This window comes from Halomicronema sp. CCY15110, assembly GCF_016888165.1.
Lineage (GTDB): Bacteria > Cyanobacteriota > Cyanobacteriia > Phormidesmidales > Phormidesmidaceae > Halomicronema.
Genome location: NZ_JACSWC010000252.1, coordinates 1 through 53,158, shown reverse-complemented (window position 1 = coordinate 53,158; position 53,158 = coordinate 1). Strand labels below are relative to the sequence as shown.

Below are 53,158 nucleotides of genomic sequence, written 5' to 3'. Positions count from 1 at the left end.
GTTGTCTGCCTTTGAGGCGATTTCCCGCGTCCTTACCTCACAACAAGCTGATTGGCTACTGGGTTGAGCAATTACAAAGTTTGTTTCATCTGCAATCAGCGATAGATAGAGCACATCTCGATGTTAAATATGGCAATATTTGGAAATATGCAAAAACAAGTGCATTTGATCGAGAAGAAGCTCTTTTTGTAACAAGGGTTCCCGAAGAGGGTGGATATATCCTAGATTTTCTGGGTGAAACCCCGGCAGGTAAATTCATTGTCAACCGCATCTCAGCAGCTTTAAGACCCGCTATTGAAAAGGCCATGCAAGGGGGCGAAAGGCACATTGAAAACTTTCCCGATCAAATTGAAACAAGAAAAAGACAGCTTGCTTCTTCCGTCTTTAATCTTCCAACTTGCCAAGAAATTATTGATAATCCGCCAGAGCAAATTAGTCGAAGGTATGGAGATAGATCAATAGTTAAAGAGTTTGACCAAATTGCTTCAATTATTAGGTCATCAAACACCAGTGATGACAGTGCAATCGAACTTCAAATGACTGGTGATAACACGAATAATTTTATATTTAACAAACCTATTAGTGAAAACTTTCATGCAGTTGTAGCAGAAAAATTAATTGGTGAACCTGTAATCTATTTAGCAAAGATCACATCACTCGATCACAAAAATATGAAAGGCAAGGTATATAATGTTTTCTCCAAAAAAGAAGCCAATATACATTTCGTCAAAACTGAGGATTTTTTTAAGGTGAAGCCTCATCTGGGAGATGAGAATCCTGCTAAAATTATTGCCTGTCCATTAATCGAATATGGGGCATTTGATCCGAGGGCGGGCGATATATACTTTGTAGACTTAATTCAGGAAGATGGATGAATTAATTAAGTTCCTGAAAGATAAATACATTGAAGATATAGTAGCTCCGCTGGATCTACACAAGCTTATTATTTTTTGTGTTTTTATTGGAACTTTAAGCTTGCCTTCAAAAGATGGTTATTTGGGAAGTATTTGGCTAAACATAGGCTCTATTAACATAAAAACTGTCTTTGATCCTGACAGCAATATCTGGAGTGAAATAACAGTTTTTCAAATACTGTTGTCTATACTCTTGACACTTTTCATATCTCCTATATATTTGAGATTTAAAAGTGACTTCTTTCAGGCGTTTTCAAAGATTCAGAATATAGATGTATATTTAGATAGGCTTGTTAGAAGAATTCATGGTAGCTTGACAGGCAATAAGGCACTTGACCTTATTTTAGTTAAGGATCTATCTAGGGATCTGAATACGAGAAAGAAGAAATTGATAAGATTCCATGTTTGGGGAGAGATTTGTATAGCTTGTATAGTGATATCAGTCATAGGCTTAGCTCAAAGGATTAATGCCATTGACTTCATGATAGCTATTATCTTTTTGTGCGCTGTTATCTTTATACAGTGGCGAGCTTATCTTTATTACCTTGAGAAAGTTGTTCCTGTTGCTTTACCTGAAAAAATCCTAAGAGACGGAGGGTTTGAAGCTGAAAGCGAGTATTAGGTAAAACATTTGAGTTGATTGAACAGAGTGGTTGTGGCTACCGCAGGCTAACACTGCTTGGCAGCAGACGGTCGAAAGCTTTTGGTTCTATTTCGAGGCTACTTGCCACCGCTAACCGGCAACGTTAGCCTGCTTTGCCTCTTGGCTAGGGCAGTACAGCCAGGTGATCTGTTGGCTTTCAATTTCCTATGGTTTTTTGATGTGACTAATAAATGAATTTCATTCAACGCAGCAGCTTGCTAAAAGCTTTAATAAGCTCAAAAAAATTACACCAGTCTCTCGATTTTTTCAAACAGAAGAAGTAGATCCTGATAGCAAATCAAAGCCATCGATTTTTTGTCACCTGTATCATCCTCAAAAGCCTGTTTCATCTGCTTGAACTTTAAAGTGAAATCTTCAAAAAGCTGATAAACAGTAGCAAACAAAGAAAATTCTTTGACAGATAGGACTAAGATAATATCTGTATATTTCTCATTCCAAAATCTGAAATTCAATTCAAAATCCTCTTTTTCTCCGAGATATAGTTTCTTTCCATTTGTTTCAATGACTCTATCTTGCTCTATGTTTAAGACATGAGGCGATACATCTCTATTCAGCCAATTAAGTTTAGATTCAGTATGTTGTTTTGCTCTTTCAATTTCCTTTTTAATTGCTGCTTTGTATCTACGTTGTCTAGTCAATTTATCCCAGACGTTAGCCCCAAAAGGCAGAGCAAAACCAAAAAGAGCACCCAAAAAGGCAATAACAACTTGATCCATCTTAGTTTTGTGCTAATCTATCGATTAAATTTTATGGGTATTAGAATCTCCTATTCAAGGAACTGTTGTACTTTTTCACCTGACCAATTGTTCCCTCTACTCATTGCCGCAGGCTAACACGTCACGGCAGCGGACGGACGGAAGCCACTGATGCTTAGTTCAAGGTTATCTGCCGCCGCTGCGTTTTGCCGTTAGGTACCAAGAGCGCTCGCAGCACGGTTAAGCATCTTCTTAACTTCTTCGTTTGCATTCAAGTCAATAATTTTGATTTCCGGGTGTTGCTTCTTGAAAACCCGAAATACTTCATCCGCGAAAGCTTGACCTATCGCCTCCACTTCAGAAAAATCAAAGATTACTATCTTGAACTTGTCGACATTAGCTAATAGCCTTTTAGCTTGAGAACGCGATACTAGCCTTTTATCTCCATACTGTGCCAAACGAACAGGGACGACTGTTTTATTGAAGGCATAATCATCTCCAGATGAGAAACTGTCAAATACTTGCTTAGAGGTTCTAGAAGTATTATTGTCAAGCTCCATGAAAACGGTTGTACCATCTTGAGAACTATCATTCTCGAAAATCCAATCTTCGGGCTTGTTGAATTGGTGGGAAAAGTATACATTTCCAGAAGTTATTGCAAATCGATCAAACATTCGGGATGTAAAGAAAATACCTTCGCCGCTATGACGATCTGGATCAGTTGTGAGCTTGCCTTTAGCTAGCTCAAGAACTGCGTGGCGTTCGTCATGTAGTTCCAATGATCGCTGAATCTTTCTGAAGATTCCTTCGCCGTCGTCATCAATCATGATCTCAGTGAATAAAGAAGTTCTTTTGACTTGAAGAAAAACTTCTGTTCCAGATGAGTGATCTATGGCATTGTTTAACATTTCAGTAAAGCCATAAATCCAAATATCTTTAACGTTATCCGGCAAATCAGACAACAAAGGCTTTATATCAGAATCCCATACAATATCTTCCTCAAGAGAAGCATCCAAAGAGTATCTTTTTCTCCACTCAATCAGGGGATGAAGGTAGTAACTTCTGCTATTGGTTGAGCCTTTAAACGAAAGAGCCTTTTGCTCCACTAAGCGCTTGATATGTTTGTTGACAGCTTGTCTAGTAATATCAAACTCTTGTGCTGCCAGAGCAGCTATATCCCTTGGATGCTTCTCAACATTTGTCAGGATAAATTGGCGGATTTGTTCACCACGCTTTCGCACTTTTGACACTCACATCTCTCCCTTTTGCCAAGCTTGTCCCTTTCAATTGTCAACCAAAGCGACTCCTGTTGTCAACCTTAAGAGCTTATTCATTCAGCACCTAACAACCCCAATGTACCCGACCGTCAGAACATTGCTTCGCTTGCATTCAAACATTGCTTCGCTTGCATTCAAAAGCTTCTGCGGCGGGTGATTGGAAACGTTAGGCAGTTTGACTCAAATTTGTAAGGCGGAACTTCAATAATTCTTCTGGTGTTAAATGCGATCGCATTCTCGCTTACCGTTCATGTCCCCAGCTTCACTAATCACCAGTTAACAACCAGGCCAAACATTGGGCGATCGCTTCGCTGCAATGCGGGGAGCGTTTTGGATGGGTCGAGTTATGTTGGGCCAAGGGCGATCGCCGGGGGGCAACGGTCAACGCAGAGGCGATGACTGCTGTTCCCTTTATCAATCCAGCGTTTGGTCTCATCGCTGATCACTTGGTTTGACGGATCTTGAACAAACTGGCGACCCCAGACTCCGCACTTGTGATTCTGCTTGTCGTTATGGATTTTGCCGTTTTTGACCACATCTTGAGAGTTCCAAGCTGGACAGGTGGGTGAGGAAGCAGACACTTAGATGTGGGGGAATCATCACTGCTCTATGATTACCAGTTTGAAGATGGCAATCACTTTTCCTAGTTGCTGGATATCCTTAATCTCTTAAGGACTACCGAAGTTTTGCCTATGCTCCTAGTGCAGCGTCAAGACTAAGATTTAGGGCTTGCTCCTAGAGGGAGCCACTGCGTGACTGAAACTGCATCAGCAGTTCTTGCGAATAATACTCTATGCCAAGACTGAGGCTCGCAAAATTCACGCTCTTTCTTGCATGGTGCTGACTACAGCGGGTGAGGGACAGCCTGACAAGTCCGCGCGGCATTAATACAGTCCGCGATCGCGGCATCCGTTTTAATGGCTTGGGCTTCGAAGTGAGTCTGACTGACGTGGAAACCGCGATCGCGTAACTCCGTCATCAGCTTGTCCCGCTTGGGAATATCCATCCGCCCTCGACGGCCAATTTCTGGCAGGGTGAAATAGTATGGCGGCAAGGCTGACTCATTTATCATCATCCCGAGCAGATCGGTCGCTTCTCGCCAGTCCCGTTGCAGTGCCAATCCCTGCATCTGGGCTAAAAACGCCTCGTCATGCAACGGGCCTAACCACATTGGCCCGCTGATCGTGAGGGGCTGAGGCGCGATCGCCCTTGAGATCGCGCCATGGTCACAAATGGCCCGTCCCAACTGCCGCCAAGATAAAGTTTGGTAGTGCCCACAATGATGGCAATAGCCCAAAAACCCATACTGTTTGGCTGGCCAAGACTGGGCTGCTGTCAAGCGCAGCATCACCCGATGTACGTGGCCATTGTAATAAGCGAATACCGGCTGAACGGCTAAACCCCTTGCTGCGGCTTGTTGCATGGCACTGCCAATGAGTAGTCTGGCCCCTTGCTCATGACTAGCCGGATGCGGACGGGCGTAGGCTCCGTAAAGCTGTACGCTGTGCTCAGGATTGTGCCCCCCAGTCGTGCGGGTATCCGTGCTGGTGAGATACAGCAGGCCGCCGAGTTTGGTCGCCCAGAGCCCAGTGGAAAGATACGGCGCACCGCCCCCAAAGCTATCAATATCCACCAGGTCATAAAAGTCACGTCGCTGGTAGCACTCGAAAAAAACTTCGTTGGCATCACGGTGGGTGACACGAAAGCTCTCGTTTGTCAGACTTTGTGCCAGGTTGTGATGCAGCAGATCCCCTAACTCGGGATTCCCTTCATTCGCCCAGACCAAGTCCGCCGCCGCTTCGAGGGCATAACGTAGCGATCGCACGCCACAGCCCGACATGGCATCCAGTACTCGCAGTGTTCCCCGTGTTTGCTGATCCACCGCAGCGGCCAAAATCGCTAAATCGCGACCAAGTCGGCTTTGCTCCCGGTAAAAGGCTGAGCCAACGTGAAATCGAGCCTGACCTTCGGTGATGAGCGAGGGCGACTGCGGCGGCGTCATGAGCGGGCGGCAATGGCCTGAGCGATCGCCTCATTCAGAGACTGTGGCGCTAGTTCAGTAATGACAAAAACCTCTTGCGCCGATCGGCCCTTACGTGCAATCAGCTTATAACCACCACGAATGGGGACCGAAATTTTAAGTCGGAGCTTGGGCGCATTACTCCGTGCCGTCGATAATCGGGCAGGGGTAATAGTCTGAATTTCATCGGCCAGCTCCAAGAGCTTTTCTAACACCGGAATCAAGCCAGGCAAATGGGTTGAGTGGTTCCAGACAAGTCGTCCCGGCGTTGGCTTTCCCACAATCTCCCCCACGTCGCAATTAATGAAGTCGGCAATATCGGTTAAGGCAGCGGCGACTTAGGCTTGCTCTAATGGGGCCATCGTCAGTCCCGCTCGACTCAACTGACTGTGATATAGCTCAGCCTGTTCTAGCGGCCCAACCCAGACAATAGCCTGACCTTCATGATGAATTTTGTTCGCCAAGTCCCAAGCCTGATCGCTATTCATGCCTGGAATGTATTTGGTCAAGCATTCGACAACATGCTGAAAGGTATTGAAGTCGTCATTCAGCACAATGATTTTGTAATTGGGGTACGGCTGGCGCACGACCTGACGAGTCTTTGCAGGGGCTACCGCCGGAGATGATGCCGCGCCGATAATCACTGAAGAGGAGACTGTCATTGTGAATCTGTTATAAGAGAAAATAATTGGATATTTAGCCATAGTGTATCGGATTCTTTCGGAAGCATTAAATGGTCCATACACAATTGTGTGGCGAAGGCTGTAGCCGATCTTATGGAGCAACGCCTTAGGCAGATTTCAACGACACGACGTTGCTGGCCCAATCCGATGACACAGCCCCATGCATTTCAGCGATGCATGGGACGACCCATGGGGGTAGTCAACCCAACGCTTGGGGTTGGAGCGATCGCCCCAACCCATGCCCCAAAATTATGCATCCCCGGTTACCGTGCCGTACTCGTACTAAACAGCGGCAGCAGCGATCGCTTCCTGCGTTCGTTCTTCAATCACGCGGTCAATCAAGCCATATTCCATAGCGGCCTGCGCCGACATAAAGTTGTCGCGGTCAGTATCCCGCTCAATTTCTTCCAAAGTCCTGCCAGTATGCTTGGCAAGCATTTCATTCAGCGTGTGCTTAATCCGCACCACTTCCTTCGCTTCAATTTCGATATCAGTAGCCTGACCGCGCGCGCCGCCCAACGGCTGGTGAATCATGATCCGAGCGTGAGGTAGGGCCAGCCGCTTGCCGGGGGCTCCTGCCGCCAGCAAGAAAGCCCCCATCGAAGCCGCGAGGCCAACACAAATGGTAATGACTTCTGATTTGATGTGCTGCATGGTGTCATAGATCGCCATGCCCGCCGTCACTGAGCCACCAGGGGAGTTGATATAAAGGTAAATCGGCTTGCTGTTGTCGTCAGAGTCGAGATAGAGCAAATAGGCAACGATCGCATTCGCGATGTTGTCGTTCACCTCTTCCGACAAAAAGATAATGCGCTCCCGAAACAGTCGCTCGTAAATGTTAATCCATTGCTCATAGGGACTTCCGGGCATACGGTAAGCCACGCTGGGGACACCAATGGGCATAATCAAATTCTCCTAAAACAGTTGACGTGAATGAACAAAAATAGTCGTTAGGGCAGGCTGCGACCGAGTCTAGGCATCGCCCAATACCCGGTCAATAATGCCGTACTCCACCGCTTCCTGAGGGGTGAGGTAAAACGTCCGATCCATATCTTGGGTCAGCTTTTCTAATGATTGCCCGGTGTTGCGAGACAACACCTCCATCATGAGTTGACGCTTGGCAATCACCTCGCCCGCATTGATTTGAATATCGGTCGCCTGGCCTTGGGTCGCCACCTTGGGCTGCGCCAGGGTAATCATGGAGTGAGGCAAACTCACGCGCTTACCGGGCGTACCCGCTGACAACAAGACCGTAGCAACCCCAAAACATTGGCCCATGCAAATCGTCGTAATTTCCGACTTAATGTGTTGCATGGTGTCCAAAATGGCGAGCGTTGCCGTCACTCCGGCCATGCCTGAAAACGCATCAGCCATGCCAGCCGTGACCGGATCCCCCATGGAATTGATATACAGATTAATCGGCTTACCTTGATCCTCAGAGTCGAGGTACAGCAGGGCCGAAATTACTGAATTTGCCAACCCCATCGAGACCGGCTGATTGAGAAAAATAATGCGCTCTTGACTCAGGCGGGTGTAGATATTGATCCATTGCCAATTTTGGCTTCCCGGCACCTGATAGGGAACGCGTAAAATTCCATCAACAGACATAGCGCATCCTAAGCCATTGCCGGCATTTGTTTGGGCAGGTCTTTGGTACTCTCCAAGACGCGATCGATCAAACCGTACTCCTTAGCTTGCTCGGGAGTGAGGTAGAAGGTGCGATCGGTGTCACTCGCAATCTTTTCGGCTGCTTGCCCCGTATTGCGAGACAGAATATCCAGCATTGCAGCTTTGTTATCTAACACTTCCTTAGCGCGAATCTGGATGTCAGTGGCTTGTCCGCGCCCCATCCCAATGCGCGGTTGGTTCAGCACAATGGTGGCGTTGGGCAGACTGGCTCGGTAGCCTTTGGTTCCGGCGGAAAGAATCATGGCCGCAGTGCCCATGGCTTGACCAATGCAAATCGTGTGAACGGGCGGCTTGATGTAGCCAATCGTGTCACAAATCGCGAAAGCCTCGGTGTCTTGCCCGATCGCGTCACCGGTGTACCAAGAGGTGCCGGTGGAATTAATGTAGAAGTAAATTGGCTTATCGGGATCGTCGAACTGCAAAAACAAAAGCTGCGCAATAATTAATTTGGTGACGTCAACGCCCAATTGCCGCTTGTATTCGTCCGCCGAAACCAAGGGTAGCCCCAAGTAAATAATGCGCTCTTTGAGGAGCAAAGAGGGTAAGTCGGGTGGGGGGGTCCGATAGTAGGCACCACCGCCGCCGCCATAGGGGGCTTGTACTGCACGAATTGTTGAGCTCATAAACGGAATGTAATAACTTAGGCTTCCCAGTTCTTAACATAGTAACGTGTGTGAGGAAGCTGTCAGCGGGCGAGATATCCCTACTTCATTCTGCGATTAGTTGTTTTGGAGAACTACTGTATGAGCGTCGCTCTGCACTGTGCCCTGAGTGATCCATTTTTGGATAGTCAACAAACGGCGAGCCAGCGTCAGTTAGCGATTTCGGTGCAAGTTACTGAAGGAGCGGGGGCTGGGCACGCTCCGCTGAACTTGGGACTCGTACTTGACCATAGCGGCTCAATGAATGGCCCGCCGCTGACCACGGTCAAAGAAGCGGCGGGCCGCTTGGTAGATCAGCTCTCGGAGCAAGATTCTCTTTCGATTGTGGTGTTTGATCACCGGGCCAAAGTATTGTTGCCGCTGCAATCGGTCAGCGATCGCGACACCATCAAGCGTAAAATCAATGCTCTGAAACCGAGTGGTGGCACCGCGATCGATGAAGGGATGAAGCTCGGTATTGAAACAGCGGCCCCTGGCCGGGACGGAAAAGTCTCGCAGATGTTGCTGCTCACCGATGGCGAAAATGAACATGGCTCCAACGAGCGCTGTCTCAAGTTAGCGCAAGTCGCGGCAGACTATACCCTCACGATGAATGCCCTAGGATTTGGCGATCACTGGAACCAGGACGTGCTGGAACAAATTGCGGATGCGGGGGGCGGGACGCTGTCGTACATCGAAGCGCCGGATAAAGCGGTCGATGAATTTAGTCGGCTTCTGACTCGGGCGCAATCGGTGTTTTTCACCAATGCCTTTCTGCATTTAGAACTGTTGCCAGGTGTGCGTCTTGCAGAACTCAAGCCCATTGCTCAAGTCGCCCCCGAGACAGTTGAGCTGCCGTTTGAACAGTCTGGCAACGAAGTGGTGATGCGGCTGGGGGATTTGCTATCGGACACGCCCCGGGTGGTGCTAACGAATCTCTACATTGGGGCGCAGGGCGAAGGGACTTGTCCCATTGCTAAGGCATATCTGCGCTACGATGCCCCAGCGGTCAACCAAACGGGCTTGCAGTCAGACTCAGTCACTGTCAGTGCGACGGTACAGAGTGCTTATCAAGCCACTCCCGATCCTCAGGTGCAAAAGCATGTGCTGACCTTAGCGAAGTATCGCCAAACCCAAATCGCAGAGCAAAAGTTGGCCCAGGGCGATCGCCAGGGCGCGGCTACCCTCTTACAATCGGCGGCCAAAACGGCGCTGCAAATGGGTGATCAGGGGGCCGCTACTGTGCTGCAACAAAATGCAACTCAGCTGCAATCGGGCAAAGACTTGTCGGAGCGCGATCGCAAACGCACCCGCATTGTGTCCAAAACTCGCTTACAGTAGGCGCTCATGCAGATTTCGGTCACCCCCTTCACTGTGCATAAGCGCGTTGCCCTCACCATTAGTCGGGGCACCGCTGCCCAGTCAACCAATCTATGGGTTCGGGTACAGGCAGAGGGCATTGAAGGCTGGGGCGAAGCGACGGCTTTTTCCCTCGGCACCCCAACGCAAACCACCGAGCAATTAACGACAGAACTCACGGTTCTAGCCAGTGAAGTCGCCGACTTTCATCCGCTGGAACGGCAACGTCTAGCACCTCGATTGGCACAACTCAGCTCAGCAGCCAGGGCCGCGATCGATGTCGCCTTACACGATTGGTTGGGCCAGTATGCCAAGCTCCCGCTGTGGCAACTTTGGGGCTTAGACAAGAGCCGCATTGGCCCAACTGCCGTCACAGTGGGTATTAATGCGCCAGAAAAAGCTGTCCACCGACTAGAGCTATGGCAAACTCAGGTGCCGGATTTGCGATCCGTCAAAATCAAGCTGGGCAGTCCTGCTGGCATGCAGGCTGATCAAGCGATGATGACCGCTCTGTTGGGAGAAATTTCCCCCGGCACAAAAATCAGCATTGACGCCAACGGCGGGTGGGATTTAGAGACGGCGATCGCGATGGCCGATTGGCTCGCTGAAAGGGGCGTCACCTATTTGGAACAACCGCTCCCCGTGACGCTGGATCGTCAGCTACAGACATTGTCGGAGCGATCGCCCCTGCCCATTTTCGTTGATGAAAGCTGCTTCAATGCCCAAGATGTGGCGCGTTTAGCAGGCCAGGTTCACGGCATCAATATCAAGCTAATGAAAGCTGGGGGGCTGACCGAAGCCCGCCGGATGATTCACACAGCTCGCGCCTGTGGTTTAGACGTCATGTTTGGCTGCTACTCGGATAGCGCAATTTCGAACACCGCCTTAGCCCACCTCGCGCCATTGGCCGACCATCTAGATTTGGATAGTCATCTGAACCTGACCGACGATCCATTTCAGGGCGCTACAATGCAGGCCGGTCGTTTACTGCCCAATGATTCTCCCGGTTTAGGATTGACCCACCATGAACTACCTGACCGCTGACCAGCGCATCGCCTTGCTCATGCATGAGGGGACGGATAATCCCGGTGGCAAAACGGGCTTATCCATTCTGCGCTATAGCCCGCTGAACATTGTCGCTGTGGTGGATGAACAGCAAGCTGGCAAAGATCTGAAAGCGGTGACGGGCATTGATCGCGATGTCCCGATTGTCGAGTCTGTTCAAGCTGCATTGGCCTTGCAGCCCTCAGTGCTGATGATCGGTATCGCTCCTTCCGGGGGAGCCTTACCGGAACCATGGTACGAGGAAGTTAAAGCCGCAGTCAAAGCGGGCCTCAATGTAGTCAACGGGCTGCACACACCGATGGCGACTGATCCTCAACTCACTCCTCATGTTCAGTCATCTCAGTGGATTTGGGATGTCCGACAGGAACCTCAAGGCCTTGGCATTGCCAGCGCTGCAGCCAAATCGTTGAGTTGCCGTCGGGTCTTGCCAGTGGGCACAGATATGGCGATTGGCAAAATGTCGACTAATCTTGAATTGCACAAATTAGCCCAGCAACGTGGGATCCGTTCTAAAGTGATTGCCACTGGGCAAACCAACATGATGCTGGGCGATGATGGCATCCCGCTAGATACCATTCGTGTGGACTTTGCTGCTGGTGCCGTGGAGCAGCAAGTCATGAAGTATGGCCCTGACCACGACATCCTGTTCATCGAAGGACAAGGCTCGATCTTTCATCCCGGCTCGACCGCCACCCTGCCGCTAATGCGCGGGAGCCAGCCGACTCACCTGATTTTGGTTCATCGCTTGGGGCAGACCCATATTCGCAACCATCCAACAATTCCCACGCCGTCGCTGTCAGAGGCGATTCGTATTTATGAAGTGATCGCTGCTGCTGGCAACTGTTTCACGCCAGCAAAAACCGTAGGCATTGCACTGAACACCTACGGTTTTGACGAGACTTTAGCCAAGGACGCGATCGCTGCAGCCACCCAAGAAACTGGATTACTAGCGACTGATGTCATCCGTTTTGGGGCTGAGCCGCTGCTAGACGCGATCCTCAACAATTAGAATCCTGCGTAAAAGTAAAATCTATTTCTTGCGTAGGCGATAAGTGATTCGTCCCTTACTCAAATCATAGGGAGTCAGTTCTACCTTCACGCGATCGCCTGGCAAGATCTTGATGTAGTTACGGCGAATTTTTCCGGAAATATGTGCCAGCACATTGAATCCGTTGTCTAAATCAACACGAAACATTGCATTGGGCAAAGACTCCGTAACGGTGCCTTCCATTTCGATCAAATCTTGCTTAGACAAACGCTTACCTCCTAAAAAATAAAATTGCCTCAACGCCTGAATCAGGCCACGGGCAAAAGAGCATAACTAGATTAACAAACTCAGCCTCAGGCTTAATGATCAAGGTCTTAAACCTGGACAACTTTGGCTAAGTCCTCATTGACATCTTCAATCGGCTGGTTCCCATCTATCGATACTAACTGTTGCCGGCTGCGATAAAAATCAATCAAAGGTTCTGTTCTTTCGCGATAGACCTCTAATCGATGACGAATCGTAGATTCAGTATCGTCAGAACGGCCCTCTTCTTTACCTCGATTCACCAACCGAGAAATAATGACTTCGTCAGGTACCTCTAGATTAACCACACACTCAAAGGGCTGGTTAATTTCTTTTAAGAGCTCATCTAGAAAAGTCGCCTGCTCAACGTTGCGAGGAAAGCCATCCAAAATCCAGCCGGCCAGAGCATCCTCTTCAGCTAGACGCTCTCGAATGAGATTGAGAATGAGCTCATCCGGTACTAATTCGCCTGCATCCATATAGAACTGAGCCTTCTTTCCCAACTCAGTCGCATTCGCCACAGCAGCGCGCAGAATATCTCCAGTAGAAATATGGGGCACATCGCAGTTGCGAGATAAATTATCAGCCTGAGTGCCCTTACCTGCTCCTGGAGGGCCGAGAAAAATTAGTCGAGTCACTATTGCTTCACCATTCCTTCATAGCGCTGAGAGATGACATAGGTCTGTATCTGCTTCGCAGTATCGATCGCAACACCTACCAAAATCAGCAAAGATGTTGCCCCTAAGCCCCGAAAAGTTTGCACTCGGGTAGCACTCTCAACCGCACTCGGAATCACTGCGACTAACCCTAGAAAGATGGCTCCCAAAAAAGTCAGCCGATTCAGGACACGCCCCAGGTAATCAGTTGTCGCCTTACCGGGACGAATTCCGGGAATGCTGGCTCCCATCTTCTTCAGATTGCGTGACATGTCCTCAGGATTCACAACCAAAGAAGCGTAGAAATAGCTGAAAAACAAAATCAGCATTAGATAGAGTCCGACGTAGAGTAGCGAAGTCGGATTCAAGTAATTGCCAACAAAATTCACAAACGTCGGATTGCTAACGTACTGAGTCAAAGACAACGGTAGCACCAAGACCGCCGACGCAAAAATAATGGGCATCACCCCACCCTGATTCAAGCGCAGGGGTAAGTAATTGCTTTGCTCCAGATACAGCTTACGCCCCACTTGCCGACGAGCAGAAATGATTGGAATGCGCCGCGTGCCTTCCTGCACAAAAACAATTCCTACAATCATGGCCAGAAATACCAGCAGCAGGATGATGACTCCGCCCACCAAATTGCGATCGCCACTTTGAGCAAGCTCAACAGTTTGATTGAGGGAGCGCGGAAGAGTCGAAACAATGTTCAAAAAGATGAGCAGTGATGCACCGTTGCCTAGCCCCCGTTCAGTAATGAGCTCTCCTACCCACATCACAAACATGGAGCCAGTAGTGAGGGCAACAACAGTTTGAAATATGAAGAGGAAACCAGGCTGCTCGGCAAACGGAGCCAACAAAAACATCGATAGCAGCGTGCTCTGTAAAACTGCCCAGCCCGCAGCTACGTAGCGCGTGATTTGAGAAATACGACGTCGTCCAGCCTCGCCCTCATTCTTCTGCAAATCCTCTAATTGTGGAATTGCCGCCGTGAGTAGCTGCATGATGATAGAGGCATTGATAAAAGGCAGGATGCCTAAAGCAAAAATGCCCAGAGCTGACAAACCGCCCCCGACAAAGATGTCGATGAAGCCAACAAAGCCTCCCAAGCTGCCGCTCTGAATCGCGTCTCCAAACGCCACTCTGTCAATTCCCGGAACCGGGATGAAAATGCCTAAACGCACTAGGACTAGCAGTCCTAACGTTAGCAAGAGACGACTCCTCAAGCCGGCAGCTTGAGCCATCTGCATAAAGGTTTCTTGGGCACTAGGCGTTTTGCCGCGGCTAACAACCATATTTCAAACTACCTCTCCGGCGTCAGCAAATCTGTAAAAAAGGAGATCGCACTATCGCACTCAAGCTTTAGTAGCGATCATAGCGACTCAAGGAAGTCCTAGGAAAGCAATTCACAAGTTCCACCAGCAGCTTCGATTTTCTGACGCGCTGATTTTGTGAAAGCTACTGCCTTAACAGTAAGCGCCTTATCCAGGTCTCCATCTCCCAAAACTTTGAGTGGCCCTTCAGCGGTGGTCAAAATCCCGGTTTCGAGCAGCGACTCTAACGTCACTTCTGACTTAGCTTCCAAGGAGGCTAAGTCCTCAACATTCACAATGGTGAAAACCTTGCGGTTAACGACAGGAAAATGCTTTAGCTTAGGCACACGTCGATAGAGAGGTAGTTGACCGCCTTCAAAGCCGGGACGAGTGCCGCGACCAGAACGAGACTTTTGGCCTCTCATCCCAAATCCACAACTCGCGCCCTGGCCAGCAGAAATTCCTCGCCCAACGCGCCGCTTTCGCTTTTTTGAGCCCGCTTGGGGCTGAGCGTCATTAATTCGCATGATTGGCTCCTGACAATAGCATTTCAATAAGGTGACTTAGCCTAGGCATAGAGCTTCTCAACGGGGATGCCGCGTTCTTCGGCGACTTCCGACAACGTTCTTAAAGAAGCTAGCGCATCGGCGGCAGCCCGAGCGTTATTCAGAGGATTGTTGGAACCCAACTGTTTTGCCAAAACGTTGCGCACGCCAGCGAGCTCTAGAACTGTCCGCACAGCACCACCGGCAATTACCCCTGTACCAGGCGCAGCAGGACGCATAAAGACCTTAGCACCGCCCCCGTAGCCAGTCGCTTGTTGGGGTAAGGAGTAAGAACGAGTCAAAGGAACGTCAACGAGGTGCTTTTTACCATCTGCTACCCCTTTCTTGACGGCTCCAATCACATCTCCCGCCTTGCCAACGCCAACGCCGACTTGGCCACGCTCATTACCAACGACGACAATCGCCCGGAAGCTCAGCTTTTTACCGCCCTTCACAACTTTGGTAACACGACGAATCTGAACGACTCGCTCCTGCCATTCAGACTCTTTCTCTTTGCTGCGCGTATTTTTGCGGCGATTCCCTGCCATAATTCTCTCCCTATTGCATCAACTCAATGGTTAAAAGCCTGTACCTAAAACGACAACCCACCTTCACGAGCCGCCTCCGCTAAAGCCGCTACTCGGCCGTGATACAGATTGCCGCCCCGGTCAAACACCACTTGGCTGATGCCTTGGGCAGCAGCGCGTTCAGCGATCAACTGCCCGACCACTTGGGCTCCGGCTTGATTCGCGGTCGCGCCCTTAGACTTAACTTCCGGCTCTACAGTTGACGCGGCCACCAAAGTGTGATGAGTCGTATCGTCAATAATTTGTGCATAAATGTGATGGTTTGACCGAAACACCGATAGCCGTGGTTTTTCGGTAGTACCCGATAAGCGTCGCCGAATGCGAGCATGACGGCGACGGGTAAGTTCTTTCCGACTTGCCTTCATAATTACTTCTTCCCTGCTTTACCAGCCTTACGCCGAACATGCTCGCCTGCATAACGCACACCTTTACCTTTGTAGGGCTCGGGTGGACGAGCATCTCTAATCTTAGCCGCGATGTTGCCAACGACTTCTTTATCAATGCCGCTAACAATCACATTGGTGTTGCTTTCAACAGCGAACTGGATGCCTTCAGGCGGATCAAAAATGACCGGGTGGCTATATCCCAGGCTCATATTCAACTTACTGCCTTGCACCTGAGCCCGATAGCCAACGCCTTGAATTTCTAAACGCTTTTGATAACCGTTGGTCACCCCTTCGATCATATTTGCAATCAAGGTACGGCAAAGACCGTGACGCTCTCGAGAGCGGCGTGACTCACTTTCAGGCGTTACCGTAATGGCCGACTCTTCTTGTGAGATGACGATACCTTCCGGCAACACACGAGATAGTTCTCCTTTTGGCCCTTTGACGGTGACTGCTTGACCATCAATAGTGACAGTCACTTTAGCAGGCACTGGCACTGGCCTTTTCCCAATTCGGGACATGACTAAGCTTCCTCCCTAAGAACCGCTGTATTAGCAAAATCGCTGATCAATGATGCACTACCAGACATAGCAGAGAACCTCGCCGCCGATGCCCTGCTGCCGAGCGTCACGATCAGTCATAATGCCACTGGATGTGGAAACAATGGCAATGCCGATGCCTCCCAGTACCCGAGGTAACTCCTTACGGTTAGAGTACACTCGCAACCCGGGACGACTGACGCGCTTCAAGTTTTTGATGATGGGGTCCCTTGTCTTGCCGCGATACTTTAGCTTAATCACCAGATTTTGTCGCACGCCCTCGTCAACGAGTTCAAAGCTGTCAATGAACCCCTCTTCCTGCAATACCTGAGCGATGCTGCGGGTCATCCGTGTAGAGGGGATATCCACAGTTTGATGACGCGCCAGATTCGCATTTCGAATCCGCGTCAGCATATCTGCGATTGTGTCGTTAGCCGCCATAGTCCTCTCCAGTGATTAAACCTAATTCTCGCGGAAGGGCATGCCCAACTCCTTCAGGAGTGCGCGTCCTTCTTCGTCTGTATCCGCCGTTGTCACGATGGTGACGTCCATGCCTCGTATCTGATCGATGCTGTCATACTCAATCTCCGGAAAGATGAGTTGTTCTCGCAAGCCCAAGGTGTAATTGCCACGACCGTCAAAACTTTTGCTGCTCACGCCTCGAAAGTCGCGAATCCGGGGCAAAGTCAGGTTGATTAGACGGTTGAGAAATGCATACATGCGATCTGAACGCAATGTCACCATCGTGCCCACAGGCATGCCTTGACGAATCTTAAATCCGGCGATCGCTTTTTTGGCACGGGTCACAACCGGACGTTGTCCAGTGATGATGGCCAGCTCAGCGACCGAAGCTTCCAAGGCTTTTGCATTCTGGGATGCTTCACCGAGTCCCCGATTGACCGTGACTTTGACCAATTTGGGAACTTGGTGAATATTGCCGTACTCAAACTGGTCCATCAGCTTGGGGACGACTTTATCGATATAAAACGTTTTTAGCTGTTCCGCCATTTTGGATGTCCTCTCATGCTCTCTGGGCTTAGTCAGAAAGCGCTTTGAAACAATAAGGAGTTAAGTTCAGCTCGCATAGCTATCGAGCGAGAACTAATCAACAATCTCGCCAGTTTTCTTGAGAACGCGAACTTTTCTGCCATCTTCAGTGAAGGTGTAACCGACTCGGCTAGCCACCTTTTCCTTTTCGGAATAAAGCATGACATTGGAGCTATGAATGGGAGCCTCTTCAGTGATGATTTGCCCCGACTCGCCATCTTGCCTTGGCTTCATGTGGCGAGTCCGAAAGTTAGCGCCCTTAACGATCACTTGGCTCGCCTTCGGGATCACCTTCACAACTTCGCCGACCTTGCCTTTGTCCCGGCCAGCGATCACTTGGACGGTATCACCTGACTTCACATGCATTTTGTTTTTTTGCTTGACGCTGGCTTGAGGCATTACAGGACCTCCGGTGCTAATGAAACAATTTTAGTGAAACTCTTATCGCGCAGTTCGCGAGCAACTGGGCCAAACACGCGAGTCCCCCGCGGGTTGCCGTCTTGATTGATAATCACCGCAGCATTATCGTCAAACCGAATGCTCATGCCGCTACTACGTCGCAAAGATTTCTTAGTGCGAACAATGACCGCCCTAACAACGTCCGACTTCTTGACGGCCATATTAGGGATAGCATCTTTGACCACCGCGATGACCACATCACCCACGCCAGCGTAAGTTCTGTTGCCGCCGAGCACCCGAATGCACATTAATTTTCGAGCACCGCTGTTATCAGCTACGTTCAGATAAGTTTCTTGCTGAATCACCTTACGCCTCCTTAGACCTCAACGGTGCGATTAAGAATATCGGCCACAGTCCACCGCTTAGTCTTGCTGAGAGGACGTGTCTCGCGAATCCGAACGCGATCGCCAACTTGGCAAGCATTCTCTTCATCGTGAACTTTGTAGCGCTTAGTACGAACCATGATTTTGCCGTACTTAGGATGAGGGACACGGTTTTCAACCGCCACCACAATGGTTTTCTGCATCTTGTCACTGACGACAAGGCCCACTCGCTCTTTAACTGCCATTTACCTTTTCTCCCTACTCTTCCTCTTTTGCAATGTCTGTGGCGCTAGCCGTCACCGTTGGAGGAGCTTCAGAGTCAGTAGTCAATGACGCCTCACCAGCTAGCTGCCGCTCTCTTAAAACGGTCATTAATTGTGCCAGTCGATGCCGCTCATGTTTGAACTGATGGAGCCCAGTCTGCAATTGACGAGTCGCTTGCTGAAAACGGAGATCAAACATTTTTCTGCGCGTGTCAGCGATCGCTTGCTCCAGAGCCTGATCATCCAAATCTCGCACGTCCTGTACTTTGGGCAATGCCATGGTTAAGACTCCTCCTGTCGAGCGATAAACTTGGTCTTAAAGGGAAGTTTGAAGGAAGCCAGGCGCATCGCCTCGCGAGCAACTTCTTCGGGCACACCCGCAATTTCAAACACGACTCGCCCTGGTTTTACCACTGCCACCCAGAATTCAGGGTTACCCTTACCGGATCCCATGCGGGTTTCCGCTGGACGCATCGTAACTGGCTTATCTGGAAACACTCGAATCCAGATTTTGCCCCCCCGGCGCACATAACGAGTCATGGCTCGACGTGCCGCCTCAATTTGCCGGGAAGTTAGCCATGAGGGCTCAGTCGCCTGGAGAGCAAACTCTCCAAAATTAATTTTGTTGCCTCGCTGGGCCATGCCTCGCATACGGCCCCGATGCTGTTTACGAAATTTGGTACGTCTAGGACTTAACATGGCTCAACTTTGCCTAAGATTCACATTCAAAAAGAGATATGTTACGGAACTCAAAAACCGAATTCAACCGATTAAGACTCGTTTGACCGATCTTCAAACTGTTGCCGACGACGCGGTTGCCGACGACGTGGTTGAGCCGCTTCCGGTGCTGATCGCTGATCTTCCTGACCAGGAATCACCTCGCCTCGGAAAATCCAAACTTTTACACCCAGAACACCGTAAGTTGTCTGGGCTGTCCGGTAGGCATAATCGACATCAGCACGCAGGGTATGAAGAGGCACACGACCTTCACGAGTCCATTCAGTCCGAGCAATTTCTGCTCCGTTGAGACGGCCACTCACCTGGATTTTGATGCCTTCGACTCCGGCCCGCTGAGCCCGTTGGAGAGCCTGCCGCACCACACGACGAAAAGCCACCCGTCGCTCTAATTGCTGAGTAATATACTCAGCCACCAAAGGAGCGTCCGCATCGACCCGGGTCACCTCAACCACATTGATCCGAATCTGGCGACTCGAATCCTTGAGAGCCTGTTGCAGGCCTAGACGCAGAGCTTCAATACCACTGCCCCCGCGACCTACGACCACACCAGGACGAGCAGTGCGAACTTCTAGATCAATCTGATCAGCTTTGCGCTCAATCCGAATATCAGAAATGCCCGCATTTGAGAGGTTTTTCTCGATATATTCGCGAATGATGTAGTCTTCCTTCAGCAGTTGAGGATAACGATTACTATCTGCAAACCACCGTGAACGATGCTCCTGCACAATCCCTAATCGAAAACCTGTTGGATGTATCTTCTGTCCCACTCGTAGTCCCTCAGTTAAATGCTTTCAGTAAATGACCGATCAACCGCCGCGTTATGAGTCTGCTGGAGCAACCGCAACCGCAATCGTAATGTGACAAGTCGGCTTGCGAATTTGATAAGCTCGCCCTTGGGCCCGAGGGCGAAACCGCTTTAGCGTCGGCCCCGCGTCTGCGAAGGCCTCGCTGATTACTAACGAAGCTGGGTCAATGCCGTTGTTATTCTCTGCATTAGCAACCGCTGAGCGCAGCACTTTCAGTACCGGATCACATGCTCGGTAAGGCATGAACTCAAGGATAATGAGGGCCTCCCGATAAGAGCGACCGCGAATTTGGTCAAGCACCCGCCGCACCTTGTGAGGGGACATGCGAATGTAGCGAGCAACCGCTTTAACCTGTTCAGTAGTATCAACCGCCATGGGATTCTCCGACTCCAAAAATTATCGACGCGCTTTCTTATCGCTTTTGGCATGTCCCCGAAAAGTGCGAGTCGGGGCAAATTCACCGAGTTTATGTCCGACCATTTGCTCAGTCACATAAACCGGCACATGTTGACGGCCATTGTGAACGGCGATCGTGTGGCCAATCATCTGAGGAATGATGGTAGAAGCCCGCGACCAGGTCTTGATCACCTGCTTGTCACCCTTGGTATTGAGCGCTTCGACTTTGCGCATCAGGTGATCAGCCACAAATGGCCCTTTCTTTAAGGAACGCGACATAATCTTTACAACCTCGTACTTCTCTCGTATCCATCAACTCAGTATCGGAACCAGTAACCCAGCCGGGCTATTTGTAGCGATTTAAGTATTCCGTCCGCCTCGCCCACGCTTGGAAGTGCGGCGGCGGCGGCGAACAATCAAACTATTACTCTCTTTCTTCTTCTTCCGGGTCTTGAGGCCCAAGGCTGGCTTACCCCAAGGCGTCACAGGACCACTGCGGCCAATAGGAGCACGGCCTTCGCCACCACCGTGCGGGTGATCAACCGGGTTCATCACACTGCCTCGCACTTCAGGACGTCTGCCCAACCAGCGCTTGCGTCCAGCCTTACCCAAGGTGATGTTGCGAGCGTCTGCGTGACCCACTTGACCAATGGTGGCGTAACATTCACGACGCACCATGCGGACTTCCGTCGAAGGCAACTTGAGAGTGACATAATTTCCCTCTTTAGCCACGACTTGAGCCGATGTCCCCGCAGCCCTGACAATTTGCCCACCCTTGTCCGGCTGTAGCTCGACGTTATGCACCGATGTGCCCAGGGGAATCTTATGAAGCGGCAGAGCGTTTCCAACTTCAATGGGCGCATCCGGACCGGACAATACGGTCGTGCCTACCTCTAAGGATGCGGGATGCAGGATATAGCGTTTTTCACCATCTTCGTACTGCAGTAAAGCAATACGCGCATTGCGGTTAGGGTCGTACTCAATCTCCGTAACCGTTGCCGGGATGTTGTGCTTGTTGCGATAGAAATCAATGATGCGGTAAAGGCGCTTGTGACCACCACCCCGATGACGACAGGTAATTACTCCGCGATTATTGCGACCTTTAGCACGATGTACTGAGACAGTCAAAGACTTCTCAGGCTCGGAGCGGGTGATCTCAGAAAATTCTGAAACTGAACGCTCACGGGTACCGGGGGTCAGGGGACGGTAGGAACGGATGCCCATAGCTCAACTCACTCAATCAATAAACTGCATCAACTGCTAAACGGAAGCAGGGCGCTTCTAGACATCTGGAAATAGGGTAATGCTGTCGCCTTCGGCTAACGTCACGATCGCCCGCTTATAGCGAGTACGAAACCCTTCAAAACGACCGACGCGACGCTTTTTGCGAGGTAAGTTGACCGTACTGATACCGGTCACTTTGACATCAAACAAAGACTCTACTGCAGCCTTAATCTCAGGCTTTCTGGCTTTTGGGGCAACCTCAAAAACGTACTGGTTGTTTTCCAACAACAATGTGGCTTTCTCAGTGATTAAGGGACGCCGAATCAAATCGGCGAGTTCACCCGCATTCAGAACTCTAGTCACTGTAAACCTCCTGAATTTTTTCCATGGCTGCAGTCGTCAAGACCAAGCGGTCAGCGTTCAACAAGTCAAAAATGTTCAAGTTTGTCGCTGCAATCAGCTTCACCCGCTCAATGTTGCGCAGAGATAGCACGACACTTTCTGGCTGCTCGCCCAGGATGAACAACACTTTGTCATCAGGACCGATGCCCCAGCGCTCCATCGCCGCGATCATCTCACGGGTTTTGGGGCGGGGTAAATGTCCGCCAAAATCTTCCACTACCACAGTGTCTGTAGCCAAACGACTTTGAAAAGCTGTCCTCAACGCCAGACGACGCTCTTTGCGGTTCATCTTGACGCTGAAATCACGGGGTTTCGGGCCAAAGATAACACCACCGCCCTTCCACAGAGGAGAACGGCTGGAACCTGCCCGTGCCCGACCAGTCCCTTTTTGACGCCAAGGCTTCTTACCGCCACCTCTGACTTCGGCGCGCGTCTTACTCGACAGCGTTCCTTGTCGCGCATTGTGCATTTGCCGAACTAAAGCACGATGCAGGATATGAGAAGCACTTTCGGGCTTTGCAACTTTAAGATCTATAGAAGCCTTTCCTGCTTCTTGCCCCTGCCAATCTTGAACAACACACTCAACCATGACTTTTGTCTCTTACTTACGTTCCCAGATAGCTTTGATGCTGTCGAAATCGACTACTTAGCCCACTACATTTGTCGGCGCAATGCTCAACAGACCACCAGGCTTACCGGGGATTGCCCCCTTAATAACCAGCAAGTTATTCTCGGCGTCAATTTTTACCACTTGCAGCTTGCGGGTCGTTACCTGCTTATTACCTAGTTGGCCCGCCATCTTTTTTCCCGGATAGACTCGCCCCGGAGTTGTACCAGGTCCAATTGAGCCCGGTAGGCGATGGTTCTTGGAACCGTGAGACATCGGCCCGCGACGAAAGTTATGCCGTTTTTGGTTGCCAGAAAATCCTTTACCGATGCTGGTGCCAGTCACGTCTACTAATTGACCTGGCTCAAACCGCTCAGCAGTGACATTTTGGCCTGGCTCAAATTCTTCAGTCTGAGCGACCCGATACTCCTTTAGATGCCGGACCGGAGTTGCTCCGGCTTTCGCCAGGTGACCCAGTTCAGGCTTCGTCAAAGCCTTTTCAGAAACATTGTCATAGCCAATCTGTACAGCTGTGTAGCCGTCAGTCTTCGCTGTTTTCACCTGAGTGACAATACAGGGGCCAGCTTGAATGACAGTGACGGGAACGGCGTTCCCCTCTTCATCAAATATCTGGGTCATGCCCAACTTGGTTCCAAGAATCCCAACTGACACTTTTACCGATCTCCGTTGCTACACGTTGCTTATATTTAGAGACGAAATGATGAGCATAAGCCCCGGCCAAACTAATGGCGAGCGACACATCATTTATGGCTGTGAACCACGCTCACAAAACTAAGTCACAAGCGGCTTCAACGCTTGCTGTGTGACTCAGTTACGACGCTTTGAGAAAGCGCTTGCCAGTCAAAACATTGCCACTGCCGAAACGCAGAGTTCGACAGCGGCGTTTATGGACAAGAATTAAGCCAAAGCAATTTAGCAGTTGTCGCTACAGACTTAGAACGCTTAACGTCCAGTTTCCGCTTCAGCGACAGTTACTCATAATACACAAGGTGAATGGAAATGTCTAGGAAAAGTTGTCAATTTGACTGTTTCGAGTCTTTAGGGTGCTGGCCGTGTTAGTTAAAGGTGCCTATTCTTAGGGGATTCAGGGATTTTGTGGCAGTCTGCAGTGAAGTTGTCGATAGCCGGCTCCATTTCTCCATTCCACATTTCGATTCCGCAACATGAGGATGCATAGAGTGTTTTGCAACTAGCTGTAGGTGAGAGCAGTTTCTGGAAATGACATTGGATGTCTCTGGGGTATCGAGGTCACTCTGGGGGCCCATCCATCTATCAGGAGGTAATGATTCTCAGTTACTAAGGACATGAGGATGAGTGTTGCAGCTGAGGCTAGCTGTCTAGCTTGTAAAGCGGGAGTTGGATTTCGAATTCGGTACCGATCGCCTGACTATTCGGCTCCAAATGGGAAGCGGGCGATCGCACGGCAAACTTGCCCCCATGTTTAGCGGTAACCAATCGGTAGCAAGTGGCTAACTCCGTCTCTCTCGCTAACCGCTGACGAATGGAAAACGCCTCTTGGATTTGTTGTAGTGTAGCGGCGGGCAAGCCAGGCCCATTGTCAGTAATGGTGATCACCACCCAGCGATCGCCCATGGGAACGGTGGGATTGGCATCATACAGTCGCGTAGTGATGGTAATGCGGGGAGCTGTCGCAAGCGGTAAGGCCGGGGAGCCCAGCGCATTGGTCGGAAAATCTGTTTCGGCTGATTGGCCTGCCGCCGCGCTCAACAAATCATCAACACAGTGGGTCAGTACATTCATCAACACCTGACTGAGTTGTCCGGCAAAGCAGGGCACCGGGGGTAAGGTGTCGTACTGGCAATCGATTTGAATGTGAGTCGTGAGACGACTTTTGAGCAGCAGCACAATACTGTCGATGAGCCCATGGAGGTCGGCAGGCTTGGGATACACTTCGTCGATGTGGCAAAAATTTTGCAGACTACTGGCCAGTTGTTTCAACCTGGCTGCACCGCTCTTGATGCTATTGAGCGTCAGCGGCAAGTCTTCTCGCAGATAGTCTAGTTCAATTTCTTCTTGTAACTCTTGCAGTTCGTTGAGAGTGGCTGGCCCTGTCCAGGCGGCACCAGCGGCTTCGTAAGCGGCCAATAGCTGCAACAACTGCTGGCAATATTGATCAACGTGACTCAGATTGCCCCAAATGAATCCCAACGGATCCATGATTTCGTGGGCGATGCCGTCCACCAGTCGGCCCAGGGCGGCCATTTTTTGCGACTGCAGCATAGCCGCTTGGGCACGTTCGTGGCGGACTTGGGTTTCAATGCCGCGAATTTGCCAGTGGGCTTGATTCAGGTCATGGGCACTGATGAGGCGATCGCCCTCGACGGTGCTGACCAAGATCGGCTCGCCCTGAAGTTCACTGGGTTGCCGCAGGGCGGCCCGGGCCGCCACCAAGATAGGGGTCTCGCCCGGAAACATGAGGGGGCGTCGCCGCGTGTAGCAATAAATCACGGACAGCGGCTCTTGCAGAAATAGTTCACAAGCCTTGGGCCGCAGTAGAAATTCCAAAAATTGTTGTCGTGAAAGTACCCCTACCAACGTCTGCTGCTCGGTAAGTAATAGGCCAGGCAGTTCGGGAAAGTGGTTGAACTGCTCAGCGGCAACAGTGCCGGGTAATGCGAGGTCGAGCTCAGCCGCGTGTAGGGGTAAAGTCTCTAGGGTGGCATCCACTCCCAGCGAAACCGGAGTTGTCGGCGAGTGGTCAGGACTCAGGCGAGTTGTAAACAATGACCAGTCAAGCATTGGGGGCGATCGCTGAATCGGCATGATCAAGAGAGATGCATGCTTCAGTATGCCCGAATTCACCGAACGGACTGCAAGTTCATCGAATGGGCTGTAAGGCTACCTTGGGGAGCAGCCCGGCCTCATCCATTTCTAGGCTTGGCCCCGAAGTAATAAAACTTTCTGTAGTCTCGGGCGAATGTAGCGTCAGGTAACAGCCAAATCAGGAAACCCTGCTTATGATTGGCAGCAAACATCGCTGAAGGGACTGGCCCTGATGAAACCGTTGCTCCACCGCACCAAGATTGTGGCTACGATTGGCCCGGCGAGTAGTTCACGAGACATGATTTTGGCCATGGTCAAGGCTGGGATGAACGTCGCCCGGCTGAACTTTTCCCATGGCAGCTATGCCGACCACACCCGCATGATTCAGCTCCTGCGGAGTGTAGCCGAAGAGTTGGACACTCCTATTACCCTGTTGCAGGACCTACAAGGTCCCAAGATTCGGGTCGGCCAGATTCCCGGTGGGGTGACGGAACTCATTGACGGGGAAACGGTGCTGCTGGTGCCGGTGGGCCAAGAGACGGGACTGCCCAACTGCATTGGGATCGATTATCCCTACCTGGCCGATGATGCGAAACCCGGCATGCAGGTGCTGCTCGATGACGGCATGTTGGAACTCAAAATTGAAGCCGTAGAGGCTCCCAAGGTGACTTGTCGGGTGATTCAAGGGGGGCCGCTGAAAAGTCGCAAAGGCGTGAATCTGCCGGAACTGAGTCTGCGGCTGCCTTCGATGACGGAGAAAGACAAAGAGGATTTGCGCTTTGGGGTGTCTCAGGGAGTGGATTGGGTGTCGCTGAGCTTTGTCCGCCGAGGCGAAGACATTCTCGCGCTAAAAGCGCTGTTAAGTGCGGAAGGAGCGCCCGAAACGCCAGTCATCGCCAAGATTGAAAAACCGCAGGCGATCGCCAATCTCGACGAAATTCTCTCCGTGACGGATGGGGTGATGGTGGCCCGAGGCGATTTGGGCGTCGAGATGAAAGCCGAAAAAGTGCCCCTCTTGCAAAAGCGCATCATCAAAGCTTGTAACTTTCACAGCATTCCTGTGATTACCGCCACCCAAATGCTGGAGAGCATGATTGAACATGCGCGGCCCACTCGGGCGGAGGCCAGCGATGTCGCCAACGCAATTATCGATGGCACGGATGCGGTCATGCTGTCGGGGGAGTCGGCGGTCGGCAAGTTTCCCTTGCAAGCCGTGCAAATGCTGGCCCGCATTGCCATTGATGTTGAGCCCGAGCTCTCGTTTGTCAACGATCCCCCCGACTATAACGATGTCACCCACGCCTTGAGCGAAGCCCTCAATGTGATCGATCGCGTGCTGGATTTGCATTGCATGGTGGCTTACACCGAGTCGGGATATTCCGCCATGATTGCGGCGGGTGAACGACCACGGGCCGCAGTTGTCGCCTTTACACCAGACCGAGACGTGTATCACCGCTTAAATCTGGTTTGGGGGGTCAAGCCGGTATTGATTAGCGAGCCCGCCACCACGTTTGAAGAAATGACGAAGTTAGCCGAGACTTGCCTGATTGAACGGGGCCTGGCGAGTGTTGGAGATCAGGTCTTGGTGATGGGGGGAATTCCTTCCAACCAGCCCCAGGGGACTAATTTCCTCAAACTGCAAACCATTGGACAGGGCTAACAATCGGTAGATAATCTATAGACATATTAAGCCTTGTTAAGGTACGTTCCATTTGTCCTCACTCAGTCAGGCACTCACATGTTTGATACGGCTCCAGCGAAATCAGAGATATCGGCTCCAGTGACTCCGGGGCAGCCCCATCGGGTCGTGATCGTCGGGGGTGGTTTTGGTGGACTGTATGCGGCTCAGTCCTTAGGGCGATCGCCGGTCGAGGTGACGCTGATTGATCGACGCAACTTCCATTTGTTTCAACCCTTGCTGTATCAGGTTGCAACGGGCGGCTTATCCCCAGGCGACATTGCTTCCCCGCTCCGCTCTGTGCTCAGTAGTCAGAAAAACACCCAAGTACTACTAGGGGAGGTGCGGGGCATTGACCCCGATGAGCAGGTGCTTAAGCTGAAAGATGGCGAAACCGTCCCCTATGACAGCTTAATTTTGGCGACGGGTAGCGCCCATCATTACTTTGGCAACGACCATTGGGAAGCGATCGCCCCCAGCATCAAAACCATTGAAGATGCGTTAGAAGTGCGGCGGCGGATCTTCCTCGCCTTTGAAAAAGCGGAACTGGAGCCTGATCCCGAAATTCGCAAGGCTCTACAGACTTTTGTCGTAGTGGGTGCTGGCCCGACTGGGGTGGAAATGGCCGGAGCGATCGCCGATCTGGCCTATGAAACCCTCAAAGATGATTTTCGCAATGTTGATACCCACGACACCCGCATCATTCTGGTGGAAGGGATGGATCGGGTTTTGCCACCTTTCGATCCCTCATTGTCAAAACGTGCGGCTAAAGATTTAGAAAAACTGGGTGTTGAAATTCGTACTAGCACCTTTGTCACTGGGTTAGAAGGGGAGCGGGTCACGATTAAGACGGGTGACCATGTGGAAACGATCAGTTCTCACAGTGTTTTTTGGGCCGCTGGGGTGCGGGCGTCTTCGTTGGGCAAAGTACTGTCGGAGAAAACGGGAGCCCCCTGCGATCGCGCCGGCCGCCTCATGGTGGAACCGGACTTTAGCGTGCCGAACTATCCCAACATTTTCGTCATTGGCGATTTGGCGCACTACGCCCATCAAGGTGAACGGCCTCTGCCAGGGGTCGCCCCCGTGGCCATGCAGGGGGGCAAGTATGTGGCGCGGACGATTCGCGATCGCCTCGACAACAAAACTACTCCCCCCTTTGTCTACAACGACAGCGGGAGCCTGGCGATCATTGGCCGCAACTCCGCCGTGGTTGATTTGAATTGGACTAAGCTCACGGGGTATCCCGCTTGGGTGATTTGGGCCTTGGTGCATGTCATGTTCCTCATCGAGTTTGATAACAAGGTGCTGGTGATGACGCAGTGGATGTGGAACTTCTTTACCCGTAACCAAGGGGCGCGGCTGATTACGGGACGCGACCAAATCAAGAGTGACCAGGCGTTTATGAAGCAGTAGTCAGTGGCCAGGGTGGTGCCCAGTCAGCCATCAAATTGCCAGAAGGACGCTAACGTAGAGCTATGCAATCATTGATTCAACTCCGCCACGTTAGCAAAGTCTATGGTGTCGGTAACACCGAAGTTCGGGCCTTGTGGAATGTCGACTTAACGATTAATGCTGGCGAGTATTGCGCCATCATGGGGCCGTCGGGTTCGGGCAAATCGACCGCAATGAACCTGATTGGCTGTCTCGACCGACCGACCGCCGGCGAATATTACCTCGACGGTGAGAATGTGGCGGAGCTAGATGATAATGCCCTGACCCATATTCGCAACCGCAAAATTGGGTTTGTCTTTCAACAGTTTCACTTGCTGCCGCAGTTGTCGGCGCTAGAGAACGTGATGTTGCCCATGGTCTACGCGGGGGTGCCCACCCGGGAACGGCGCGATCGCGCGGCAGCGGCGTTGACGCGGGTCAAACTGGCCGATCGCATTGACAACAAGCCGACGCAACTCTCCGGGGGCCAGCAACAGCGGGTGGTGATCGCCCGGGCGATTGTCAATCAGCCGCTCCTGGTGTTGGCCGACGAACCGACCGGGGCGCTCGACTCCCACACGACTCAGGATGTGCTGGGCATTTTTGCCGAACTGAACGCCACAGGGATCACGGTGGTAATGGTGACCCATGAACCGGACGTGGCTCGTAAAACTCGCCGCATTGTTTGGTTTCGCGACGGGGAAGTCGTTGATGCCAACCTCACCCCAAACGATGTCGGCTCACTGATGGCAACGGCTTGACAAAGTCTTTTGGCTTTTTGTCCCAATGTCGTTCGCAAATCCGAGAGATTTGATATAACTACAGGCGAGCTTTCGTATACCAGCAGCGGAGACGCCACATCTAGTCTCTGGAGGGATGATTTATGGGCATTTGGCAGCATCGTTGGCTACATCTTGTGGGCATCGCCGGTGTCGCAGTGGGTGGATTGGTGACGTTCCCCAGCGTGCGATCAGCCCTGGCCCAGACTCAACCCCCGCAACAGCAAGTTTCCCAAGCGCCGAACGTGGCCCTTGCTGAGCAATCGCTCAATCGCGGCTTGGCCCTCATTCAGCAAGGAGCCGTTGAGGCGGCGACGATGGCCTTTCGCGAGGCGATCGAGCTTGATCCCAATTCAGCAGCGGCCTATTACAACTTGGGGCTGGTGCAGCGCCAAACCGGCCAACTACAAGAAGCGGCCACGTCATTTTGGCAAGCGCTAGAGGCCGATCCCTACTTTGCCATGGCCTATTCCAACCTGGGGGCGGCGCTGTGGGAAGGGGGCAACCTGGAGCAAGCTCAGGAATATCTGGAACGGGCGATCCAAATTCAGCCTGACCTGGGTAATGCTTACTACAACTTGGGACTGGTGCAACTGGATCAGCAAAACTACAGGGAGGCGATCGCCTCCCTGCAAAGAGCGGAAAACGCGACCCCCAATGCCCCAGAACCCCCCTTTCACCAAGGCCGTATTTATCTGAGACAGCAGAATTATGATGCGGCGATCGCGGCGTTTAATCGGGCGATCGTGATTTTCCCGGAATACTTTGAAGCTTATTACAACCTGGGCGTGGCCCAGTATGGCCAGGGCAACTACAGCGCGTCATTGGATGCTTTTCGCCAAGCGACGGAGGTCAATCCTGGCTATGCCAACGCTTACTACAGTGCTGGATTGTCTTTTATTCGTTTAGGCAATTATGCTGAAGCCCGTGGCGTATTAGAACATGCCAAAAGTCTCTTCATCACGCAAAATAATCCCCAATGGGCGACAAATACCCAAGCACAACTGGATCGCATCGCGGGTCAGTAGTCGCCAGGCAGCCAACCCTTAGCACCACAGTTTGCAACTGGATAAAGCGGTCTTGATCAAGCCGTGTCGTTAATAACAATTCGTCCCCATTCACTGACGGACAAATTGGGATTAATACGGTTGAGCTGATGAGGCCCAATGACCTCGACACGTCTGTAAATGAAGCTACGATGAAGTGATTTTTGACCTCATCAGTGTTTTTCGTTAACTGCTCAACCCTTTCCAGACTGCTCACAGCTACCATATATCAGCTCCGCCAAGCGGGTGAAACCGTTAGCTCACTAGCGACTGCATCGATTTCTTAAGGGGATGCAGATTTTCATGTGTCCTGAGTGCTGTTCTTTGACTGTTTATTCAGCTACGTATTTTCCTGATGAATTTGCTGTGAAATGCTACATCTTCGCTGTACTCAGAGTATTTACTTAAACTAATCTTGGCTAAGCGTAGACACCTTTGAGTGACAGCGCTTGTTAATCAGGGAATCTGCTGATGCCGTTTATGCTTGTGATGCACTGTGAAGGATGCCAAAGTCTTGGTTCACCTTAGGCGGGTCGGTTATTTTTCTGATTGCCGTGATCTCTCTCTATTTAAGTACGGAGCGACAGCGGACTGGCGAAAGCTTTCAGACTTCATTACAGTCAGTTTTACCCTCTGTGCTGGCGAGTACTTCACCCAACATTGATATTTCTGCCAACGGCGATCGCTGGGCTATGCCCTCTTATCAGGAGCAGATTGCAGATTGGCAAGCACAGTACACCAACATCACTTTGGATGAGACCGATCTGACTACCCCTCAGACCCCCACAGACGCCGATGAGACCGCATCGTTAACGCTGTCGGATGCGGAAGTTTTGGTGCAAAACAGGCCTCAATTCCTGAATCATCTTAAGCAGGGGCTTGAGAGTTTGAGCGATCCCAGCGGCTTACGAGCATTACAGCCCATGCTGCGATCGCGACTCTCTGAGGTGAGTTTTCAGCCGAGCGATCAAACCTCCATTGAGCGCTATGCCAACCGCCAACATTTGTCTGGGGACGCTCCAGAATTGCAGTACTTGGACTCTGGAACAATTGAATCTTTACTAAGTTTTCGTCGTATCCTGCTTGAAGATGTTGCTGACGCCGAAGCAAGCGTGATTTGCCGCACGGAGACCGCCCCTGACACCGGCGAAGAGTTGCAAACATGTATAGAAGTTGCGCCTCTTGGTAACCGATACAGCCAATACTGGATCGACGATCCAAACGCGGCTTGGTGGTAACAGCGATCAATTAACCATTGCCCATCAAAACCATTGCCCATCAATATCGCAAAGATTTCCGCGCCCTATCTAAGCCATTCCGATTGCGCCCTCACCGATCGCTTCAGAAAAGACGGCAATGGCGATTGACAATCTGCACTGAAACAGTGATTTGTATCACGAAGCACGATTTCGCTCTAAGGCTTTGTATACAGTATGCACTGACCGCTCGGATGTGCCCATTTTGTACCCAGTCACGTCTCCCATGGCAGGCATGGCCCAGCTTTTTGCAGAAGCTGCTGTAAATGTTACAGATTCATGCTTCTGGTCTGTGAGACTTTGAGCAGTGGTTTTAATAGTCTTTAACCCGATTTCCCTTACGCAGTGAGTGACGCCTATGGCACTGGATGTTTCTGATATGACACCCGCTGAGGCCCAGCTATCCCAGCTGGAGATTGAGGATGATATCAAACACGTGCTGGCCCGAGGTGCCGCAGGTGTTTCTCTACGCTCTGTGACCAAGCAGTATGGTCAGTTCATCGCAGTCGAGAACCTCTTTTTGGATATCCCGCCGGGTTCTTACTGCTGTTTGCTCGGGCCAAGCGGCTGTGGCAAAACGACCACGCTGCGGATGATTGCGGGGCATGAAAACATTACCAGTGGCGAGATCTATATTGGCGATCGCCGGGTGAATGATTTGCCCCCGGCCAAGCGCAATACCGCCATGATGTTTCAGAACTATGCGCTGTTTCCCCACAAGACAATTTGGCAAAATGTCGAATTTGGCTTGCGAATGCGCAAAGTCTCTGCCGACGAGCGGAAACAACGGGTGGGCGAGATTTTAGATCTAGTGGGGCTGAGCCATACGAGCGATCGCAAACCTGACCAGCTCAGTGGCGGTCAGCAGCAGCGCATCGCCCTGGCTCGCGCTTTGGTCACCCGCCCCCAAGTGCTGATGCTGGATGAACCCCTCAGCGCCCTGGATGAGAATTTGCGGGTCCGGATGCGTAGCGAACTGCGCAATATTCAAAAACAGTTTGGCCTGACCTTTATTCAGGTGACCCACCATGTTGAGGAAGCCTTTTCTCTTTCTGACCAAATTGTGGTGATGGATCACGGTCACATTGACCAGGTGGCGACTCCCAGCGAACTCTTTGACAAACCGGCGTCGCAGTTTGTCGCTAAATTCATTGGTGATAACAATATCTTTGCCGGCAAGGTAGTGAACGCCGTGGCTGAAGCTGATGGCTTAGAAACCATTGAACTAGAGGTCGAAGGTATCGGGCGGGTCTTTAGTCGAGGCCATTCCGTCCCGGTAGGACAGACAGCGGCTTGCTCGGTGCGGCCCGATTTATTGAACATTGTGTCTGCAGACTCGGCTCCGACTAATCATCTGACCGCGCGCATCGTCGATGTCGAGCTCACTGGCTACGTCACCCGCGTGTCGATGCTGGCCGAAGCCACCGGCCAAGAACTGCTGCATAAGGTACGCACCGTAGAGTGGTCGCGGTCGGGCCTCAGTGAGGGCCAAGTCGTCACTTTAGGCTGGTCGGCACCCGATTGTGTATTTCTGCCTTACTAGCTTTTTCCGGCGTCATCGGGCAGGTATTGACGATTTCCCTTAATCTGCTCTTAAAATCAATCCAATTCTGATAGGAGAAAACCATGCCAAATATTTCACGTCGCTACGTGCTGCGCACAGGTCTGGCCGCTGGAGCCGCGATCGCCGCTGCCCGCTGTAGTGGTGCCCCAGAGGGGACTCCCGACAATCCGGCAACCGGCCCCGAAGTGAACACCAATGCCAGCAAGGATGTCACCCTGAGGCTAATCGGCACTGGCGTGTCTCAAATTAACGAAATTCGCGATAAGGCACAGGAAGATCTGGGCTTCAATATCGAGATGCGCGCCCTCAGTACCGAGGAAAATAACCAGATTGCCATTACGCAGCCTGATCAGTACGACATTTTTGACGGCGAATATTTCAGCCTGCCCTTGGTCGTGCCCTCCGGTAATTTGCGACCCCTGGAAATCAGCCGAATTAACAACTGGGATCAGATCGTCTCTTTCTTCACTACGGGTGAGTTCAAAGGTATGCCCGTCGAAGGGTCTCAGGGCACTGCCCCGTACCGGGTGATGTATTTGACCGGCCCTGATTCCTCTGAGTTTTCTGACGTGCCGACCGATTTTGCGACCCTAATTCCTTTCCAGTACAACGCTGATACCTTGGGATATCGTCCCGATTTGGTGGGTCGCACCATCGAATCTTGGGGCGAGTTGTTCAACGAAGAATTCCGGGGCCAGACTTCGATTCTCGACATCCCCCAAATCGGCATTATGGATGCCGCGATGGTGGCTGAGGCTTTGGGGCTGATGACCTTTGGTGATAAAGGCAACATGACCCAGGCCGAGATTGACCAGATTATCGAAATCCTGAAGGAGCAAAAGGCTGCTGGCCAGTTCCGCGCCTTCTGGAAGACCTTCGATGAGTCGGTAAACCTGATGTCTTCGGGTGAGGTCGTGTTGCAGTCCATGTGGTCGCCTGCGGTAACGGCGGTGCAAGCCCAAGGGATTGAATGCGTCTATGCCCCGCTCAAGGAAGGCTATCGCGGCTGGGGCGGCGGTGTTGGCCTGTCGAAGAATCTGGAAGGGATGCAGTTGGATGCCGCCTATGAGTATCTCAACTGGATGCTGGACGGCTGGGTGGGTGCCTTCCTGGGACGTCAGGGCTACTACAGCGCTGCACCCGAAACTGCGAAGAAGTTCATGTCTGAGGCGGAATGGGCGTTCTGGTATGAAGGTCAGGCAGCGTCTGAGGACATCGTCGATCCGTTTGGTAAGACGCTGGCAAAAACCGGCACCGTGCGTGACGGTGGCTCCTTTGATGAGCGCTTTGGCAACATTGTTTGCTGGAACTCCACGATGGAAGAGAATACCTACTTGGTGCAGAAGTGGAATGAGTTCATCGCGTCGTAAGCGTATTTCCGAATGCGTATCGCGACTTGTTTCTTGAGTCGCGATCGCACTCAGCAGCAAGGGGCTTAGCCCCCTTGTCTGCTAACGAACTGGCTTGCCGACTAACTAATGAACTATCGGTTTCAATTTCAAGTCATCTGGGATGATTGACCGCTGCTCTTAGAAGGCGTGTGGCTAACCCTACAGCTTTCGGTGACAGTCGTGGTGTGGGCAGGCAGGCAGGCGCTGTCGAGGCACTCTGTCGAGTTTCGGCCAACTCGGTGTTGTGATCGCTCGCCACCGTCTACGTCGAAGCGATTCGCAACACATCATCCCGGACTCTGACGATCGCAAAAGGTGATTTACCCCTATGACTAGCACGACCCCAAAATCAGCAGCAGCCAATATTTCGCCTCAGCCTAAAGCGATCGTTAAAAATTGGGACGGCTTGAAACCTTATTTGTTGGCCGCCCCACAAACAATTACGCTGTGCGTGTTTTTGGTATTCCCAATTCTTTTAATTGGCGTCGTCAGCTTTTGGGAATTTAACGGCTATTCCATGACGCCAGCCTTCACGCTGGACAATTACATCAGTGTGTTCTCATCAGATGTCACCCTGAAGACGTACGTCAACACGTTCAAGTTTGTCGGGATGGTGTGGTTGGCGACGCTGCTGATTGGCTATCCTGTCGCCTACTTTTTGTCCTTCCACATCAAAAAACTTAAGTGGCAGGTGTTGCTCTTCCTGATCTGCACCATCCCGTTTTGGACCTCAAACATCATCCGCATGATTTCTTGGGTGCCGCTGTTGGGCAAAGAAGGCTTGGTGAATCAACTGTTGATGGGCATTGGCCTGATTGATGCCCCGTTGGAATTTCTCCTCTATTCCGACTTTGCCGTCGTCCTGGGCATGGTGCATCTCTACATCATTTTTATGATCGCGCCCATTTTCAACAGCTTGATGCGTATTGATCGCACGCTGATCACCGCCGCCGAAGATATGGGTGCGTCTGGTTTCAACGTGTTTAAGGAAATTGTGCTGCCTCTATCGGCTCCGGGCATTGCGATCGGCTCCATCTTCGTCGTCACGTTGGTGATGGGTGAATTTATTACGGTGCGCATGATGGGTGGGGGACAAGCCGCCTCTATCGGCAAGCTGATTCAGACGCAAATTGGCAGCGTGCAATATCCCCTCGCGGCGGCTAACGCCATCATCTTGTTGTTTGTGACGCTGCTGTTGGTGTTCTCAATTCTGCGCGTGGTCAATATCCGGAAAGAACTATAAAGCAAAAACTTTAGAACAAATTATTAGGACTTCCCACGATGAAACAGCGATCGCTTTCTTTCTACTTACTTGCCGCCTTCTTTGGCCTGTTTCTGTTGTTCTTGTACGGGCCGATGCTCACGATTTTCATCCTGTCCTTACAAGGGCCAGATGGCACCCTGACCTTCCCAATTCGGAGCTTTGGCTTTTATTGGCTGGGGCAAGTGTTTCAAGAGCAGCGAGTGGGCAACTTTGTCGAGCCGTTCCAGCGATCGGTGGTGTTGGGGGCGATCGTCACTGTCCTGGTCGCCAGCATGGCCACCCTGTCGGCTATGGCCTTCCGCCAAAAATTTCGCGGCTCCACCGTCTTGTTCTATCTCACCATTTCGGCCTTGATTGTCCCCAGCATCTTGATTTCCCTGGGGCTGGGCGTCATGTTCCAGATTATGGGTTGGTCTACCAACTGGCTCACTTCTGGCTTGGGAGCGCACCTCACTTGGACGCTCCCCATTGCCTTTCTCATCATGCTGGGCATTTTCAATCGCTTTAATCCCTCCTATGAAGAAGCCGCTAAAGACCTTGGGGCCAATGATCCGAAGACGTTTCGGGAAATTGTTTTTCCGCTCATTTTGCCCAGCTTAATCGGCGTGGGTTTGCTCACCTTTACGCTTTCCTACGACGAGTTCACGCGCACTTCGCTGGTGTCGGGTCAATACAACACGCTGCCCCTCGAAATCTTCGGCATGACCACCAACGTCACCTCGCCAGCGCTCTATGCGTTGGGAACGTTAACCACGCTGTTCTCATTCACCATGATCATCATCGCGTACGTCACGGTCAGCCGCTTAAACCGTCGCCAGCAGGGATAGTTGACAACCTTTGGGCGTCTTTTCCAACTCTTGCCTTTTAGTGCGTCCGCCAAATTCTTGGTCGAACCCCAAGGGGGCTCAGCCTCAAGCACAGTACCTAACCAAAGCACGATGTCCTATCTTATGGACATCGTGCTTTGGTTAGTTTAGCCCTCTCTCCAAACCTCTCTCCCAGAGGGAGAAAGGCTTCCAACCCTAATGAATTCTTGAAAACTTCTCCCGCGCCGGGGTGTCCGTCAGAATCTTGAAAATTGTACCGAACTCTCGTTTATGGGGATGCAACCAGCCACAGCTCTGGATTCAATAATATGGCGTCAAATCTACGCGAATAAATTGAGCCGTTTATGAGGCTTAATAGCGAGTAGCGACGGGACACAATCCGCCCAAGGCCATCGAAATGAGTCAAGTGTAGCCATAGAGACCCATCTGAGGATCACTCATGCAACCCTCATTCTGGGGGGGCAACAAGGGATTCTTCGATACATGCGGCAGAGCCGTTTACCTAAACCATTCTGCGAAATTAAGAGGTTTCGCTAATTTGTGGTTGATTTCCACTCAAGCTTTGCTTGTTTTTCCTGCATCCTCAGCATCATAACGTAACCTTTCAAAGACCTTTGAGAAAGAACTTTTAGGGATATTGTTATACTAAATCAATCCAGATAGCTGGTCTGAGTATTATTAATGTACCGAATAACAGACTAGTGCCGCGTCAAGACTAAACATTAGGGCTGGCGATCTCTTAAAGCGATGTAAAGCAATGCTTTCGAGAAGTGACAATCCTAAAAGTAAACGCTGACAGAGCACACTAAATTCCGGTTGTCGGAGGTCAGCGTATTGGGTGCTTCCAGGGTGTATTTTCATAGGTTACGTCAACAGCCCAATCAGCATCTGCGGCTGTGAGTTCTTGCATCAATCGTCTATAGGTCTAGGTTATGGGTGGTGAAGTCAGGACTGCTCATCAAAAGCTGTACATCAATGTTATGGAAATGTTGGTGGCGGAAGAGGTGAGTCGCCAACTTGCGGGCTTGCCAGAGCGAGTTGCTAAGTATGTTAAGCGTCTAGAAGTTGAGACATTTGCGCTTAATCGGTTACCGGCTCTGTATGCCTCCAGTGAAAAGGGCCTAGAGCATCAGTACGATCGCGCTCTCAGGGAATGTAAACCGCAGATTGTGAGCGCTGTTCGTCAAGCTTTTGCAGCAGTCCAGGTTGATCCGATTCGGTTGTCTCAGCCTTTACACCTCAATCAAGAAGAGGAGGCGGTGCTACAAGCATTACGAGAACTGTTGCATCGGCCAGAGTTGACCTGGCCCGAAGCTTTAAAAGAGATTCAGCGGATTCAGCAGCAGCGCCAAGGTCGGAGAACGGCTCCGTCGATGCCTAACGTGTCTAAAGGGGCTGCTCCGACACAACCGACGCACCGAGAAGCGGAAGAAGATCGGGATCTTCGACATAGTCCAGCTTGGCGACCAGGCACTTACGGCGGCCGCATCGGTTGGAAACCTCGGCGTCAGCACTCTTCTACCCCTGACAGCGGCTTTGGTGATCATGCCCGGTAGCGGCCAGTCAACCAAGTATGATGCTTGCCAATGCTGGTAATGCTTTGTTTCGCTGGCGTGTTCTGTGGTGATGAACGCGATGTGGTCAAAGTCTAACAGTGTGAAAACGGTTTTACGGCAATTAAGTCTGCATTAAGCGCTGCATAAACTTCAGATCTAACCAGCGATCGAACTTGTAGCCGACTTGCGGAAAGTGCGCGACTTCTCGAAAGCCAAACTGTTCGTGCAGCTTCAAACTGGCAACGTTATCCGCGTCAATGCCGGCAACGATCGCGTGCAGGTGCAGTTCTGAGGCGGCTTGGACTAATTGTGCTAGCAACTGTTTGCCAACGCCTTGCCCTCGGTATTGGGGAGCCACATATAAAGAATTCTCCGCTGTGTAACGATAGGCTTCCCAGGCTCGAAAATGCCCTAGTGCCCCAAAGCCAGCCACTGTACCCTGCACCTCAGCGACCAATACTGGAAAACCAGCTTGACGCTTCGCCACAAACCAAGCCTCTCGCATGTCCAAGGTGTGAGGCGCATAATCATACACAGCCGTGGTGTTGAGAATGGCGTCGTTGTAAATATCTAAAATGCTGGGCAAGTCAGCCGCAGTGGCCGGTCGAATCATCACAGGCTTCGGGCCAAATTATTGCAGTTGTGACGGCAAGGCCATCGGGCGAATCGTGACTGTCTGAGACTCGTCACCTCGCTGGACTTCGACATCTAGGGGTTGACCGACCTCACCGGCATCCACCTCGGCTTGAACATCGGCAGGCGTCTCAACGGGGTTGCCATTGACCTGCTGAATGATGTCACCGGCTTTGAGGCCACCGGCTTCGGCGGGGGTATCTTCCAACACTCGAATGATCAAGACGCCGACATCGGCATTTACTTTGACTCCCAGTTCATCCGTGGCGTTGATTTCGTCTCTAATTTCGGGCGTCAGCAATACCATCTGAACCCCCAGGTAAGGATGCTGCACTTCGCCATCTTCAAACAGTTGTTGAGCAATGCGGTTAAAGGTTTCGACGGGAATGGCAAAGCCAAGCCCTTGAGCATCTTTGCGAATGGCAGTGTTCATGCCAATGACCTCGCCTTGGTCATTTAAGAGCGGCCCGCCAGAGTTGCCCGGATTGATCGCCGCATCTGTTTGGATAAACTGCACTCGTTTATCTGGGATGCCCACTTCCGAACTGCTGCGACCCAGGGCGCTGATAATGCCTGCGGTTACCGTGTTGTCGAGGCCGAGGGGATTGCCGATCGCGATCGCCCATTGCCCCGGCGATAACGTGTCAGTCCGACCAAAAGCCACGGTCGGCATATCAGTGGCATCAATCTTGATGGCAGCGACATCGGTGACTTTATCCGTGCCGACGACAGAACCTTCAAAGGTACGGCCATCGGTCAAAGTCACAGTAACCCGAGCAGCTCCTTCGACCACATGGGCATTAGTAATAATCTGACCATCGGTAGAGATGATGAAGCCGGAGCCAGTCCCCTGCTGAAAGGGCTCTGGTACGGGCATCTCATCGCCAAAGAATCGTCTAAAAAAAGGATTTTCGAGCCCCTCGGGCAGTTCCATTTCACCGCCATCAGCGTCGATGCGTACCACCGCCGCACCCACCCGATTAACGGCCTCGGCAATGAAATTGGGGTTACTGGTCGCGGGCGGGGCTAGCGCTACCGTCGAACGCGGCGGCTCCTCAACGTTGGCCGCTGTCTGCACGAGGGGTGCAGTTTCAACCGAGGCTGCCGATTCTAAACTCCGTGCTTGCAGCTGCTGGTGACCAACCCAACCGATGCCTCCACCCACGAGCAGGGTGATGACTGACAGACCAATTTGCTTCGGCGCTAAGCCCATCGCAATTCTCCGGGGGTTGGTTACACACAAATTGCTACTACTTTAGCGAAAATAACGAGGAGGTTGACATGAATTTACTGCGATACAACCAAGGTAGACAAAGGGCGATCGCCGTTGCGATGACAATAGTTTAGGAATCTTAATCCGGCAACGGGTCGTCATCGCTTAAATCGGGACTTTGTTCTGGTGATTGAAAATGGGGCAACCGTGACACTCGGTGCCCCAAACATCACAAAATCGAGACGCTAAAGGGGAATGAGGTCATGATGATGGCAAACCAGCCATACCGAGCCCAACGATGGGAGCGACTGATCGCGCACACCGCAATGAGCGGACTGGGCTTCTTAGCCGCGTGGAGCCTGGCCAGCCCTACTGCCCACAGCGCCGAATCGCTATGTCCAGAACCGGCGCTCCAGCGCTTAGAGACTCATGCTGTTCAATCGGGGCAAACGCTGGAGAGCATCGCTGCAAGCTATAACTTGTTGCCCATTACCCTGTTGGCGCTCAATCCCAGTATTGGCAATGGTGCCTTGTCTCCTGGGACGGCGCTCCGCATTCCGCCGTTCAACGGCGCGGCAGTAACCGTGCCAGCGGGGCAAACGTGGCAAGATTTGGCCACCACCTATGGTGCGCGGGCGGATGTGTTGTTTGAAGTCAACGGTTGTCCCCCCCAGATGCCGACCCAAGTTTTCATTCCGGGGGTGAGTTGGCTGATTGAGGGCAGCACCCCCAGCGCCACAACTGGAAATACGGTCAATACGCCGCTCTCGACTTATCCTTTAGCGGCGGCGGGGCAGGTGATTGCGAACTACGGTTGGCAGACTGACCCGGTGCGTAACGAGTTGGTGTTTAGCAGTGGCATTACCGTTGAAACGGCTTTGGCGACAGCGGTGGTGGCAGCGGGCAGTGGCACCGTGGCCTACGTAGGCAGTGATCCCGCCCTGGGAACCCTGATTGTGGTGAACCACCAGCAGGGTCTGCAAACCCGCTATGGCCAGGTGACGCAACCGCAAGTCAGCATGGGCGATCGCGTGCAGGCCGGGCAGTCATTAGCGATCGCCACCCCCCACACCGAAGACAGCAGCATCTTATATTTTGAAGTCCGCATAAACTCTAGCCTTGGCTGGGTAGCGCGGGATCCAGGGGATTACATTCCAGCGTTGGCAGTCCGTTAAGGGATCTGCAATTAAATCAAAGTACCCGTTCAATCCGGTTTCGACTTCGCTCAACCTGCCAGGATCGAGAGTTGAGTGGAGTCGAAACTCGGTTCATGGGGATCTTTTTTGCGCGCAAGTCCCTAAGTGCAGCTCAGCTTGTGAGGCAGGCTCTGGCGGAAACGCCTCCAAGGCCAGGGGCGCTACAGCTTATACCCAATTTGCCGCAAAAAGTTGTGTCTGGCAGTTATATCATCCGGCCCTTCGACCCCTTGGGGCGAACTGCCATCGATTACCCCTAAGATGCCACGTCCCTGGTCAGTTTCTGCCACAATCACCTGCACCGGATTGGCCGTGGCGCAGAAAATGCCACAGACCTCGGGACAGGCTTTAATCGCGGCCAAGAAATTAATGGGAAAGGCGTCTTTCATCAGAATGTGAAAGGTGTGTCCGGCGGCCACCTTGCGGGCGTTTTCGACGGCGATCGCTTCTAAGTCTGGATCATTGCCAGCTTTGCGAATCAAGCAGGGGCCGGAAGCTTCGCTAAAGGCCAGACCGAATTTCACCTGGCTGGAAATTCCCACGATGGCTTCGTACAAATCTTCGACTGTTTTGATGAAATGGGATTGGCCCAAGATGACATTGGCCCCATCGGGAATCGTCAGGGGAATTGCGTTGAGTTCCATGGGTACCTTTTTGTTGGCGAACTGAGATCAAGGGCTGGACGACGATCGCTGGCTCACGGCCTCAATCTCGCCAGGCGGAGAAGGCGATGGGGAGTCCCCAAAGGCACTGAGCGGAATGTTCCAGCCGTGATTGTTCATAGCTTACGCGGCGATTTCGCGATCGCTCAGCACGCTGTCAGCAATCTTCAAATCTTCGGGGGTGGTGACCTTCAAGTTCGTCTCTTCGCCCGGCACAATCTTCACGGGTAAGCCGACTTTTTCGAATAGGGCGGCATCGTCAGTCACGGCCCAGTTTTTTGCTTTGCCCTCGTCATGGGCGGCTTTGAGCGGAGCGACATGGAATCCCTGGGGCGTTTGGGCCGCCCAGAGATCACTGCGATCGGGCGTGGCGGTCACAATGCCCTCACCGTTTACAATTTTGATGGTGTCTTTGACGGGAATAGCGGCGATCAGGCCGGGACAGGTTTGCAAGGCGGCAGCGCAGCGATCAAATAAATCGGGGGTAGCGAGGCAGCGGGCACCATCGTGAATCAGCACCTGTGCCGCTGTGGGGGGTAGCGCTTGCAACCCGTTGTAAACCGACGCTTGGCGCGTCTCGCCCCCCAGCACCAACACAACGGGTTTAGCCAGCTGGAGATTTTCTAGAATCGTGAGCAAATCTGACTTGTCAACTTCCTGACAGATCAAGCCAATCCACTCAATGCTGGGGCTGGCAGCGGCGGCCTGTAGTGTCCAGGCCAAAATCGGTTGCCCCCGCAATGGCAAGAGCAGTTTGTTGCGATCGCTGCCCATGCGACGCCCAACCCCAGCAGCAGGGATCAACAGATGCACCACCGACGCTCCTTCCGCAAAATTCTCTTTTCCACCCTACCTTGAAACCTGTGACCACCCGACTGATCAGCAAATCTCACCATAAATTATTGACAGTTTTGTGGGGAACAACGCATTCTTACTGACCACGTTCCTCTAGAATGTGGAACGGATAAGCAAGATGGACAGCTATGCAAGTACTGGCTCTCGTTCCTGGCGGAATCAGCGAACAGCTTCTCTTTTTTCCGACGCTTGAGCATCTCAAACAGGTCTTTCCGAAGGCCGACATATCCGTAGTGGTAGAGCCAGCGGCAGTAGCGGCCTATCGCGTTTCTAAGGTCGTGAAGTCCACGATTCCTTATCCATTTGGCAAAAATAACAGTCCGGCTGACTGGGCTAATTTGCTAGGGGTGGTGCGAGATCGCGAGTATGAAGTCGTGCTGACGGCCACCCAAGACTGGGCCACAGCGCTACTCCTTTGGTTGAGCGGGATTCCCACTCGCATTGGCTATCAAGGGTCGGCCAATAACTTGTTTTTGACGGCGACGGTGCCCGACAAGCCGCAGCAGTATGCCGCCTTTCGCTATCACGATTTGCTGGGGCCCCTGGATCTGGTTGAACCCTGTCCAGAGATTGCCATTAATGTGCCGCAGGGCGATATTGGCTGGGTACAGGGGCAACTGCAAACCCAGGAAATTGGCGACCAAGGCTACGTGCTGATGTATCCCGGCCCAGCGGATAGTCCGGCCAAGGATGCCTACCCCGCGGAAAACTGGGTCGCGATCGCCCAAGACTTTCAGCGTCGCCAACCGGGCCTCCCCCTGGTTTTATTGCAGCAGCCAGAAACGGCTGAGGCGGTGAAAGCGATCGCCCAGATGGTACCCAGTCTGAAAATCATTCGGCCTGATAATTTGGGGCAAATTGCAGCCCTGGTGGCCGGAGCCAACTTGCTACTGGCGACTGACAGCTATGTGTCCGAGTTAGGGGTCGCGCTGAGCGTCTTTACGCTGGCTCTGTTTGGCGCTAACGCCCCGGCTGTTCGTCTGCCGCCGGTGGAGGATACCGAACAGCGCTTTTTGGGAATTACTTCAACCACTAACCAGGTGGCCGATATCGCGGTTGATACAGTCTTGAGTAAGGTCTGGGGCGAAGGGTAGTTGCTCACGGCGGCAAGCGCGATCGGTCAAGACGCTGCCAATGCCAAGATGAATCCTGTATTGAGAGGGCAAAATCGTGGAAAAAATCAAAGGCCAAGCAGGAAAAGTTGGCGAACTCATCTTTGCGGCTGAAACCGGAGCCACTTACAAGAAAACACTCACCTTGACATGGAGCATCCTGCGGGAAACTGGGGTTCTCCTTTGGTTGGTGGTTTGCCTGGTCTTTGTCGGGGCAGAATGGTTTTGGCAAAAATCTATCCTGTTGGGGCAGTCGGCCCGTGCCTGGTACGAAGGGCTACAGGCCAGTAGTGAGACTGAGTCAAAGTCTGCCACCGAAATCGGCCAGTCGGCTTTGTCGGCGGTGGGCACCGGCGCTGGCACGCTGCTCTACCAGGCAAAAAAGCAACTGGGTATTGACGCTGAGCCCCCCGCGCTCAAATCTCAGAAAACCAAGGCTGAAACCCCTACGCCACCGCCCGCCCCCGAGCCCCCTAGTTCGATGGCAGTTGCTGATACATCTGCGACTACCAAGCCAGCGTCCCCGACAGACAGCAATCCCAGCACTGAGGCCGACAACCCGGAAGACGCTTAAGCAGATTTCTGCCCCAGCGGTTGATTCTCCGCAGTGTCGGAGTCAGGTTCATGAGAGAAATCTGGGCGAGCTCAATGCTTTGGCGCGACTGCCGACCCAACTTTTGAGATGGCGCTGAAACGGCATTATTGCGGACTTTAAAGTCAGCATGTTTAGTTTTTAAGCGGGCATTAAGGATTCGGGAGTCGCCAATTGAGGGGAGCAATAATGGGCTCACTATTGAACGGAGCTCAGGCATGCGGGAACGATTCAAGCGGTGGCAACCCCAGCAAAGATCTCATAGCCGATGGGTTATTGGGGCGATCGCGACTTCCGTCTTCCTGGGGATCGGATGGTCGCTATGGTCACTCACTGGGCATCAAGGGCAAAGCGATCGCGCCCGTCCTGACCAGAATGACAGCACTATCCTGACGCCTTTAGAGCACTCCATCCCGCTCAGCGATATTGGGGCGATCGCCGCAGTACTGGGTGGACTCTCCCTGCTGTTCAAGTACCGCATCGTCGACCAAGATGCGGCGATCGTCGACCTGAGCGGTGCTAATTTCAGCGAGGTCGATCTGAACGGAACAGACTTGAGTGGGGCTAACCTCAGCGGCGCTAACTTTAGCGGTGCTGCCCTCTGCGGGGCTAACCTGAGTGGCGCTAATCTCAACGGAGCCGATCTGAACGGGGCAGACTTGAGTGGGGCTAACCTCAGCGGCGCTAACTTGAATGGGGCCGACCTGATCAGGGCTAACCTCAACAGCACCAACCTCAGTAATGCCTCACTGCGATACGCCAACCTGAGCGAGGCAAATTTTCGATATGCCAACCTCAGCGGTGCTGACTTTCGGCAGGCCAACCTTAGCGGAGCCGACCTCAACTGTACGCTCCTCAGCCGAGCCAATTTCAGCGAGGCAAATCTCAGCAGCGCGCTGCTGTTTTTCATCAATTTACGAGATGTGCTCAATCTTGAACCCTTTCAACTAGCCGCCCAGCCCTCGCCGCTGTTGTGTCATGTGGCTCTACCGACCTTTGGCCAGCAGCCGGATGTTAACCCCAATCGGGCCTGCGATCGCATCCCTCAATTGCTGAGCACTCGCTACCGAATCTCCCTCGAAGAAGCACAATGGATCGTCAACGAAGCTCGCCAGCACCCCTGGGACTGATCAAGCTGGCCGCCATGACCACGAGTATTTTGTCTGTCAGTCAGTGAAGTTATGTAACACAATAGAGGAAGCACCATTGTGAGTCCTCAAAAATATGACGGTTACCCAAGACACAGCTAAGCTCAACCAGATTGCTGAGACCCTGCCTGCAGGCGGGCCGGATGCTGAGCACTTTGACTGGGCCGAAGCCTGGTACCCCGTCCACTATGTTGAAGATCTCGACAAAACTCGCCCCACGCGCTTCACCCTGCTAGAGCAAGACCTGGTCATCTGGTGGGATCCCCAGGGCAGTACCTGGCGAGTGTTTGCCGACCAGTGTCCCCATCGCTTGGCCCCCTTGTCAGAGGGGCGAGTCAACGAATCGGGATTACTGGAGTGTCCATACCACGGCTGGGCCTTTGCGGGTAATGGAGCCTGCGAACACATTCCCCAAGCAGCCCCCGAATTAGAGGCCCAGCATTCTAATCGGGCTTGTGTCGCTTCCTTGCCGACGACGACCGATCAGGGGTTGCTGTTTGTTTACCCCGGCAAAGCCGAAAATGCCGATCAGGTAGTGGTTCCCGGCATCCCTGCCCTGGAGGAAGAGCCCGATGGTTGGGTACTGCTCAATACCTTTCGCGATCTGCCCTATGACGCCCTCACCCTGCTCGAAAACGTTTTAGATGCCAGTCATATTCCCTACACCCATCACAAAACGGTAGGCAAACGGGAGAATGCCGCGCCGATGCAAATGGATGTGTTGACAGCGGGTAAGCAAGGCTTCACCGGCATCTGGCCCGAGGGGCCGCGCAAAGGGAAGTTGGGAACTCAAAACACCACGTTTGTCGCCCCTTCGCTGATGTACCACGACCTGACCTCAAAGCAATTTGGTCGTACCCTGACGGTGGTCTATGCGGTGCCCACTCGGAAGGGTGAGTGCCGCTTGTTTGCTCGGTTCCCCTTCAAGTTTTCGTCCAAGCTACCCAGCTTCTTCATTAAGTTGACGCCCCGCTGGTACAGCCACATCGGCAATAACCGCGTCCTCGAAGATGACCAGATTTTTCTGCACATTCAAGAAAGAATGTTGGAGAAAGCCGGGAATAAATCCTACGCTCAAGCGTGTTATCTGCCGACCCCTGCCGATCGCTATGTCATGGCCTTTCGTCAGTGGGTCAGCGACTTTAACGCCGATCCATTTCCTGGTCAGTCACTCCCGGCGGAGTGGTCAAAACCCGCTCTGCTCGATCGCTACCATTCCCACACGCAACATTGCGGTAGCTGCCGCCCCGCCCTGGCCAATATCAAAAAGCTGCGCCGGGGGGCACTTATCCTCAGTGCTCTCATCTGGTCCCTCATCCCCTTAAGCATTGCCCTGACCGGGACGCTATCTCTCACAGTGGGCTCATTGTTCACCGGGCTGCCGATTGTCGCCGGAGCCCTATGGCTGTGGCTCGGCAAGTTAGAGCACAAGTTCTACGAAGGCGATGGGGTACCACCGCGAAATTTGCCGGAATAGTAGCTGTCCTGTCGTTAGTAGCTAGTTTTAAAGACACCTGTAGATTGGGCTTCGACTTCTCTCAACCCTTAAAGATAGAAAGGTTGAGAGAAGTCGAAAATCGGCTGATCAGGAACACGATTTCAGCGCCGATTGATTCAATCCCCATTCATAAGCGTGGGTAGGGATTTTTCCAAGAGAACGACCAATGAGTCTGTCGTTCTCTGCCACAACGTTGATGGGTGTCTTTCTCTCTGGTCGAGTCATGCTGGCCTTGTTAGGCAATGAAATAGTTCGTGACTAGCCCACCCGCTAACCAGAGGTAGGATGCCATCGCAAGCCAAAATAGGATTTGCTCAATGCTGTCTTTATCACCGTGATGATGGTGGTGATGACCTTTTGAATCGCCGGTATATTTCAGCCAGGCTAGCCCGCCCGTGATGGCCAAAAAGAGAAGATTTAAGAAGAACGTATAGTCGATCGCAAATCGATTTTCGCCAGTCGCTGTTCCGCCTGTGCTCTCTGGCAAAATGTCCAATAGCGAGAAGCCATAATGCAGCATCAGTGACGTAGCAATTAGGGAGCCAAACAGCAAACCTAAGATGTAGAAGGCCATCTTCCAGCCGTAGTATTTGGCGTTGATACGAATCACGGGCAACACCACGAGGTCACTGAAAATAAACGCCATGACGCCGCCAAAGCTAACTCCGTTGTTATAAAGAATCGCCGCCAACGGAATGTTGCCCATGGAGCCAATGAAGGTGAAAAATGCCGCGATCGGACCAATAATAATGTTCTGTAAAACGGCGAAAAAACTGAGGGTGCTGCTGTCTTGTCCGGCACCAATAAACAGCGTTTCAAAAAAGATGGGGGGCACAAAGGCTGCGATAATGCCCGCAATAGTAAACCCGACCGTCACGTCTTTCCAGACCATGCCCCATTCCATGAAGTATTTGCGGGCTACCTGTCGCCACCCGTCGAGGGTCTGGATTTTGTCTTGCCAGTCGAGCTGCTGGGCGTTGCTGTCATTCATGCCTTCGCGATCGTTGAGACGATGGCGAGCCTGACGAATCATCTGTTTGGGGCGGGTGAACCGATAGCCCAGCCAAGCGAACAGGATGAGCAAAATGCCGCCGACATATTCGCCGACGACGAACTGCCAGCCCAAAAAGACGGCGATGATGATGCCCAGTTCGATTACCAGATTGGTGGAGGCGAGCAAAAAGGACATCGCCGGGACAAATCCGGCTCCTTTTTTGAACAGTGATTTGGTGGTCGAGAGGGCAGCAAAGCTGCAAGAGCTGGAAATGAACCCGAAGAACGCGCCCAATGCGACACTGCCGCGGCCCGCTTCGCCCATGGCTTGTTGCATGCGATCGCGGGTCACAAACACCTGAATCAGGCTACTGATGCCATACCCCAAAATAAAGGCCCACAGGGCTTTCCAGAAATAGCTGAGGGAGGTGAGAACGGCTTCGCTGTAGAGAGTCCAGAAGGATTGATCGGGCATGGTGATCACGGGTTAGAACGGCAAGGGGATGGTGGTAGTGGGTGGGGTCGCCGACAAATAGGCAGCTTTGATTATTTGGGGTTTGAGTGCATCCTTGAGCATGGCTGGAGAGGGCGCGATCGCTCACAAAATGGTGAAATGGCGGGATACGTTGGCCGCACAGCATGGCTGTAGGGATGTAAAGCTTTGCTCTTCCCGCAGGGTGGGCGGATCGGTGTCGCGACTTATGCCGTTGAGTACTAGCAAGTTAAGGTTTTCCCCGTGAGTTTACATCTGCATAACAGGGGAGATTTTTCAAACTTCTGGTCTGATTTTGGCGACGTTGATGCGGCTAGATCCGGCAAGTTACCGGTGCTACTTTTCTACCTATGAGCAGAGAACATACGCGGCAAGTCTCCATCAGTTGAGGGATTAAGGGGACAATCCATTCTTGTAGATTGCAGTAAGGCAGAAGATTTATCGCGTCTGCATTTTTGCTGATTATTTCTGTTATAGGTTTTCGGATTCAGTTATTTTTATTTTCTCGTTTTTATTTTTTGCCACCCGCATCAGTCATTTCTTTGAGCAGATGTCAGCGTTTTGATGCTGTTTCGTCAGTTTTGAGAGAATTTAATTTTATTTTTGAGTATGACGTCAGTTGAAGATATGCAGTTAGAAACGGCGGTTACCAGTCCAAGCAATTCTCGTTTTGAACGTTGGGGAAGGCGATGGTCTCAGACCACCGCGATCGCGATCGCGGTTAATCTGCTACTGGTATTTTTCAACCTCACCTACGTGCCATTACGACATATTTATCAGGTTTACTTGCCCGGTCTGGTCAAGCTCTATGATCCGCTTAAAGGCATTGAGCCGCATCCCGTTACTCAGGAGTATTTAGAGGACATCTCTACTCTCAGAGCGACGTTAGCGACCGCTGATTTCAATGATCTGGACGTTGAGCGCCAGTTAGCCGATCTCCGTCAGCAAAGCACCAGCCTGATTGATGAGAACCCCTACTTAGCCTCGGGCCAAATCACAACATTTGCCCGACTCAAGCGCCGCATTCAAGATTTTACCGATATCAATTCTGCCGATCGCGCCTTTCAACAGTTTTGGCGAGCGGACTACCTACAGCGCATCGGCTGGCCGACCGCCGAGCAATATATCGACACTCAACTCGTGCCGTTATTGCAGCGCAATTACTTTCGTCAAACCCTGCCCACAGGACAATTTGTGGATGATTTTTGGCGATTAGATATTGTCTTCATCGCCTTTTTTGCTACAGAGCTACTCATCAGAACGCTCATTATTAGCCGCCGCCATGCCGAAATCAGTTGGGGCGTGGCTCTCGCCCGTCGCTGGTACGAGCTGCCGCTGATATTGCCCTTTTGGCGCTGGCTCAGGCTGCTGCCCCTAGCGGTGCGGTCGCATCGCACTCATCTGTTAAATGTGGAAAATCTGATTGGTCAGGTGACCCACGAACCGGCGGCCTATCTGGCCGATCGCGTCTCCAAGTTTGCCATGGTGCGGTTGATTAATCAGACCCAAACTACTGTGCGATCGGGGGGCATGCTGAACAACCAGCAGGCCGATGCCACCTACACGCGCATTGGCGACTCGGCTAAGTTAGACCAAATTACCGATCGCCTGCTGCAAGTCATCCTCTTGCGGGTGATGCCCAGCGTCAAACCGGATCTGGAACAGCTCCTGCGCCACAGTTTGCGACAGGCCTTGTTGGGCGGCGACATTTACACGGGGTTGCGGCAATTACCCGGCTTCGACTCCCTGCCCGACGATGCCGTCGATGGGATGGCCGACTACCTGGCCCAGGCCAGTGTGGATGTGCTGGCCCAATCCTACACCGACGATGAGGGGCGTATGCTGCTCGATCAGCTCAGTCGGGAGTTTCGCCAGGCCCTCGGCCAAGAACTCCAGACCCACGCCAATTCGGAAGAATTGCAGGATCTGCTGTCGGATCTTTTGGAGGAGCTAAAGGTCAACTACATTCAGCGGTCTGAGCAAGACAACCCACTCACCACCCTGCAAGAAGTAGACGTTCTCGATCAACAGACTCAGCCGAAGCATTCACCCCGTTGATTCTGCTTCACAATGGCGGTGCTCGCGAATGGGCAAAATTTCAGAGGCGATCGGTCTTGATCGACATCAGCTACACTACCGAATGTTCGGCAAAAGTCGTGACCGATCGCCGCCTCATTAGCGCCTAGCCGCCGGGCTCACTTAACCGCTTATAACTTGGCGTGGGAGCCGTCACAAAAGGGCGCATTCCCCGTTTGTTTACACTGACACAAGGCAACTTGCTTTTTCTCCTCAACGGTAAATTTCATGGGGGTGAAGCCAGTGTCTTGGTGGGCACCGTTGCAAAAGGGTTGGTTGTCAGAATTGCCACAGGTGCAATACCAGTAGTTACCGGCCTCTAGCTCCATGACTTGGGGCTGCTTAGCCGCAATGTTGGGGGTTTCCATGATGTTGTTCTCCTCTGGGTAAATGTGGGGGCGGTCGCCCCTAACTCAAATGGATTGAGCGGGGCGATCGCCCTTACGAACTTGGGCGATCAAATTATTGACGCCCAAACTTGTCGGGTCAACCAGACGGTGAAAATGTGCCTGGACTGACGCCAAGGGTGTCTATGCCGCCATATCAAACAGCAGCACTTCGGCATCTTCACTGGTTCCGGTTAGGGTCAGCGCGATCGCTTCAGACACCGCCGCCCCATCACCCGCTGTCAGGTCATGGCCATTGAGCTGGATGGCCCCTTTTGCCACCTGTACCCAAGCCTGCCGATGCGCCGCGAGGGTATGGGTGACCGCCGCCTCAGGCTGCAACACCGTGGCATACAAATCCAGATCTTGGTGAATGGTGACCGAGCCGGCGCGCCCTTCCTGGGAACCCACCAGCCGCAGTTGATTTTGCTTATCCTCCGGGGCAAAGTAAGTTTGCTCGTAGCTGGGCTCAATCCCCTGGGCGGCTGGCAACACCCAGATTTGCAAAAAGTGGACGGGGTCAGTGTCTGAGGCGTTGTACTCGCTGTGCAGGATGCCCGTGCCCGCCGACATCCGCTGCACGTCGCCGGGACGGATAATGGAGCCATTGCCAATGTTGTCCTTATGGGCCAAGCTGCCGTCTAAAACGTAGGAAATAATTTCCATATCGCGGTGGCCATGGGTCGAAAAGCCTTGTCCTGGCGTGACCTTGTCTTCGTTGATCACGCGCAAGGTGCCAAAGCCCATGTGCGAAGGATCGTAGTAATTGCCAAAGGAAAAGGTATGACGGCTGTCGAGCCAACCAAAGTTCGCTTTGCCGCGATCGCTACCGGGTCGCAGGTTAATCATGAGACACCTCCTTAAATTTGGCGTCGGAATGAATATCACTGGCTTTATTATGTAATGGCCCCAAGAAAAAGACAATACTCAATTTAATTGACTGTTTGTTTCTTTTTGATCGACAATCGAATGGATAAATTTGAAAGTATGCGCGCCTTTACCCAAGTTGTCGAAGCCGGGGGATTTGCCGCCGCCGCTCGGGAGATGGGGCTATCGCGATCAGCGGTGAATAAACTCGTGATGAATTTGGAGGCGGCGCTCCAAGTCCAATTACTCCAGCGCACGACTCGCAGAGTGACCCCCACCGCCACGGGCTTGGCCTTTTATGAGCGGTGTATCGCCATTTTGGCGGATGTTGCCGAGGCCGAACTCGCGGTTTCTGACTTGCAAACAAAGCCCCAAGGGCAACTCCGTATCAATGCGCCGATGACCTTTGGCACTCGCTATTTGTCGCCGCTGCTGGCGCAGTTTTTGCAGCAGTATCCCGACTTGCACGTGGAGCTGAGTCTGAGCGATCGCTTCATCGATCCGATCGATGAAGGCTTTGACGTGACCCTGCGTATCGCCCGTCCCACCCCGATGGCGAACCTGATTGTGCAAGCGTTAGCACCTGCGCCCGTGATTTTGTGCGCCGCGCCCGATTATTTGCGCGATCGCCAACCGCCCCGAATTCCCAGCGATTTGGCCGACCACCCCTGCCTCGCCTACGGCCACCTCGCCACCGATAACCAGTGGACGCTCATTGGCCCCGACGGTGAACATAAAATCACGATTTCTGGCCCTCTCTGCGCCAACAATGGGGAAGTTTTACAAGCCGCCGCCGTGCAGGGGGTGGGCATTACCTTGCTGCCTCGGTTCATCGTGCAGGGCGATCTGGCCGCTGGCCGCTTACAACAGCTCATGCCCGCTTACGAAGCGCCCAACATCTCGATTTGCGTGCTGTACCCGGTGAATCGTCATCTCTCCACGAAAGTGCAGTTGCTCGTGGACTTTTTGGCTGAGCAGATTGGGGCACAGGGGTGAAAAGTGGCCTGTAATTTCCAGCCATTTCCAGCGTCGTGTCCGCCTAAATGCTCCCATCCCAGGGAAAGTTCAAGGGAGATTGCTCCCCAGAATTGGGTACTTATATACTTCGCTAACCCAACCCCTCATCCCCCAATCCCTTCTACCAGAACAGGAGCAGGGGAGCCGGAGCAAGTCCCTCTCCCAAAACTGGGCTACTAAGTACACATAAATCCCTCCTGGGCTAGTGACCATCCCTGAAAGATGGCCTCA

59 protein-coding genes are annotated in these 53,158 nt (G+C 52.2%); 22 read left to right on the top strand and 37 right to left on the bottom strand.

All coding sequences use genetic code 11. The features are described from left to right. Both JUK32_RS10215 and JUK32_RS10210 read left to right on the top strand, forming a co-directional pair. Positions 1-875, top strand: an 875-nt coding sequence (locus JUK32_RS10215) for a hypothetical protein (RefSeq protein WP_204138750.1), incomplete at its 5' end; no start/stop codon positions are given. Beyond that, positions 868-1,536: a hypothetical protein gene (locus tag JUK32_RS10210; RefSeq protein WP_204138749.1), complete on the top strand. Its 669-nt coding sequence runs from the start codon at positions 868-870 to the stop codon at positions 1,534-1,536. The genes JUK32_RS10215 and JUK32_RS10210, both read left to right, overlap by 8 nt. A 266-nt stretch (positions 1,537-1,802) precedes the next feature. Here JUK32_RS10210 and JUK32_RS10205 read toward each other — a convergent pair whose 3' ends face one another. The 8 genes from JUK32_RS10205 to JUK32_RS10170 form a co-directional block, all read right to left on the bottom strand. Then, the gene (locus JUK32_RS10205) at positions 1,803-2,294 is read right to left on the bottom strand and encodes a hypothetical protein (protein WP_204138748.1); all 492 of its coding nucleotides are present in this window, start codon (positions 2,292-2,294) and stop codon (positions 1,803-1,805) included. A 191-nt stretch (positions 2,295-2,485) separates the two neighbouring features. Further along, positions 2,486-3,523 carry an STAS-like domain-containing protein gene (locus JUK32_RS28450; RefSeq protein ID WP_204138747.1) on the bottom strand — a complete coding sequence of 346 codons (1,038 nt, stop codon included), beginning with the start codon at positions 3,521-3,523 and terminating at the stop codon, positions 2,486-2,488. Positions 3,524-4,394: 871 nt separating this feature from the next. Next, the gene (locus tag JUK32_RS10195; RefSeq protein ID WP_204138746.1) at positions 4,395-5,552 is read right to left on the bottom strand and encodes a tRNA (guanine-N1)-methyltransferase; all 1,158 of its coding nucleotides are present in this window, start codon (positions 5,550-5,552) and stop codon (positions 4,395-4,397) included. Next, complete coding sequence (locus JUK32_RS10190) at positions 5,549-5,851, bottom strand: DUF2103 domain-containing protein (protein ID WP_204138745.1); 303 nt, start codon at positions 5,849-5,851, stop codon at positions 5,549-5,551. The genes JUK32_RS10195 and JUK32_RS10190 overlap by 4 nt, the downstream gene beginning before the upstream one ends. A gap of 57 nt (positions 5,852-5,908) precedes the next feature. Further along, positions 5,909-6,232 (bottom strand): ATP-dependent Clp protease adapter ClpS, encoded by a 324-nt coding sequence (gene clpS, locus JUK32_RS10185; protein ID WP_204138744.1) that lies wholly within the window; start codon positions 6,230-6,232, stop codon positions 5,909-5,911. A gap of 303 nt (positions 6,233-6,535) precedes the next feature. After that, positions 6,536-7,156 (bottom strand): ATP-dependent Clp protease proteolytic subunit, encoded by a 621-nt coding sequence (locus JUK32_RS10180; RefSeq protein WP_204138743.1) that lies wholly within the window; start codon positions 7,154-7,156, stop codon positions 6,536-6,538. A gap of 69 nt (positions 7,157-7,225) precedes the next feature. Next, a complete protein-coding gene (locus JUK32_RS10175) occupies positions 7,226-7,861 on the bottom strand; it encodes an ATP-dependent Clp protease proteolytic subunit (RefSeq protein WP_204138742.1) in 636 nt (211 codons plus the stop codon). A gap of 8 nt (positions 7,862-7,869) precedes the next feature. Beyond that, entirely contained in the window at positions 7,870-8,565 is a 696-nt protein-coding gene (locus JUK32_RS10170; RefSeq protein ID WP_204138741.1) for an ATP-dependent Clp protease proteolytic subunit, read from the bottom strand. A gap of 120 nt (positions 8,566-8,685) precedes the next feature. On the opposite strand from JUK32_RS10170, the gene JUK32_RS10165 reads away from it, so the two are divergent. From JUK32_RS10165 to JUK32_RS10155, 3 genes are read left to right on the top strand one after another with little or no spacing between them, the layout of a single operon-like run. Continuing rightward, complete coding sequence (locus JUK32_RS10165; RefSeq protein ID WP_204138740.1) at positions 8,686-9,924, top strand: VWA domain-containing protein; 1,239 nt, start codon at positions 8,686-8,688, stop codon at positions 9,922-9,924. Between the two features lie 6 nt (positions 9,925-9,930). Next, positions 9,931-10,986 carry a dipeptide epimerase gene (locus JUK32_RS10160; protein ID WP_204138739.1) on the top strand — a complete coding sequence of 352 codons (1,056 nt, stop codon included), beginning with the start codon at positions 9,931-9,933 and terminating at the stop codon, positions 10,984-10,986. Beyond that, positions 10,967-12,016 (top strand): DUF1611 domain-containing protein, encoded by a 1,050-nt coding sequence (locus JUK32_RS10155; RefSeq protein WP_204138738.1) that lies wholly within the window; start codon positions 10,967-10,969, stop codon positions 12,014-12,016. Before JUK32_RS10160 ends, JUK32_RS10155 begins: the two co-directional genes overlap by 20 nt. Positions 12,017-12,037: 21 nt before the next feature. Here JUK32_RS10155 and infA read toward each other — a convergent pair whose 3' ends face one another. The 22 genes from infA to JUK32_RS10045 form a co-directional block, all read right to left on the bottom strand. After that, entirely contained in the window at positions 12,038-12,262 is a 225-nt protein-coding gene (gene infA / locus JUK32_RS10150) for a translation initiation factor IF-1 (RefSeq protein WP_006196724.1), read from the bottom strand. A 107-nt stretch (positions 12,263-12,369) separates the two neighbouring features. Beyond that, on the bottom strand, positions 12,370-12,936 hold the full coding sequence (locus tag JUK32_RS10145) for an adenylate kinase (RefSeq protein ID WP_204138737.1): 567 nt from the start codon (positions 12,934-12,936) through the stop codon (positions 12,370-12,372). After that, positions 12,936-14,249: a preprotein translocase subunit SecY gene (gene secY, locus JUK32_RS10140; protein WP_204138736.1), complete on the bottom strand. Its 1,314-nt coding sequence runs from the start codon at positions 14,247-14,249 to the stop codon at positions 12,936-12,938. The genes JUK32_RS10145 and secY overlap by 1 nt, the downstream gene beginning before the upstream one ends. Positions 14,250-14,347: 98 nt before the next feature. Further along, a complete protein-coding gene (gene rplO, locus JUK32_RS10135) occupies positions 14,348-14,794 on the bottom strand; it encodes a 50S ribosomal protein L15 (protein ID WP_204138735.1) in 447 nt (148 codons plus the stop codon). A 41-nt stretch (positions 14,795-14,835) separates the two neighbouring features. Further along, positions 14,836-15,360 (bottom strand): 30S ribosomal protein S5, encoded by a 525-nt coding sequence (gene rpsE, locus JUK32_RS10130; RefSeq protein WP_204138734.1) that lies wholly within the window; start codon positions 15,358-15,360, stop codon positions 14,836-14,838. 44 nt (positions 15,361-15,404) lie between these two features. Next, positions 15,405-15,764, bottom strand: coding sequence for a 50S ribosomal protein L18 (gene rplR / locus JUK32_RS10125; RefSeq protein ID WP_204138733.1), 360 nt, complete (start codon positions 15,762-15,764; stop codon positions 15,405-15,407). Between the two features lie 2 nt (positions 15,765-15,766). Then, positions 15,767-16,306, bottom strand: a complete 540-nt coding sequence (rplF, locus tag JUK32_RS10120; RefSeq protein WP_204138732.1) for a 50S ribosomal protein L6 — start codon at positions 16,304-16,306, stop codon at positions 15,767-15,769. Between the two features lie 57 nt (positions 16,307-16,363). Continuing rightward, complete coding sequence (gene rpsH / locus JUK32_RS10115; protein WP_204138731.1) at positions 16,364-16,765, bottom strand: 30S ribosomal protein S8; 402 nt, start codon at positions 16,763-16,765, stop codon at positions 16,364-16,366. Positions 16,766-16,786: 21 nt separating this feature from the next. Continuing rightward, positions 16,787-17,332, bottom strand: a complete 546-nt coding sequence (rplE, locus tag JUK32_RS10110) for a 50S ribosomal protein L5 (RefSeq protein ID WP_204138730.1) — start codon at positions 17,330-17,332, stop codon at positions 16,787-16,789. Between the two features lie 93 nt (positions 17,333-17,425). Next, positions 17,426-17,770 (bottom strand): 50S ribosomal protein L24, encoded by a 345-nt coding sequence (gene rplX, locus JUK32_RS10105; RefSeq protein ID WP_239112522.1) that lies wholly within the window; start codon positions 17,768-17,770, stop codon positions 17,426-17,428. Further along, positions 17,770-18,135 (bottom strand): 50S ribosomal protein L14, encoded by a 366-nt coding sequence (gene rplN / locus JUK32_RS10100; protein WP_039727909.1) that lies wholly within the window; start codon positions 18,133-18,135, stop codon positions 17,770-17,772. The genes rplX and rplN overlap by 1 nt, the downstream gene beginning before the upstream one ends. A gap of 11 nt (positions 18,136-18,146) precedes the next feature. Beyond that, positions 18,147-18,398, bottom strand: a complete 252-nt coding sequence (rpsQ, locus tag JUK32_RS10095; protein WP_204138729.1) for a 30S ribosomal protein S17 — start codon at positions 18,396-18,398, stop codon at positions 18,147-18,149. A gap of 13 nt (positions 18,399-18,411) precedes the next feature. Then, positions 18,412-18,696 carry a 50S ribosomal protein L29 gene (gene rpmC / locus JUK32_RS10090; RefSeq protein ID WP_204138728.1) on the bottom strand — a complete coding sequence of 95 codons (285 nt, stop codon included), beginning with the start codon at positions 18,694-18,696 and terminating at the stop codon, positions 18,412-18,414. A 2-nt stretch (positions 18,697-18,698) separates the two neighbouring features. Beyond that, positions 18,699-19,115: a 50S ribosomal protein L16 gene (gene rplP, locus JUK32_RS10085; RefSeq protein WP_204138727.1), complete on the bottom strand. Its 417-nt coding sequence runs from the start codon at positions 19,113-19,115 to the stop codon at positions 18,699-18,701. A gap of 71 nt (positions 19,116-19,186) precedes the next feature. Continuing rightward, positions 19,187-19,921, bottom strand: a complete 735-nt coding sequence (rpsC, locus tag JUK32_RS10080; RefSeq protein WP_204138726.1) for a 30S ribosomal protein S3 — start codon at positions 19,919-19,921, stop codon at positions 19,187-19,189. A 51-nt stretch (positions 19,922-19,972) separates the two neighbouring features. Beyond that, a complete protein-coding gene (gene rplV / locus JUK32_RS10075; protein ID WP_204138725.1) occupies positions 19,973-20,335 on the bottom strand; it encodes a 50S ribosomal protein L22 in 363 nt (120 codons plus the stop codon). Positions 20,336-20,356: 21 nt separating this feature from the next. Next, positions 20,357-20,635 carry a 30S ribosomal protein S19 gene (rpsS, locus tag JUK32_RS10070; protein ID WP_039727900.1) on the bottom strand — a complete coding sequence of 93 codons (279 nt, stop codon included), beginning with the start codon at positions 20,633-20,635 and terminating at the stop codon, positions 20,357-20,359. 81 nt (positions 20,636-20,716) lie between these two features. Beyond that, positions 20,717-21,580 carry a 50S ribosomal protein L2 gene (gene rplB / locus JUK32_RS10065; RefSeq protein ID WP_204138724.1) on the bottom strand — a complete coding sequence of 288 codons (864 nt, stop codon included), beginning with the start codon at positions 21,578-21,580 and terminating at the stop codon, positions 20,717-20,719. A 57-nt stretch (positions 21,581-21,637) separates the two neighbouring features. Continuing rightward, positions 21,638-21,943 carry a 50S ribosomal protein L23 gene (locus JUK32_RS10060; protein WP_204138723.1) on the bottom strand — a complete coding sequence of 102 codons (306 nt, stop codon included), beginning with the start codon at positions 21,941-21,943 and terminating at the stop codon, positions 21,638-21,640. Beyond that, entirely contained in the window at positions 21,936-22,571 is a 636-nt protein-coding gene (rplD, locus tag JUK32_RS10055; protein ID WP_204138722.1) for a 50S ribosomal protein L4, read from the bottom strand. The genes JUK32_RS10060 and rplD overlap by 8 nt, the downstream gene beginning before the upstream one ends. Before the next feature lie 57 nt (positions 22,572-22,628). Then, complete coding sequence (gene rplC / locus JUK32_RS10050; RefSeq protein WP_204138721.1) at positions 22,629-23,261, bottom strand: 50S ribosomal protein L3; 633 nt, start codon at positions 23,259-23,261, stop codon at positions 22,629-22,631. A gap of 678 nt (positions 23,262-23,939) precedes the next feature. Then, the gene (locus JUK32_RS10045) at positions 23,940-25,394 is read right to left on the bottom strand and encodes a sensor histidine kinase (protein WP_239112519.1); all 1,455 of its coding nucleotides are present in this window, start codon (positions 25,392-25,394) and stop codon (positions 23,940-23,942) included. 232 nt (positions 25,395-25,626) lie between these two features. On the opposite strand from JUK32_RS10045, the gene pyk reads away from it, so the two are divergent. From pyk to JUK32_RS09995, 10 genes are all read left to right on the top strand, one after another. Beyond that, complete coding sequence (gene pyk, locus JUK32_RS10040) at positions 25,627-27,054, top strand: pyruvate kinase (RefSeq protein WP_204138720.1); 1,428 nt, start codon at positions 25,627-25,629, stop codon at positions 27,052-27,054. Positions 27,055-27,132: 78 nt separating this feature from the next. Next, complete coding sequence (locus JUK32_RS10035; RefSeq protein ID WP_204138719.1) at positions 27,133-28,485, top strand: NAD(P)/FAD-dependent oxidoreductase; 1,353 nt, start codon at positions 27,133-27,135, stop codon at positions 28,483-28,485. 62 nt (positions 28,486-28,547) lie between these two features. Next, positions 28,548-29,264: an ABC transporter ATP-binding protein gene (locus JUK32_RS10030; protein ID WP_305037837.1), complete on the top strand. Its 717-nt coding sequence runs from the start codon at positions 28,548-28,550 to the stop codon at positions 29,262-29,264. 122 nt (positions 29,265-29,386) lie between these two features. Further along, positions 29,387-30,310 (top strand): lipopolysaccharide assembly protein LapB, encoded by a 924-nt coding sequence (locus JUK32_RS10025; RefSeq protein WP_204138718.1) that lies wholly within the window; start codon positions 29,387-29,389, stop codon positions 30,308-30,310. A 521-nt stretch (positions 30,311-30,831) separates the two neighbouring features. Then, a complete protein-coding gene (locus tag JUK32_RS10020; RefSeq protein ID WP_204138717.1) occupies positions 30,832-31,566 on the top strand; it encodes a hypothetical protein in 735 nt (244 codons plus the stop codon). A 397-nt stretch (positions 31,567-31,963) separates the two neighbouring features. Further along, positions 31,964-33,127 carry an ABC transporter ATP-binding protein gene (locus tag JUK32_RS10015; protein ID WP_204138754.1) on the top strand — a complete coding sequence of 388 codons (1,164 nt, stop codon included), beginning with the start codon at positions 31,964-31,966 and terminating at the stop codon, positions 33,125-33,127. Positions 33,128-33,210: 83 nt separating this feature from the next. Then, positions 33,211-34,518: a PotD/PotF family extracellular solute-binding protein gene (locus JUK32_RS10010; RefSeq protein WP_204138716.1), complete on the top strand. Its 1,308-nt coding sequence runs from the start codon at positions 33,211-33,213 to the stop codon at positions 34,516-34,518. A gap of 349 nt (positions 34,519-34,867) precedes the next feature. Then, positions 34,868-35,782 (top strand): ABC transporter permease, encoded by a 915-nt coding sequence (locus tag JUK32_RS10005; protein WP_239112516.1) that lies wholly within the window; start codon positions 34,868-34,870, stop codon positions 35,780-35,782. A 38-nt stretch (positions 35,783-35,820) separates the two neighbouring features. Next, positions 35,821-36,630 carry an ABC transporter permease gene (locus JUK32_RS10000; protein ID WP_204138715.1) on the top strand — a complete coding sequence of 270 codons (810 nt, stop codon included), beginning with the start codon at positions 35,821-35,823 and terminating at the stop codon, positions 36,628-36,630. A 932-nt stretch (positions 36,631-37,562) separates the two neighbouring features. After that, positions 37,563-38,186: a late competence development ComFB family protein gene (locus JUK32_RS09995; protein ID WP_204138714.1), complete on the top strand. Its 624-nt coding sequence runs from the start codon at positions 37,563-37,565 to the stop codon at positions 38,184-38,186. Positions 38,187-38,307: 121 nt separating this feature from the next. Here JUK32_RS09995 and JUK32_RS09990 read toward each other — a convergent pair whose 3' ends face one another. Together JUK32_RS09990 and JUK32_RS09985 are read right to left on the bottom strand one after the other, a co-directional pair. Then, entirely contained in the window at positions 38,308-38,799 is a 492-nt protein-coding gene (locus JUK32_RS09990; RefSeq protein ID WP_204138752.1) for a GNAT family N-acetyltransferase, read from the bottom strand. Between the two features lie 18 nt (positions 38,800-38,817). Then, positions 38,818-40,032: an HhoA/HhoB/HtrA family serine endopeptidase gene (locus tag JUK32_RS09985; protein WP_204138713.1), complete on the bottom strand. Its 1,215-nt coding sequence runs from the start codon at positions 40,030-40,032 to the stop codon at positions 38,818-38,820. A 263-nt stretch (positions 40,033-40,295) separates the two neighbouring features. Between JUK32_RS09985 and JUK32_RS09980 the strand changes: the two genes are divergently transcribed. Beyond that, a complete protein-coding gene (locus JUK32_RS09980) occupies positions 40,296-41,207 on the top strand; it encodes a M23 family metallopeptidase (protein WP_204138712.1) in 912 nt (303 codons plus the stop codon). A gap of 182 nt (positions 41,208-41,389) precedes the next feature. Here the strand turns inward: JUK32_RS09980 and JUK32_RS09975 are convergent, their stop codons facing one another. Next, complete coding sequence (locus JUK32_RS09975) at positions 41,390-41,872, bottom strand: adenosine-specific kinase (RefSeq protein ID WP_204138711.1); 483 nt, start codon at positions 41,870-41,872, stop codon at positions 41,390-41,392. Between the two features lie 141 nt (positions 41,873-42,013). Continuing rightward, positions 42,014-42,703, bottom strand: a complete 690-nt coding sequence (gene ispD / locus JUK32_RS09970; protein ID WP_204138751.1) for a 2-C-methyl-D-erythritol 4-phosphate cytidylyltransferase — start codon at positions 42,701-42,703, stop codon at positions 42,014-42,016. Between the two features lie 170 nt (positions 42,704-42,873). Between ispD and JUK32_RS09965 the strand changes: the two genes are divergently transcribed. The 4 genes from JUK32_RS09965 to JUK32_RS09950 all read left to right on the top strand — a co-directional run bounded on the left by JUK32_RS09965 (position 42,874) and on the right by JUK32_RS09950 (position 47,074). Continuing rightward, positions 42,874-43,839, top strand: coding sequence for a glycosyltransferase family 9 protein (locus JUK32_RS09965; RefSeq protein WP_204138710.1), 966 nt, complete (start codon positions 42,874-42,876; stop codon positions 43,837-43,839). 76 nt (positions 43,840-43,915) lie between these two features. Further along, entirely contained in the window at positions 43,916-44,431 is a 516-nt protein-coding gene (locus tag JUK32_RS09960) for a hypothetical protein (protein WP_204138709.1), read from the top strand. A 236-nt stretch (positions 44,432-44,667) separates the two neighbouring features. Further along, a complete protein-coding gene (locus JUK32_RS09955) occupies positions 44,668-45,579 on the top strand; it encodes a pentapeptide repeat-containing protein (protein ID WP_204138708.1) in 912 nt (303 codons plus the stop codon). A 94-nt stretch (positions 45,580-45,673) separates the two neighbouring features. Next, positions 45,674-47,074 carry a Rieske 2Fe-2S domain-containing protein gene (locus JUK32_RS09950; protein WP_204138707.1) on the top strand — a complete coding sequence of 467 codons (1,401 nt, stop codon included), beginning with the start codon at positions 45,674-45,676 and terminating at the stop codon, positions 47,072-47,074. Between the two features lie 256 nt (positions 47,075-47,330). Here the strand turns inward: JUK32_RS09950 and JUK32_RS09945 are convergent, their stop codons facing one another. Then, positions 47,331-48,563 (bottom strand): permease, encoded by a 1,233-nt coding sequence (locus JUK32_RS09945; RefSeq protein WP_204138706.1) that lies wholly within the window; start codon positions 48,561-48,563, stop codon positions 47,331-47,333. Between the two features lie 627 nt (positions 48,564-49,190). Between JUK32_RS09945 and JUK32_RS09940 the strand changes: the two genes are divergently transcribed. Further along, positions 49,191-50,639 carry a hypothetical protein gene (locus JUK32_RS09940; protein WP_204138705.1) on the top strand — a complete coding sequence of 483 codons (1,449 nt, stop codon included), beginning with the start codon at positions 49,191-49,193 and terminating at the stop codon, positions 50,637-50,639. A 149-nt stretch (positions 50,640-50,788) separates the two neighbouring features. Here JUK32_RS09940 and JUK32_RS09935 read toward each other — a convergent pair whose 3' ends face one another. Continuing rightward, complete coding sequence (locus JUK32_RS09935; RefSeq protein ID WP_204138704.1) at positions 50,789-51,025, bottom strand: CDGSH iron-sulfur domain-containing protein; 237 nt, start codon at positions 51,023-51,025, stop codon at positions 50,789-50,791. A gap of 162 nt (positions 51,026-51,187) precedes the next feature. Further along, positions 51,188-51,892 (bottom strand): pirin family protein, encoded by a 705-nt coding sequence (locus JUK32_RS09930; RefSeq protein ID WP_204138703.1) that lies wholly within the window; start codon positions 51,890-51,892, stop codon positions 51,188-51,190. 120 nt (positions 51,893-52,012) lie between these two features. Between JUK32_RS09930 and JUK32_RS09925 the strand changes: the two genes are divergently transcribed. Further along, the gene (locus tag JUK32_RS09925) at positions 52,013-52,906 is read left to right on the top strand and encodes a LysR family transcriptional regulator (RefSeq protein WP_204138702.1); all 894 of its coding nucleotides are present in this window, start codon (positions 52,013-52,015) and stop codon (positions 52,904-52,906) included. The last annotated feature ends 252 nt before the right edge of the window (positions 52,907-53,158 follow it).

Coding starts and splice junctions, on each gene's coding strand:
- JUK32_RS09925 (WP_204138702.1), top strand. CDS start 52,013: ATGGATAAATTTGAAAGTATGCGCGCCTTTACCCAAGTTGTCGAAGCC.
- JUK32_RS09965 (WP_204138710.1), top strand. CDS start 42,874: ATGCAAGTACTGGCTCTCGTTCCTGGCGGAATCAGCGAACAGCTTCTC.
- JUK32_RS10025 (WP_204138718.1), top strand. CDS start 29,387: ATGGGCATTTGGCAGCATCGTTGGCTACATCTTGTGGGCATCGCCGGT.
- JUK32_RS10175 (WP_204138742.1), bottom strand. CDS start 7,861: ATGTCTGTTGATGGAATTTTACGCGTTCCCTATCAGGTGCCGGGAAGC.
- JUK32_RS10180 (WP_204138743.1), bottom strand. CDS start 7,156: ATGCCCATTGGTGTCCCCAGCGTGGCTTACCGTATGCCCGGAAGTCCC.
- rplB (WP_204138724.1), bottom strand. CDS start 21,580: ATGGGCATCCGTTCCTACCGTCCCCTGACCCCCGGTACCCGTGAGCGT.
- JUK32_RS09985 (WP_204138713.1), bottom strand. CDS start 40,032: ATGGGCTTAGCGCCGAAGCAAATTGGTCTGTCAGTCATCACCCTGCTC.
- JUK32_RS10205 (WP_204138748.1), bottom strand. CDS start 2,294: ATGGATCAAGTTGTTATTGCCTTTTTGGGTGCTCTTTTTGGTTTTGCT.
- JUK32_RS09935 (WP_204138704.1), bottom strand. CDS start 51,025: ATGGAAACCCCCAACATTGCGGCTAAGCAGCCCCAAGTCATGGAGCTA.
- JUK32_RS10030 (WP_305037837.1), top strand. CDS start 28,548: ATGCAATCATTGATTCAACTCCGCCACGTTAGCAAAGTCTATGGTGTC.
- JUK32_RS09990 (WP_204138752.1), bottom strand. CDS start 38,799: ATGATTCGACCGGCCACTGCGGCTGACTTGCCCAGCATTTTAGATATT.
- rplP (WP_204138727.1), bottom strand. CDS start 19,115: ATGTTAAGTCCTAGACGTACCAAATTTCGTAAACAGCATCGGGGCCGT.
- rpsQ (WP_204138729.1), bottom strand. CDS start 18,398: ATGGCAGTTAAAGAGCGAGTGGGCCTTGTCGTCAGTGACAAGATGCAG.
- JUK32_RS09995 (WP_204138714.1), top strand. CDS start 37,563: ATGGGTGGTGAAGTCAGGACTGCTCATCAAAAGCTGTACATCAATGTT.
- JUK32_RS10010 (WP_204138716.1), top strand. CDS start 33,211: ATGCCAAATATTTCACGTCGCTACGTGCTGCGCACAGGTCTGGCCGCT.
- JUK32_RS09950 (WP_204138707.1), top strand. CDS start 45,674: ATGACGGTTACCCAAGACACAGCTAAGCTCAACCAGATTGCTGAGACC.
- JUK32_RS10005 (WP_239112516.1), top strand. CDS start 34,868: ATGACTAGCACGACCCCAAAATCAGCAGCAGCCAATATTTCGCCTCAG.
- rpsS (WP_039727900.1), bottom strand. CDS start 20,635: ATGTCGCGTTCCTTAAAGAAAGGGCCATTTGTGGCTGATCACCTGATG.
- JUK32_RS10170 (WP_204138741.1), bottom strand. CDS start 8,565: ATGAGCTCAACAATTCGTGCAGTACAAGCCCCCTATGGCGGCGGCGGT.
- JUK32_RS09980 (WP_204138712.1), top strand. CDS start 40,296: ATGATGATGGCAAACCAGCCATACCGAGCCCAACGATGGGAGCGACTG.
- rpsE (WP_204138734.1), bottom strand. CDS start 15,360: ATGGCAGGGAATCGCCGCAAAAATACGCGCAGCAAAGAGAAAGAGTCT.
- JUK32_RS10195 (WP_204138746.1), bottom strand. CDS start 5,552: ATGACGCCGCCGCAGTCGCCCTCGCTCATCACCGAAGGTCAGGCTCGA.
- rplO (WP_204138735.1), bottom strand. CDS start 14,794: ATGCGAATTAATGACGCTCAGCCCCAAGCGGGCTCAAAAAAGCGAAAG.
- rplV (WP_204138725.1), bottom strand. CDS start 20,335: ATGGCGGTTGATACTACTGAACAGGTTAAAGCGGTTGCTCGCTACATT.
- JUK32_RS09955 (WP_204138708.1), top strand. CDS start 44,668: ATGCGGGAACGATTCAAGCGGTGGCAACCCCAGCAAAGATCTCATAGC.
- clpS (WP_204138744.1), bottom strand. CDS start 6,232: ATGACAGTCTCCTCTTCAGTGATTATCGGCGCGGCATCATCTCCGGCG.
- JUK32_RS09940 (WP_204138705.1), top strand. CDS start 49,191: ATGACGTCAGTTGAAGATATGCAGTTAGAAACGGCGGTTACCAGTCCA.
- JUK32_RS10035 (WP_204138719.1), top strand. CDS start 27,133: ATGTTTGATACGGCTCCAGCGAAATCAGAGATATCGGCTCCAGTGACT.
- JUK32_RS10155 (WP_204138738.1), top strand. CDS start 10,967: ATGAACTACCTGACCGCTGACCAGCGCATCGCCTTGCTCATGCATGAG.
- JUK32_RS10210 (WP_204138749.1), top strand. CDS start 868: ATGGATGAATTAATTAAGTTCCTGAAAGATAAATACATTGAAGATATA.
- rplR (WP_204138733.1), bottom strand. CDS start 15,764: ATGAAGGCAAGTCGGAAAGAACTTACCCGTCGCCGTCATGCTCGCATT.
- JUK32_RS10015 (WP_204138754.1), top strand. CDS start 31,964: ATGACACCCGCTGAGGCCCAGCTATCCCAGCTGGAGATTGAGGATGAT.
- rpsH (WP_204138731.1), bottom strand. CDS start 16,765: ATGGCGGCTAACGACACAATCGCAGATATGCTGACGCGGATTCGAAAT.
- JUK32_RS10165 (WP_204138740.1), top strand. CDS start 8,686: ATGAGCGTCGCTCTGCACTGTGCCCTGAGTGATCCATTTTTGGATAGT.
- JUK32_RS09945 (WP_204138706.1), bottom strand. CDS start 48,563: ATGCCCGATCAATCCTTCTGGACTCTCTACAGCGAAGCCGTTCTCACC.
- pyk (WP_204138720.1), top strand. CDS start 25,627: ATGAAACCGTTGCTCCACCGCACCAAGATTGTGGCTACGATTGGCCCG.
- rplE (WP_204138730.1), bottom strand. CDS start 17,332: ATGGCGGAACAGCTAAAAACGTTTTATATCGATAAAGTCGTCCCCAAG.
- JUK32_RS09930 (WP_204138703.1), bottom strand. CDS start 51,892: ATGATTAACCTGCGACCCGGTAGCGATCGCGGCAAAGCGAACTTTGGT.
- rplF (WP_204138732.1), bottom strand. CDS start 16,306: ATGTCCCGAATTGGGAAAAGGCCAGTGCCAGTGCCTGCTAAAGTGACT.
- JUK32_RS10020 (WP_204138717.1), top strand. CDS start 30,832: ATGCCAAAGTCTTGGTTCACCTTAGGCGGGTCGGTTATTTTTCTGATT.
- rplD (WP_204138722.1), bottom strand. CDS start 22,571: ATGGTTGAGTGTGTTGTTCAAGATTGGCAGGGGCAAGAAGCAGGAAAG.
- JUK32_RS09975 (WP_204138711.1), bottom strand. CDS start 41,872: ATGGAACTCAACGCAATTCCCCTGACGATTCCCGATGGGGCCAATGTC.
- JUK32_RS10000 (WP_204138715.1), top strand. CDS start 35,821: ATGAAACAGCGATCGCTTTCTTTCTACTTACTTGCCGCCTTCTTTGGC.
- rpmC (WP_204138728.1), bottom strand. CDS start 18,696: ATGGCATTGCCCAAAGTACAGGACGTGCGAGATTTGGATGATCAGGCT.
- JUK32_RS10160 (WP_204138739.1), top strand. CDS start 9,931: ATGCAGATTTCGGTCACCCCCTTCACTGTGCATAAGCGCGTTGCCCTC.
- secY (WP_204138736.1), bottom strand. CDS start 14,249: ATGGTTGTTAGCCGCGGCAAAACGCCTAGTGCCCAAGAAACCTTTATG.
- JUK32_RS10045 (WP_239112519.1), bottom strand. CDS start 25,394: ATGCCGATTCAGCGATCGCCCCCAATGCTTGACTGGTCATTGTTTACA.
- rplX (WP_239112522.1), bottom strand. CDS start 17,770: ATGCCTCAAGCCAGCGTCAAGCAAAAAAACAAAATGCATGTGAAGTCA.